The 57671-nt window shown below is 71.8% G+C and carries 47 protein-coding genes and 2 pseudogenes (2 of these 49 running past the window's edge); 28 read left to right on the top strand and 21 right to left on the bottom strand.

Annotation, left to right across the window (positions count from 1 at the left end):
* Both OHA99_RS04615 and OHA99_RS04610 read left to right on the top strand, forming a co-directional pair.
* Positions 1-1897: the 3' portion of a glycoside hydrolase family 3 C-terminal domain-containing protein gene (locus tag OHA99_RS04615; RefSeq protein WP_405694254.1), read on the top strand. The gene continues 728 nt to the left of window position 1, outside the view; 1897 of the gene's 2625 nt are visible here — the last part of the coding sequence; its start codon lies off the left edge, out of view; its stop codon occupies positions 1895-1897.
* Positions 1898-1966: 69 nt separating this feature from the next.
* Positions 1967-3007: a LacI family DNA-binding transcriptional regulator gene (locus tag OHA99_RS04610; protein WP_153176967.1), complete on the top strand. Its 1041-nt coding sequence runs from the start codon at positions 1967-1969 to the stop codon at positions 3005-3007.
* Positions 3008-3024: 17 nt separating this feature from the next.
* On the opposite strand, the gene OHA99_RS04605 is transcribed toward OHA99_RS04610, so the two are convergent.
* Positions 3025-4335, bottom strand: coding sequence for an ROK family protein (locus OHA99_RS04605; RefSeq protein ID WP_405694251.1), 1311 nt, complete (start codon positions 4333-4335; stop codon positions 3025-3027).
* A 178-nt stretch (positions 4336-4513) separates the two neighbouring features.
* Here OHA99_RS04605 and OHA99_RS04600 point away from each other — a divergent pair, with 178 nt between their 5' ends.
* From OHA99_RS04600 to OHA99_RS04580, 5 genes are all read left to right on the top strand, one after another.
* Complete coding sequence (locus tag OHA99_RS04600) at positions 4514-5830, top strand: ABC transporter substrate-binding protein (RefSeq protein WP_405694248.1); 1317 nt, start codon at positions 4514-4516, stop codon at positions 5828-5830.
* Positions 5831-5891: 61 nt separating this feature from the next.
* Positions 5892-6929 (top strand): carbohydrate ABC transporter permease, encoded by a 1038-nt coding sequence (locus OHA99_RS04595; protein WP_153176964.1) that lies wholly within the window; start codon positions 5892-5894, stop codon positions 6927-6929.
* 7 nt (positions 6930-6936) lie between these two features.
* Positions 6937-7776 carry a carbohydrate ABC transporter permease gene (locus tag OHA99_RS04590; protein ID WP_153181669.1) on the top strand — a complete coding sequence of 280 codons (840 nt, stop codon included), beginning with the start codon at positions 6937-6939 and terminating at the stop codon, positions 7774-7776.
* Between the two features lie 44 nt (positions 7777-7820).
* Complete coding sequence (locus tag OHA99_RS04585) at positions 7821-9179, top strand: GH1 family beta-glucosidase (RefSeq protein ID WP_405694244.1); 1359 nt, start codon at positions 7821-7823, stop codon at positions 9177-9179.
* Positions 9180-9294: 115 nt separating this feature from the next.
* Complete coding sequence (locus tag OHA99_RS04580) at positions 9295-11181, top strand: discoidin domain-containing protein (protein ID WP_405694241.1); 1887 nt, start codon at positions 9295-9297, stop codon at positions 11179-11181.
* Between the two features lie 37 nt (positions 11182-11218).
* Here the strand turns inward: OHA99_RS04580 and OHA99_RS04575 are convergent, their stop codons facing one another.
* The 6 genes from OHA99_RS04575 to OHA99_RS04550 all read right to left on the bottom strand — a co-directional run bounded on the left by OHA99_RS04575 (position 11219) and on the right by OHA99_RS04550 (position 19656).
* Positions 11219-12037: an SAM-dependent methyltransferase gene (locus OHA99_RS04575; RefSeq protein WP_153176961.1), complete on the bottom strand. Its 819-nt coding sequence runs from the start codon at positions 12035-12037 to the stop codon at positions 11219-11221.
* Between the two features lie 141 nt (positions 12038-12178).
* On the bottom strand, positions 12179-15109 hold the full coding sequence (locus tag OHA99_RS04570; RefSeq protein WP_405694238.1) for a hypothetical protein: 2931 nt from the start codon (positions 15107-15109) through the stop codon (positions 12179-12181).
* Positions 15106-16230, bottom strand: a complete 1125-nt coding sequence (locus tag OHA99_RS04565) for an AAA family ATPase (RefSeq protein WP_153176959.1) — start codon at positions 16228-16230, stop codon at positions 15106-15108. Before OHA99_RS04565 ends, OHA99_RS04570 begins: the two co-directional genes overlap by 4 nt.
* Positions 16231-16268: 38 nt before the next feature.
* Positions 16269-17723, bottom strand: a complete 1455-nt coding sequence (locus OHA99_RS04560) for a vWA domain-containing protein (protein WP_405694235.1) — start codon at positions 17721-17723, stop codon at positions 16269-16271.
* On the bottom strand, positions 17720-19138 hold the full coding sequence (locus OHA99_RS04555) for a hypothetical protein (RefSeq protein ID WP_405694232.1): 1419 nt from the start codon (positions 19136-19138) through the stop codon (positions 17720-17722). The genes OHA99_RS04560 and OHA99_RS04555 overlap by 4 nt, the downstream gene beginning before the upstream one ends.
* A complete protein-coding gene (locus tag OHA99_RS04550; RefSeq protein WP_405694230.1) occupies positions 19138-19656 on the bottom strand; it encodes a hypothetical protein in 519 nt (172 codons plus the stop codon). Before OHA99_RS04550 ends, OHA99_RS04555 begins: the two co-directional genes overlap by 1 nt.
* Positions 19657-19798: 142 nt before the next feature.
* Here OHA99_RS04550 and OHA99_RS04545 point away from each other — a divergent pair, with 142 nt between their 5' ends.
* The 3 genes from OHA99_RS04545 to OHA99_RS04535 all read left to right on the top strand — a co-directional run bounded on the left by OHA99_RS04545 (position 19799) and on the right by OHA99_RS04535 (position 23550).
* Positions 19799-20584 carry an SAM-dependent methyltransferase gene (locus OHA99_RS04545; RefSeq protein ID WP_405694228.1) on the top strand — a complete coding sequence of 262 codons (786 nt, stop codon included), beginning with the start codon at positions 19799-19801 and terminating at the stop codon, positions 20582-20584.
* 126 nt (positions 20585-20710) lie between these two features.
* Positions 20711-22351, top strand: coding sequence for a phosphodiester glycosidase family protein (locus OHA99_RS04540; protein WP_405694225.1), 1641 nt, complete (start codon positions 20711-20713; stop codon positions 22349-22351).
* A gap of 155 nt (positions 22352-22506) precedes the next feature.
* A complete protein-coding gene (locus OHA99_RS04535; RefSeq protein WP_405694222.1) occupies positions 22507-23550 on the top strand; it encodes an alpha/beta hydrolase in 1044 nt (347 codons plus the stop codon).
* Positions 23551-23580: 30 nt separating this feature from the next.
* Here the strand turns inward: OHA99_RS04535 and OHA99_RS04530 are convergent, their stop codons facing one another.
* Together OHA99_RS04530 and OHA99_RS04525 are read right to left on the bottom strand one after the other, a co-directional pair.
* Complete coding sequence (locus OHA99_RS04530; RefSeq protein WP_366471367.1) at positions 23581-24141, bottom strand: pyridoxamine 5'-phosphate oxidase family protein; 561 nt, start codon at positions 24139-24141, stop codon at positions 23581-23583.
* An 86-nt stretch (positions 24142-24227) separates the two neighbouring features.
* A complete protein-coding gene (locus OHA99_RS04525; RefSeq protein ID WP_366471368.1) occupies positions 24228-24602 on the bottom strand; it encodes a helix-turn-helix domain-containing protein in 375 nt (124 codons plus the stop codon).
* An 83-nt stretch (positions 24603-24685) separates the two neighbouring features.
* Between OHA99_RS04525 and OHA99_RS04520 the strand changes: the two genes are divergently transcribed.
* Positions 24686-25594 carry an NAD(P)-dependent oxidoreductase gene (locus OHA99_RS04520; RefSeq protein ID WP_405694217.1) on the top strand — a complete coding sequence of 303 codons (909 nt, stop codon included), beginning with the start codon at positions 24686-24688 and terminating at the stop codon, positions 25592-25594.
* Between the two features lie 31 nt (positions 25595-25625).
* On the opposite strand, the gene OHA99_RS04515 is transcribed toward OHA99_RS04520, so the two are convergent.
* The 6 genes from OHA99_RS04515 to OHA99_RS04490 form a co-directional block, all read right to left on the bottom strand.
* Positions 25626-27026, bottom strand: coding sequence for an NAD(P)/FAD-dependent oxidoreductase (locus OHA99_RS04515; RefSeq protein WP_165683995.1), 1401 nt, complete (start codon positions 27024-27026; stop codon positions 25626-25628).
* Positions 27019-28209 (bottom strand): MAB_1171c family putative transporter, encoded by a 1191-nt coding sequence (locus tag OHA99_RS04510; RefSeq protein ID WP_405694214.1) that lies wholly within the window; start codon positions 28207-28209, stop codon positions 27019-27021. Before OHA99_RS04510 ends, OHA99_RS04515 begins: the two co-directional genes overlap by 8 nt.
* A complete protein-coding gene (locus OHA99_RS04505) occupies positions 28206-28817 on the bottom strand; it encodes a toxin (RefSeq protein WP_381608117.1) in 612 nt (203 codons plus the stop codon). Before OHA99_RS04505 ends, OHA99_RS04510 begins: the two co-directional genes overlap by 4 nt.
* A complete protein-coding gene (locus tag OHA99_RS04500) occupies positions 28814-29422 on the bottom strand; it encodes a hypothetical protein (protein ID WP_405694211.1) in 609 nt (202 codons plus the stop codon). The genes OHA99_RS04505 and OHA99_RS04500 overlap by 4 nt, the downstream gene beginning before the upstream one ends.
* A 217-nt stretch (positions 29423-29639) precedes the next feature.
* A complete protein-coding gene (locus tag OHA99_RS04495; RefSeq protein WP_366471374.1) occupies positions 29640-30308 on the bottom strand; it encodes a hypothetical protein in 669 nt (222 codons plus the stop codon).
* Between the two features lie 53 nt (positions 30309-30361).
* The gene (locus tag OHA99_RS04490; RefSeq protein ID WP_366471375.1) at positions 30362-31192 is read right to left on the bottom strand and encodes an SDR family oxidoreductase; all 831 of its coding nucleotides are present in this window, start codon (positions 31190-31192) and stop codon (positions 30362-30364) included.
* Between the two features lie 147 nt (positions 31193-31339).
* On the opposite strand from OHA99_RS04490, the gene OHA99_RS04485 reads away from it, so the two are divergent.
* The 4 genes from OHA99_RS04485 to OHA99_RS04470 all read left to right on the top strand — a co-directional run bounded on the left by OHA99_RS04485 (position 31340) and on the right by OHA99_RS04470 (position 37728).
* Positions 31340-31771 carry a MarR family winged helix-turn-helix transcriptional regulator gene (locus OHA99_RS04485; RefSeq protein WP_153176944.1) on the top strand — a complete coding sequence of 144 codons (432 nt, stop codon included), beginning with the start codon at positions 31340-31342 and terminating at the stop codon, positions 31769-31771.
* Between the two features lie 245 nt (positions 31772-32016).
* Positions 32017-33291, top strand: coding sequence for a PQQ-binding-like beta-propeller repeat protein (locus tag OHA99_RS04480; RefSeq protein ID WP_366471376.1), 1275 nt, complete (start codon positions 32017-32019; stop codon positions 33289-33291).
* Between the two features lie 323 nt (positions 33292-33614).
* A complete protein-coding gene (locus tag OHA99_RS04475; protein WP_405694206.1) occupies positions 33615-35501 on the top strand; it encodes a DNA/RNA helicase domain-containing protein in 1887 nt (628 codons plus the stop codon).
* A gap of 112 nt (positions 35502-35613) precedes the next feature.
* Positions 35614-37728: a DUF2075 domain-containing protein gene (locus OHA99_RS04470; protein WP_405698896.1), complete on the top strand. Its 2115-nt coding sequence runs from the start codon at positions 35614-35616 to the stop codon at positions 37726-37728.
* 56 nt (positions 37729-37784) lie between these two features.
* Here OHA99_RS04470 and OHA99_RS04465 read toward each other — a convergent pair whose 3' ends face one another.
* Complete coding sequence (locus OHA99_RS04465; RefSeq protein WP_003972354.1) at positions 37785-37913, bottom strand: DUF6408 family protein; 129 nt, start codon at positions 37911-37913, stop codon at positions 37785-37787.
* Positions 37914-38271: 358 nt separating this feature from the next.
* On the opposite strand from OHA99_RS04465, the pseudogene OHA99_RS04460 reads away from it, so the two are divergent.
* From OHA99_RS04460 to OHA99_RS04450, 3 genes and pseudogenes are all read left to right on the top strand, one after another.
* Positions 38272-38456, top strand: a pseudogene (locus tag OHA99_RS04460) (DUF397 domain-containing protein).
* A 232-nt stretch (positions 38457-38688) separates the two neighbouring features.
* Positions 38689-39564, top strand: a complete 876-nt coding sequence (locus OHA99_RS04455; protein WP_366471378.1) for a hypothetical protein — start codon at positions 38689-38691, stop codon at positions 39562-39564.
* 251 nt (positions 39565-39815) lie between these two features.
* Complete coding sequence (locus OHA99_RS04450; protein WP_366471764.1) at positions 39816-39971, top strand: hypothetical protein; 156 nt, start codon at positions 39816-39818, stop codon at positions 39969-39971.
* Between the two features lie 1045 nt (positions 39972-41016).
* Here OHA99_RS04450 and betT read toward each other — a convergent pair.
* The gene (betT, locus tag OHA99_RS04445; protein WP_405694199.1) at positions 41017-43242 is read right to left on the bottom strand and encodes a choline BCCT transporter BetT; all 2226 of its coding nucleotides are present in this window, start codon (positions 43240-43242) and stop codon (positions 41017-41019) included.
* Positions 43243-43597: 355 nt separating this feature from the next.
* Here betT and OHA99_RS04440 point away from each other — a divergent pair, with 355 nt between their 5' ends.
* The 4 genes from OHA99_RS04440 (at position 43598) to OHA99_RS04425 (ending at position 48814) form a co-directional block, all read left to right on the top strand.
* Entirely contained in the window at positions 43598-44134 is a 537-nt protein-coding gene (locus OHA99_RS04440) for a GNAT family N-acetyltransferase (protein ID WP_405694196.1), read from the top strand.
* 83 nt (positions 44135-44217) lie between these two features.
* The gene (locus OHA99_RS04435) at positions 44218-45729 is read left to right on the top strand and encodes an ABC transporter substrate-binding protein (RefSeq protein ID WP_405694193.1); all 1512 of its coding nucleotides are present in this window, start codon (positions 44218-44220) and stop codon (positions 45727-45729) included.
* 318 nt (positions 45730-46047) lie between these two features.
* Entirely contained in the window at positions 46048-47544 is a 1497-nt protein-coding gene (locus tag OHA99_RS04430; protein WP_405698895.1) for an ABC transporter permease subunit, read from the top strand.
* Position 47545: 1 nt separating this feature from the next.
* Entirely contained in the window at positions 47546-48814 is a 1269-nt protein-coding gene (locus OHA99_RS04425) for an MDR family MFS transporter (RefSeq protein WP_405694191.1), read from the top strand.
* 54 nt (positions 48815-48868) lie between these two features.
* On the opposite strand, the gene OHA99_RS04420 is transcribed toward OHA99_RS04425, so the two are convergent.
* A complete protein-coding gene (locus OHA99_RS04420; RefSeq protein WP_405694188.1) occupies positions 48869-50032 on the bottom strand; it encodes a hypothetical protein in 1164 nt (387 codons plus the stop codon).
* 202 nt (positions 50033-50234) lie between these two features.
* Entirely contained in the window at positions 50235-51020 is a 786-nt protein-coding gene (locus OHA99_RS04415; RefSeq protein WP_405694185.1) for a CDP-alcohol phosphatidyltransferase family protein, read from the bottom strand.
* Between the two features lie 109 nt (positions 51021-51129).
* Between OHA99_RS04415 and OHA99_RS04410 the strand changes: the two genes are divergently transcribed.
* The 5 genes and pseudogenes from OHA99_RS04410 to OHA99_RS04390 form a co-directional block, all read left to right on the top strand.
* The gene (locus OHA99_RS04410; RefSeq protein ID WP_405694182.1) at positions 51130-52152 is read left to right on the top strand and encodes a zinc-binding alcohol dehydrogenase; all 1023 of its coding nucleotides are present in this window, start codon (positions 51130-51132) and stop codon (positions 52150-52152) included.
* 115 nt (positions 52153-52267) lie between these two features.
* Positions 52268-52666, top strand: a complete 399-nt coding sequence (locus OHA99_RS04405; RefSeq protein ID WP_007389023.1) for a 6-carboxytetrahydropterin synthase — start codon at positions 52268-52270, stop codon at positions 52664-52666.
* A gap of 35 nt (positions 52667-52701) precedes the next feature.
* Positions 52702-53925 (top strand): glycosyltransferase family 4 protein, encoded by a 1224-nt coding sequence (locus OHA99_RS04400; protein ID WP_405698893.1) that lies wholly within the window; start codon positions 52702-52704, stop codon positions 53923-53925.
* Positions 53922-54998 carry a trans-aconitate methyltransferase gene (locus tag OHA99_RS04395; RefSeq protein WP_405694179.1) on the top strand — a complete coding sequence of 359 codons (1077 nt, stop codon included), beginning with the start codon at positions 53922-53924 and terminating at the stop codon, positions 54996-54998. Before OHA99_RS04400 ends, OHA99_RS04395 begins: the two co-directional genes overlap by 4 nt.
* A pseudogene (locus OHA99_RS04390) lies at positions 54971-55846 on the top strand (YbhN family protein); the annotation flags it as partial. The gene OHA99_RS04395 and the pseudogene OHA99_RS04390, both read left to right, overlap by 28 nt.
* A 101-nt stretch (positions 55847-55947) precedes the next feature.
* On the opposite strand, the gene OHA99_RS04385 reads toward OHA99_RS04390, so the two are convergent.
* The gene (locus OHA99_RS04385; RefSeq protein ID WP_366471386.1) at positions 55948-56694 is read right to left on the bottom strand and encodes a creatininase family protein; all 747 of its coding nucleotides are present in this window, start codon (positions 56692-56694) and stop codon (positions 55948-55950) included.
* A 65-nt stretch (positions 56695-56759) separates the two neighbouring features.
* Between OHA99_RS04385 and ribA the strand changes: the two genes are divergently transcribed.
* Positions 56760-57422 carry a GTP cyclohydrolase II gene (gene ribA, locus OHA99_RS04380; protein ID WP_153176909.1) on the top strand — a complete coding sequence of 221 codons (663 nt, stop codon included), beginning with the start codon at positions 56760-56762 and terminating at the stop codon, positions 57420-57422.
* Between the two features lie 18 nt (positions 57423-57440).
* Here the strand turns inward: ribA and OHA99_RS04375 are convergent, their stop codons facing one another.
* Positions 57441-57671, bottom strand: partial view of a serine hydrolase domain-containing protein gene (locus OHA99_RS04375; RefSeq protein WP_366471741.1) — the 3' portion only. 1002 nt of this gene lie beyond the right edge of the window; the window shows 231 of its 1233 coding nt (coding positions 1003-1233); the start codon falls outside the window, past its right edge; its stop codon occupies positions 57441-57443.

The raw sequence follows: 57671 nt of genomic DNA, 5'->3' as shown, positions 1-57671 counted from the left end.
CATGCCGGGACCCGACGGGCCCTGGGGCGAGGCGCTGGCCCGGGCGGTGACCGACGGCGACGTGCCCGAGGCGGCCGTCGACGACAAGGCACGGCGATTGCTGCGGCTCGCGGCCTGGTTGGGCGCGCTGGGCGGCCAGGACTCGCCCCGGCCACTGCCGACGGGCGAGCCGCGCGGCACCCAACGCCTCTCGGCCCGCGCGCCGTCAGCCACCCGCGACGCGCTCCGGCCGCTGACGACGGACGCCCCGCGTGCCGCGGAGCGCCCGCCTGCTGCGGAACACTCGCCTGCTGCGGAACGCCCGTCGGCCCGCGCGGCGTCAGCCACCCGTGACGTCCGGGCCCTGGTCCGCCGCGCCGTCGCCGCCGGCACCGTCCTGCTCGCCAACAGGGACGTCCTGCCCCTGGACGCCGAGCGCCTCGGGACGGTCGCCGTGATCGGCGCCCGCGCCGCGCGGACCCGCACCCAGGGCGGCGGCAGCGCGGGCGTCTTCCCGGGGGAGGAGGTGTCCGTCCTCGACGGCATCCGGGCCGCCCTGCGCGGCCGGGCCCGAGTCGTCCACGTCCCGGGCCCCCGACCCGACGGCCCCGCACCCCCACTGGACCAGGAGACCTGCACCGACCCGCGCTCCGGCCTGCCCGGCGTCCTGCTGCGGATGCTCGACGCGGACGGCCGCGAGCTGTACGCCGAACGGCGTCTGGACGGGCGGCTGCTCGAGCCCCGCCTCGTGCCGGGCGCGCACACCGTCGAGATCGGCGCCCGGGTGCGCCCCCGCATCGCGGGCCGCTGGACCCTGGGCGTGGCCGGCTTCGGCCGCATGAGCCTGACCCTGGACGGACGCGTCCTCCTGGAGGGCGACTTCCCGCCCGTCACCGACGACCCGGCGGTGGTGCACGTCAACCCGCCCACCCAGTACGCCGGCGCCGACCTCGCGACCGGGCGGGACGCGCTCCTGGTGGCCCGCCGGGAGCTGGCGCCCGGCACCGGCCGGGCGACCGTCGTCGTCGCGGCCCCGCCGGCCCCGGACGTCACCGCGTCACTTGCCGAGGCCGCCCGCGCGGCCACCGAGGCGGACGCGGCCGTCGTGGTCGTCGGCACCACCGAGCACGGGGAGTCGGAGGGCTACGACCGCACGGACCTGGCGCTCGGCGCAACCCAGGACGCGCTGGTCCGCGCCGTGGCGGCCGCCAACCCGCGCACCGTCGCCGTCGTCAACAGCGGCGGCCCGGTGGAGCTGCCCTGGCGGGAGCGGGTGGGCGCGGTCCTGCTGGCCTGGTTCCCCGGACAGGAGGGCGGTGCCGGACTCGCCGACGTGATCTTCGGGCGCGCCGAGCCGGGCGGACGGCTGCCCACCACCTGGCCGGCCGCCCTCGCCGACGCCCCGGTCACCCGCACCCGCCCGGACGGCGGCCGCCTCGCCTACGACGAGGGACTGCACCTCGGATACCGGGGCTGGCTGCGCCACCGGCACACGCCCGCCTACTGGTTCGGCCACGGACTCGGCTACACCACCTGGGCCTACGACGAGTTGACCGCCCCGACGACGGCGACGGCGACGGTGGGGTCGGTGCCGGGGGACGACCTCACCGTGCGCGTCCGGGTGCGCAACACCGGTGCGCGGGCGGGCCGGGAGGTCGTGCAGGTGTACCTCGCGCGGCCCGCCTCGGCGCTCGACCGTCCCGTACGGTGGCTCGCCGGGTACGCGGCGGTGCGGGCACGCCCGGGGGAGGCGGTGACGGCGACGGTGCGGGTCCCGGCGCGGGCGCTGTGCCACTGGTCGGTGGCGGAGCACGCCTGGCGCACGGAGACGGGGCACTGGTGGGTGTTGGCCGGGAGGTCGGCGGGGGACGTGCCGCTGGCCGCTGACCTGGAGGTGGTGCGGGCGCCCGACGAGTGAGGCAGGGGAGCGCCCACCACGCGGAGAGCGCTCTACCACCCGCCGGACCTCGACGGTTAGGGTGCGGGGATGAGCAGACAGGCCCCGACCCTCGAGGACGTGGCCCGGGAGGCCGGCGTCTCCCGGGCCACCGTCTCGCGGGTGGTCAACGGCGTCCGCAACGTCGACCCGGCCATCCAGGACCTGGTCCGCCGGGCCATCGAACGCACCGGGTACGCGCCCAACCAGGCCGCCAGGCAACTGGTCACCCGGCGCACCACGACCGTCGCCCTGGTCGTCTCGGGCGCGGGCGACGCCTCGGACACGGAGCAGAACGCGTTCGCCACGCGGGTGTTCGCCGACCCGTTCTTCGGCCGCGTCGTCGGCGGCGTGGTCGGTCACCTCCGGCCGCGCCGGATGCATCCGGTGCTGATGTTCGCCGAGACGCCCGAGGCCAGGCAGGAGGTCGTGGCGTACCTCAGACAGGGCGGCGCGGACGGTGCGCTGGTGGTGTCCACGCACCCCGACGACCCGCTGCCCGCACTGCTCGCCGGCGCGGGACTGCCCGCGGTGCTCTTCGCCCGTCCGGGCCGCCCCGTGCCGCTCAGCTACGTCGACCTCGCCCACCGCGACGGGGGCCGGCTCGCCGCCGAGCACCTGCTGGAGCGGGGCTGCCGTCGGATAGCCACCGTCGCGGGCCCGCTGGCGGTGGCGGCCAGCCAGGAACGCCTGGCCGGCTTCCGTGACACCCTGGCGCGGCACGGACACCCCTACGTACCGGTGACCGAGGGCGGCTTCACCGTGGACAGCGGCATGGCCGCGATGACGGCGCTGCTCGCCGAGCACCCCGACACCGACGGCGTGTTCACCGCCAACGACCTGATGGCCCAGGGCGCCGTCCAGGCGCTGCGCGACCACGGACGCCGGGTGCCGCAGGACGTCGCGGTCGTCGGCTTCGACGACTCCAGCGTGGCCGTCACCTGCCGGCCCCGGCTGACCACGGTCCGGCAGCCGGTGGAGGAGATGGCGGCCACCATGGCACGCCTCCTCGACGACCACATCAAGGGCGCACGCACCGCACCCACGTCGGTGATCTTCGACCCGGAGCTGGTGGTGCGGGACTCGGCGTAGCGGCCCGGGGCCCGGTGTCAGGGACGTTGCCCCGCCAGCCTCCCCCCGAGGGCCGCCCGCCACGCGGGCGCCGGTGCGGGCGAGTCGGCCGGCACCCGCCGCCCGCCGCGGGCGAAGAACGCCGCCAGCGGCAGGGTCGCGGCGCCCACCGTCACCGCGTCGGGGCCCAGACGGCCCAGCGCGATGCCCACCCGTCCGGCCGGGTGCCGCAGGGCGTGGGCCAGGGTGTGGGCCCGCACGGACTCCAGGAAGGCCGGGCCGAGCTGGAGCCCCGCCCAGCCGCCCACCAGGATCCGCTCGGGCTGGAAGAGATTGACGAGGTCGGCCAGCCCCGCGCCCAGGTACTCGGCGGTCTCCGCGAGGACCTCCGCCGCCACCGGGTCGGGTGCGCCCCCGCCCCCGGGCCGGGCGGCGGACAGCAGGGCGGTGAGCGCGGCCTCCTCGTCGGCGCCGGGCGGCGGCTGACCGCCCGCCTCCCGCCACCGCGCGAGCAGCGCCTCCGCACCGGCGTACGCCTCCAGGCACCCCCGCGCCCCGCACCGGCACCGCCGCCCCCGCACCTGTACGGTCAGGTGCCCCCACTCCACCGCACGCCCCTGCTCCACCTCGTCGGTGACGACGCACGCGCCGACCCCGGAACCGAAGAGCACCACCACGGCGTTGCGGGCACCGCGTCCGCCGCCGAACCACATCTCGGCCTGCCCCAGCGTCCTGGCGCCGTTCTCGATGAACAGCGGCACGTGTCCGGGCAGCCGGCCCGAGCCGCGCAGCAGCGCCTCCAGCGGGACCGCGTCCCAGCCGACGGTCTGGCCGTGCACCAGAGTGCCCGCGGCGGTGCGCTCGACGATGCCGGGGACACCGATGCCGACGCCCAGCAGCTCACCGGCCCCCCGGGCGGTGCCGTCGGCGCCGAGCACCTCCGCGACGCCGTCGAGGATGTGCCCGGCGACGACGCCGACGTCGTAGGAGCGCGAGCCGTGTCCGGGCAGTACGCGCTCCGTGCGCGCCAGTTCGGACATCGAGAGGTCGAACAGCTCGACGCGGACGCGGGTCTCGCCGACGTCGACGCCGACGAGGCGTCCCCGGTCCGCCGCGACGCGGACCAGGGTGCGCGTGCGGCCGCCGTCCGCGCCGAGGCTGCCCGCCTCCTCGACCAGCCCGTCGGCCATCAGCTCCGCGACGACGTTGCTGACGGACCCCGAACTCAGGCCCGCCGCCGAGCCCAGCGCGAGCCGGCTCATCGGCCCGTCGAAATACAACCGTTGCAGAACGGCGCTGCGGCTCTCCCGCCGCAGGTCACGGACCGTGCGCCCGCCGTGCCTGGCCATCAGGCCCCCTTCTTTCCCGCCCCCGCACGCCCCTCGAACGTGCGCGGGACCTTGACGAGTCTTTCTCTCGGGGTTTAACTCACGTCCTAAATTAAGCCATGAGGGGCCTCGGGAAGGAAACAACCGAGGCCGCCGTCGGGACACTTCCCGACCGACTCCCGGAAGGAACCCAGGAGCCATGCGCAGCATCCGAGCCGCGGCCGTAGGCGCCGTCACCCTGTCTCTCGCACTCGCCGCCACGGCCTGCGGAGGAGGCTCCTCCTCGGGCGGCGGATCCAACGACTCGCCGAAGGAACTCACCTACTGGGCCTCCAACCAGGGCGCCAGCGTCGAGGTCGACAAGAAGGTCCTCCAGCCCGAACTCGACAAGTTCGAGAAGGAGACCGGCATCAAGGTGAAGCTGGAGGTCGTGCCCTGGTCCGACCTGCTGAACCGCATCCTCACCGCCACCACCTCCGGACAGGGCCCCGACGTCCTGAACATCGGCAACACCTGGAGCGCCTCCCTCCAGGCGACCGGCGCCCTGCTGCCCTGGGACGCCAAGAACTTCGAGAAGATCGGCGGCGAGGACCGCTTCGTCGACTCCGCGCTCGGCTCCACCGGCGTCGAGGGCCAGGACCCGGCCGCGGTCCCGCTGTACTCGATGGCCTACGCGCTCTACTACAACAAGCAGATGTTCGCCGACGCCGGCGTCACCAAGCCCCCGGCCACCTGGGACGAGCTGGTGGCGACCGGCAAGAAGATCTCCAAGGACGGCAAGTGGGCTCTCGGCGCCGAGGGCTCCAACCTGTCCAACAACATCCACCAGGTCTTCGTCCTCGCCAAGCAGCACGGCGCCGACTTCTTCACCGCGGACGGCAAGCCCGACTTCACCTCCGACGGCGCCGTCGCCGCCGTGAAGCAGTACGTCGACCTGATGGCCGAGGACAAGGTCATCGCGCCCGGCAACGCCGAGTACGCGCAGAACCAGTCCCTCAGCGACTTCGCCAAGGGCAAGACCGCCATGGTGCTGTGGCAGACCGCCTCCGCCACCTTCAAGACCATGGGCATGAAGGACGACGAGTGGGGCGTCGCCCCCGCCCCCGTCCCGTCCGGCACTCCGGGCGCCGGCAAGGCCACCAACTCCATGGTCGCCGGCATCAACATGGCCGTCTTCAAGAACAGCGACAACCTCGACGGTGCCACGAAGTTCGTGAAGTTCATGACCAGCGACGCCGAACAGAAGCTCCTCAACAAGGCGTACGGCTCCATCCCGCCGGTCAAGGCCGCCCAGTCCGACCCGGCGTTCAACACCCAGGGCACCGCCGTCCTGCGCGAGACCCTCGCCACCAGCGCCGCGGCCCTGCCCCAGGTCCCCGACGAGTCGCAGTTCGAGACCGCGGTCGGCACCGCCGTCAAGGAACTCTTCGCCGACGCCGCGAACGGGCGCGAGGTGACCACCGAGTCCGTCAAGGAGAAGCTCGCCAAGGCCCAGCAGCAGATGCCCAACAAGTGAGCGCCCGGACCTTCGCCTTCGAACCGGCCCCACCGACTCCGACACGGACACGGACCTCGCCATGACCACCACGACCGCAGCGGCGCAGCCCGGCGAGCGGACGGTCGGCAAGAGCTCCCCCGGGACGGCGCGCGGACCCCGCCGCCGTCCCGGGCGGATCCGCCGCATCGGCCTGCCCTACCTGCTGCTCCTGCCGGCCCTGCTCCTCGAACTCCTCGTCCACCTGGTGCCGATGGTCATCGGCATCGTGATGAGCTTCAAGGAACTCACCCAGTTCTACATCCGCGACTGGACCACCGCCCCGTGGACCGGGCTCGACAACTTCACCATGTCGGTGGACTTCGACGCCCCCGTCGGCGAGGCGCTGCTCCACTCCTTCCTCGTCACCTGCGCCTTCACGATCCTCTCCGTCGGCCTGTGCTGGCTGATCGGCACCGCCGCCGCGATCTGCATGCAGGACGCCTTCCGCGGCCGTGGCCTGCTCCGCGCGATCTTCCTGGTGCCGTACGCCCTGCCGGTCTACGCCGCCGTCATCACCTGGGCGTTCATGTTCCAGCACGACAACGGCCTGGTGAACCACGTCCTGCACGACCAGCTGGGCCTCACCGACAAGCCCTCCTTCTGGCTGATCGGCGACAACAGCTTCGTCGCGCTGCTCGTCGTATCGGTGTGGAAGGGCTGGCCGTTCGCCTTCCTCATCGTCATGGCCGGCCTCCAGAACATCCCCAAGGAGCTGTACGAGGCCGCAGCCCTGGACGGCGCCGGCGTCTGGCAGCAGATCCGCCGGATCACCCTGCCGTCGCTGCGCCCCGTCAACCAGGTCCTCGTCCTGGTGCTGTTCCTGTGGACGTTCAACGACTTCAACACGCCGTTCGTCCTGTTCGGCAAGGCGGCGCCGGAGGCCGCCGACCTGATCTCCATCCACATCTACCAGTCGTCGTTCGTCACCTGGAACTTCGGCGCCGGCTCCGCGATGTCGGTCCTGCTGCTGCTCTTCCTGCTGCTGGTGACGGGCGTGTACCTGTTCGTGACCTCCCGGGCCACCAGGACCCCACGGGCACCGCGGAAGCACGAGGAAGGGAAGACGGCCGATGTCTAGGTCCCCGATGGCGGCGCCGCGCTCCTTCACCTGGACGCGCCGCGTCTTCCTCACCCTGCTCACCGGCTTCGTCCTGCTGCCGGTGTACGTCATGGTCTCCAGCTCGCTGAAGCCGCTCGAGGACGTCTCCAGCCAGTTCCACTGGCTGCCGAGCAACCTGACCATCCGTCCGTACATCGACATCTGGTCGACGGTCCCGCTCGCGAAGTACTTCCTCAACTCCCTCGTCGTGGCGGGCGCCGCGACCGTCTGCTCCGTCGTGATCGCGGTCTTCGCCGCCTACGCCGTCAGCCGCTACGAGTTCCGCGGCAAGCGCGTCTTCTCGGTGACCGTCCTGTCGACGCAGATGTTCCCGGGCATCCTCTTCCTGCTGCCCCTGTTCCTGATCTACGTCAACATCGGCAACGCCACCGGAATCGCCCTGTTCGGCTCCCGCGGCGGCCTCATCCTCACCTACCTGACCTTCTCCCTGCCCTTCTCCATCTGGATGCTGATCGGGTACTTCGACTCGGTACCCCGCGACCTGGACGAGGCGGCCCTCGTCGACGGCTGCGGGCCGCTGCGCGCCCTGTTCAAGGTCGTCGTGCCCGCCGCGATCCCCGGCATCGTCGCGGTCGCCGTCTACGCCTTCATGACCGCCTGGGGCGAAGTCCTCTTCGCCTCCGTCATGACCAACGACGCCACCCGCACCCTCGCGGTCGGACTCCAGGGCTACTCCACGCAGAACGACGTGTACTGGAACCAGATCATGGCCGCCTCGCTGGTCGTGAGCGTGCCCGTGGTCGCGGGCTTCCTGCTCCTCCAGCGCTACCTGGTGGCGGGCCTGACGGCCGGAGCCGTCAAGTGACCGGCACGCCCCAGCACTCTCACCCCCAACCCGAAAGGACCTTCGTGACCATCGACTTCGCCGCACTCCCGGACGACTTCCTGTGGGGCACGGCCACATCGGCGTACCAGATCGAGGGAGCCGTGGCGGAGGACGGACGTTCACCGTCGATCTGGGACACCTTCTCGCACACCCCCGGGAAGATCGACAACAACGACCACGGCGACGTCGCCTGCGACCACTACCACCGCACCCACGAGGACATCGAGCTGATGCGGCGGCTCGGCACCAACGCCTACCGCCTCTCCGTCGCCTGGCCGCGGGTCGTGCCGGGCGGCGACGGCCCGGTCAACGCCAAGGGCCTGGCCTTCTACGACCGGCTCGTCGACGACCTGCTGGCCGCCGGCATCACCCCGTCCGTCACCCTCTACCACTGGGACCTGCCGCAGGTGCTCGAGGACCGGGGCGGCTGGCCGGAGCGGGCGACCGCCGAGCACTTCGCGTCGTACGCCTCCGTCGTCGCCGAACGCCTCGGCGACCGCGTCGGCCACTGGGCCACCCTCAACGAGCCGCTGTGCTCGGCCTGGATCGGTCACCTGGAGGGCAAGATGGCCCCCGGCCGGACCGACCTGACCGCGGCCGTCCGCGCCTCCTACCACCTGCTCCTCGGCCACGGCCTGGCGATGGAGGCCATCCGCGCGGCGGCCCCGGACGCCCAGGTGGGCATCGTCAACAACCTCTCCACCATCCACGCCGCCACCGACCGCGACGAGGACCTGGCGGCCGCCCGCCGCATGGACGGCCACACCAACCGCTGGTGGCTGGACCCGGTCCACGGCCGCGGCTTCCCCGAGGACATGCGCGAGCTCTACGGCGTCGAACTCCCCGAGCACCCCGGCGACATGAAGCTCATCGGCGCCGAACTGGACTGGCTGGGCCTCAACTACTACTTCCCCCAGACCGTCGCCGACGACCCCACCGGACCCGCCCCGCACGTACGCACCGTCCGCCGCGTCGGCGTCCCGCGCACCGGCATGGACTGGGAGATCGACGCCGGCGGCATCGAGGACCTGCTGCTGCGCCTGACCGAGGAGTACGGGGCGCGCAAGCTGTACGTCACCGAGAACGGTTCCGCCTTCCCGGACGTGATCCGCCCCGACGGCACGATCGACGACCCCGAGCGCCAGGAGTACCTGACCGCCCACCTCGCGGCCTGCGCCTCCGCCGCCCGCAGGGGAGCCCCGCTGGCCGGCTACTTCGCCTGGTCGCTGCTGGACAACTTCGAGTGGGCGTACGGCTACGACAAGCGCTTCGGCCTGGTCCACGTCGACTACGCCACGCAGGCCCGCACCATCAAGGGCAGCGGACACCACTACGCGGACATCATCGGCCGGGCACGGGGGAGGGAGCGCAAGGCCGCCTGAGACTCCGTGGTGGGTGCGGATGCGGGAGTCCGCGCCCACCACGGTGCACGGTTCACCCGCACGAACGCTTCTGTCAGGTGCACGACATTGAATCGTCCCAAGGAGAAGAAGCCGCATGCCGTCCCGTACCCCCCGCACTCTCCTCACCGCCCTGACCACCCTCGCCCTGCTGGCCGCGGTCCCGTCCCTCACCACCGCCACCCCGGCCGCCGCCGAGCCCTCCGCCGCCGCGGCGGCCTGGGACACCGACCGCGCGGCCACCGCGTACGCCGCCGACCCGGCCGCGGTCACCGCCTCGGCCAGTGAGAACGCCGGCACCGCCCCCGGCCTCGCCTTCGACGGCGACGGCGGCACCCGCTGGTCCAGCGACTTCACCGACGGCGCCTGGATCCGCGTCGACCTCGGGACGACGATCCGCGTCGACCGGGTGACGCTGGACTGGGAGGCGGCCTACGGCAAGAGATACGTACTGGAAGCGTCCGCGAACGGCACCGACTGGACGCCCTTCTACACCGAGACCGCCGGCACCGGCGGATCGGTCACCGCGCACACCTACCCCCAGGAGGTACGGGCCCGCTACGTCCGCATGCGCGGCATCGAACGCGCCACCCCCTACGGCTACTCCCTCTACTCCTTCAAGGTCTACGGCGGCGAACCGGCTCCCGCCTCCACCACCCGCACCAACCTCGCCCTCAACCACCCGGCGTACTCGAACGTCTACCAGCACGCGGGCAACTCACCGGCGTTCGTCACCGACGGCGGCCGGCCCGCCGACCTCAAGGGCGACGCCACCCGCTGGTCCAGCGACTGGAACGCCGACCGCTGGGTCTCCGTCGACCTCGGCGCCACCTCGAGCATCGACACGGTCGAGCTGTACTGGGAGGCGGCCTACGCCGTCGACTACGAACTCCAGGTCTCCGACGACAGCCGCACCTGGCGCACCGTGTACCGCCCCTCCGCCGACGAGGTCGCCGCCCGTCGCGCCGACGTCGAGTCCCCGGGCGAGGCCACCGGCCGCCACGACACCGTGCGCCTGCCCCAGCCCGTCACCGGCCGCTACGTCCGCATGCTCGGCAAGGAACGCCGTTCCTTCTACAACCCGGCGCCCGCGACCGCCCAGTTCGGCTACTCCCTCTACGAGTTCGAGGTCTGGGGCACCGGAGGCAGCGCGACCGCCGCCTACCCGGCGCTGCCCGGCGAACAGTCCGGCACCTACCGGACCACGTTCTTCGACGACTTCACCTCCGCCGCGCTGGACCGCGGCAAGTGGCGCGTCGTGCGCACCGGCACGGAGATGGGCTCCGTCAACGGCGAGTCGCAGGCCTACGTCGACTCGGCCGACAACATCCGCCTGGAGAACGGCGCCCTGATCCTGCGTGCCGAGCACTGCAAGGGCTGCACCAAAGCAGGCGGCGGCACCTACGACTTCACGTCCGGCCGCATCGACACCAACACCAAGTTCGACTTCACCTACGGCCGGGTCGGCGCCCGCATGAAGCTCCCCGTCGGCGACGGCTTCTGGCCCGCCTTCTGGCTGCTCGGCAGCAACGTCGACGACCCCTCCGTGTCCTGGCCGGCCTCCGGCGAGACCGACATCATGGAGAACATCGGCTACGGCGACTGGACCAGCAGCGCCCTGCACGGCCCCGGCTACTCGGCCGACGGCAACATCGGGGCACGCCAGGTGTACCCGGGCGGCGGCCGGGCCGACCAGTGGCACACCTACGCGGTGGAGTGGACGCCGACGGGCATGACGTTCTCCGTCGACGGCCGGGTGGTCCAGGAGACGACCCGCAACAAGCTGGAGTCGACGCGCGGCGCCTGGGTCTTCGGCCACGACCAGTACGTCATCCTGAACCTCGCGCTCGGCGGCGCCTACCCGGCGGGCTGGAACCAGGTCACCAGCCCGTACTGGGGGCTGCCGCAGACCAGCGTGGACCGGATCGCGGCCGGGGGAGTACAGGCCGAGGTGGACTGGGTGCGGGTGGAGCAGAAGGGATAGCCGGCCCCACCGGACGGGGCCGGGCCGCCGCCGGTCGTCAGGCGTCCTTCCGCGCCACCGCGCCGTAGATGCCGATCGGCGGGGCGTCGGGGAGCCGTGCCTCCTCGGGACGCCAGTCGGTGACCCGGACCAGCCCCGGCTCCACCATCGCGAAGTCCCCGAAGAAGTCGAGGACCTGCGCGTGCGCACGCAGGTTGAGGGACGCCGTGGCCTGGTTGTAGACGGCCGCCGCGTCCTCGCGCCGGTCCTCGTGGACGTCGCCCGTCGCGTGCGACAGGACGAGGTAGGAACCGGCGGGCAGCGCGTCGCGCAGCGTGGCGACGATGCCCGCCGGGTCCTGCGCGTCCGCCACGAAGTGCACGACGGCGACCAGCAGCAGCGCCACCGGCCGGTCGAAGTCGATGACCGCGCGCACCTCGGGATGGTCGAGGATCGCACGGGGGTCGCGCAGGTCGGCCAGGACGACGGCGGTGTCCGGGTCGTCCGCCAGGGCCCTCGAGTGGGTGGCGACGATGGGATCGTTGTCGACGTACGCGACCCGGGTACCGGGCGCGACGGACCGCGCGATCTGGTGCACGTTGGGTTCGGTGGGCAGACCGGTGCCCACGTCGAGTATCTGGCGGACGCCGCCCTCGGCCACCACGTGCCGCACCGCCCGGTGCATGAAGTGCCGGTTGGCGAGAACTCCCTCACGCACCTCGGGCGCCACCTTCATGAACTGCTCGGCGGCCCTCTGATCGACCTCGTAGTTGTCCTTCCCGCCGAGGAAGTAGTCGTACATCCGCGCCGGATGGGGCCTGCTCGTGTCGATCCGGTCGGGGTGGGCGGCGCTCTCGCCACTGCTCAGGGAGGTCATGCGGCCTCACTCCGTCATCAACTCGTGGGCCACCCAAGGCTGCGGAGCGATGAACACCTGGGTGAGCGCCGGTCGGAACATCATCTTGGCACGGGAGCGGGCGTCGGCGGGCCCCGGCCGTGCCGGAACCCGCCCCCGTGCTCACGCGCGCGCGAGCACGGCCTCCCACGCCGCCGCCGCTGCCGGATGACGGGCCGTCAGCGCGGTCGCCCGGACCGGTGATCCGGCCCCGCCGTCCGAGGCCCATCCCTCGTCGCACCCGAGCAGACCGGCCAGCGCGTCGCAGGCGGCCGGATGCGCGGTCAGCAACGCCGCTCCGGACGCCGCGACCGAGCCGCCCGGGTCACCGGACCGGCCCGTGTCCGACCAGTCCTGCGTGCAGCCCAGCAGCTCCGCCACCGCGTCGCACGTCGCCGGATGGGCCGGCAGCAGGGCCGCACCGCGCGGTGCGTGCCCGCCGGGGCCCGCCCGGTGGGCGTCCGGTGCGACCGGGGGCGTCCGCCACGGCGGCACCCAGGCGTCCAGCGCGGCCAGCCGCCCCGGGAAGATCCGGCCCGCCTCGCGGATCAGCAGCGGGGCCAGCTCCGCGGCGCTCGACCGCAGCGTCGTGATGAGCAGCGGCAGCCACGGCAGCAGCACCGCGTCCGGCAACCGCCCGAAGGCGTTCGACACCGCCTCCACCACCACGTCCGCAAGGCCCGGCACGGGCTCCAGCGCGTGGACGAAACCGCTCAGGTAGCGCGGATAGGCCGGCACCACCAGCGGGTTGGCCAGCAACGCGTCGCACCGGGCTCGCAGTTCGCCCCGCGACAGGGTGCCGAGCTGCACCTGCGCCGCCCACAGCAGGGCCGTCTTCGACGGATCCTCGGGGTGCGACTGTCCGACCGCCAGCTCCAGCTGGGTGCGGTCGCAGCCCAGCGACAGCGCGAGGCCCTCCATGCCGAACAGGAACCCGAGCATCGCCGCGACCTGCCCGGCCGTCGCGTCCTCGTCCCGGAACGCCGTCGGCAGCAGCGTGCAGTAGTGCGCGTACCCGGACTTGACGAACGACTCGATCCACGATGGCAGCACCGGCTCACTCGTCCGGTAGTAGGCGAGCAGCCCGCGCACCCGGCGCAGCACCTCCGGCGCGCCGTCGACACCCCGCTCGACGGCCAGCACCTTCAGCGCGTGCGTGCCGAGCTCGTCGGCGAGGCGGCGGCTGCCCAGGTACAGGGTGGCGTCCTCCACCGCGGCCAGCACCGTCGCCGTCGTCGCCCCGGGCCCGTAGGCGGCACGCCGCAGCCGCTGCTCCAGGACCTGCTCGATGCTGACGCCCTCGTAGCCCAGCTCGATCAGCGCCCGCTGGTGGGTGCCGAGCGCGAGGTCCCAGGACTCCTGGACGGACCGCTCACCGAGCCGCCGCTCACCCATGATGGGCCGGGCGGCACCGGGCGGCATCAGCCGCCGCAGCATCCACAGCACGTCGGAGCAGGCCCGCAGCTCCGGCCGGGACGCCATGTCCAGCAGCGCCCGCCGCACCCCGCGCTGCTGGAGCCGCAGCCCGAGCGGCTCCAGCCGGTCGTGCACGTCCCGGGCGAGCGGCGGCAGCGACTCGTAGCCGACCTGGCCGATCCGGTCGCCGCCCATCATGATCTCGACCAGGCGCCGCACGTCCCGCCGCCCCGGCACCACGTCCTTCTCGATGCAGGTGACCGCCGCGTCCTGGAAGTCGTACGGCGTCGGCTTCGCCCGGTCCCGCATCCCGGCCAGCAGGATCGACGTCTCGAAGACCGCGACGGCGTCGGCGGTGGAGGCGAGGTAGCCGCTGCGCCGGGCCGCGCGCACGATGTCCACCGACCAGCCGAGCAGCTCCGCCTCGTCCAGCGCGTCCAGTACGGGCGGCCGGCGCAGAAAACCCGACAGCCTGTCCGCGGGGGCGCCGGCCGGAGGAGCGGGCACGGCGGCCGGCTTCTTGGCCGCGGACTTCCTCTTCCCGGCCTGGCCCTCCAGCACGTACGGCCGCACCCGGGTCCGCTTCAGGCTCTTCGCCCACTCCGTCGCCGCGATCGACACCGAGCCCGCGGCGAGGCCGAACTGGGCCTCGATCGCCGCGTGGCTGGACGGGATCAGACCGTACTGCCATGCGGTCGCCGTACGCGGGGAGATCGTGAACGTGCCCGAGTCGCCCCGCACACCGAACTCCGCCACCCGGCTGGCCGCGTGGAACGCCCCGCACACGTACAGACAGTCGGCCGGGTCCGCGCCGCTCGCCGCCAGGTGCTCACGGATCCGGGTCCACATGTACCGCTCGCGGTCCTCGTCCACCCGCAGCCTGGAGCCGTCCCCGGGGGCGAGCCGCCGGAACAGGCTGCCGATGAGGAACATCACCTGGCGGTAGGTGTCGTGGTCGCTGTCCCCGAGCGGGACCTCGACGTACTGGTGCCACCACTCCGACCAGTGCCGCACCCTGCCGTGGCGCAGCAGGTGCTCCTCCAGCTCGGCGAAGCGCGGCCGCAGGTCGCCGATCTCGACGCCGACGGCCTCCCCGTGCAGCGCGGCCTCGGCCTCCTGAGGCGGTCCGGCCTCCTCCTGCGGCTGCTCGTCCCTGCCGTCCCACTGGAAGACGTGGTCCGACGACCGGTCCACGAGGACCAGCTCCACCCCCGGCGTGTCCAGCGCGTACGCGATGGCCTGGTACTCGGCGGACGCCTCGGTGACCGGCGCGACGACCGACAGCGGGGCCCATTCCTTGGGGAAGCCGTCGACGTCACCGGCGAAGGCCTGCACCGCGACCGGCAGCCTGCAATTGCGCAGCTCGGTCAGGAGCGGCGCCATGTCCTCGCACAGCTCCAGATAGACGACCTTGGGCTGCTTGGCGCGCAGCCGGCGGGCCATGGCGACGGCCGAGGCGGGGGAGTGGTGGCAGACGGGGAAGATCTCCAGCGGTTCGCGCACCGCACGGTCGACGTCGTCGACCAGGCCGAGGAGGATGCCCTCCAGGGCGTCGGGCCCGCCCGCGAACGCGGCCGCCGCCTCCTGGAGCTGCCCCTTCAGCGCGCCGAACGACGTGCTCTCCCGGTCCCCGCTCACGACAGCGTGGCGATCGCGTCGCGGCCGCCCTCCAGGAACTCGGGCCAGGAGCCGCCCTGCTCCTTGCTGCGCGGCTCGACGACACCGTGCAGATACTTGTTGAGGATGGCGAGGTCCTCGGGCTCGCGGCGGGTGAGGGAGCCGACGAGCGAGGAGGCGAGGGTGCGGGCGGTCAGGGCGCTCTCGCCGAAGAAGTTGCTGTGCAGGACGGCGTCCTCCAGCACGCCGATCTGCTCGGCCGTCGACAGCGCGGACTCCAGCTTCTCGTCGTCGCTGCCGGCCGCGGCCGCCGACCGGCGCAGGTCGGCGAAGCTCTGGAGCAGCACGTCGAGCAGGGTCGGCGGCACCTCGAGGTCGATCGAGTGCCGGCGCAGCAGCTCCTCGGTGCGGAAGCGGACGATCTCCGCCTCGCTCCGCTTGTTCGTCACCACCGGGATCCGGACGAAGTTGAAGCGCCGTTTGAGCGCCGAGGACAGGTCGTTGACACCCCGGTCGCGGCTGTTGGCCGTCGCGATGACGGAGAACCCGGGCCTGGCGAAGACGATGTTGTCGTCGCCCCCGCCGCTCTCCAGCTCGGGAACGGAGATGTACTTCTCGGAGAGGATCGAGATCAGCGCGTCCTGCACGTCACTCGTGGAGCGGGTCAGCTCCTCGAAGCGGCCGATGGACCCCGACTCCATCGCCGTCATGATCGGCGAGGGGATCATCGACTCCCGGGACTGCCCCTTGGCGATGACCATGGAGACGTTCCACGAGTACTTGATGTGGTCCTCGGTGGTGCCCGCCGTGCCCTGCACCACCAGCGTGGAGTTGCGGCTGATCGCGGCGGAGAGCAGCTCGGCCAGCCAGCTCTTGCCCGTCCCCGGGTCGCCGATGAGCAGCAGTCCGCGGTCGGAGGCGAGGGTGACGATGGACCGCTCGACGAAGCTCCGGTCACCGAACCACTTCTGCGCCACCTCCCGGTCCAGACCGTCGGACCGCTCGGAACCCAGGACGAACAGACGGACCATCTTCGGTGACAGCCGCCACGAGAACGGCTTGGGCCCGTCGTCGATGGACTCCAGCCAGTCGAGCTCCTCGGCGTACTTGATCTCGGCGGGAGCGCGCAGCAGTTCGGACATGAGGGTCGGCCTTTCGATGATCAGGTGAGGTTCGGTGATCAGGTGAGAAACGTCTTGAGTTCGTGCACGAGCTTCTTGATGTGGCCGGAGAGCACCGGCGTGCCGAGGTCCTTGAACCGCTCCCGGAACCACGGGTTGACGCTGCCGCGCCCCGAGCTGGTCACCGACCCGACGGGGATGAACTTCGCGCCCGAGCGGTGGACGGCGGCCATGGAGTCGAACAGCTCCTGGTGCCGCCACTCGTAGAAGTCGGAGATCCACACCACCACGGTGTTGCGCGGTTCGGCGATCTTCGGCTGGGCGAGGGCCATGGCGACCGTGCCGTCGGTGCCGCCGCCCAGCTTGGTGCGCAGGAGCGTCTCGAACGGGTCGTGCGCCCAGGGGGTCAGATCCAGCGCCTGCGTGTCGTACGCGACGAGATGGACGTCCACCTTCGGCAGCCCGGCGAATATGGACGCCAGGATGGTGCAGTTGACCATCGAGTCGACCATGGAACCCGACTGGTCCACGACGACGACGAGACGCTGGGGCGTCGTCCTGCGACTGGTGTGCCGGTAGTAGAGCCGGTCGACGTAGAGCCGCTCCTCCTCCGGGCTCCAGTTGGTGAGGTTCTTCCAGATCGTGCGGTCGATGTCGAGGTTGCGGAAGACGCGCTTGGGCGGGACGGACCGGTCGAGTTCGCCGACCGTGGACTTCTCCACCTGGGTGCGCAGGACCTCGGTGACCTCGTCCACGTAACGGCGGATGAGGGCCTTGGCGTTGGCCAGCGCGACACCGGAGAGGTTGTCCTTGTCGCGCAGCAACTGCTCCATCAGGGACATGCTCGGCGTCAGCCGGGCGGCCAGCGCGGGGTCCGCCAGCACCTCGCGCAGGTGCATGCGCCTGACCAGGCCGGCCTCGATGGAGCCGAGTTCCGGGCCGATGGCGGGCACGAGACGGCTGAGGTCCGGCGCGGGTCCGCCGACACCCGTGCCGGCCGGACCCGCGCCGGCCGGGCCGACACCGCCGCCGGACCGGCCCGGCCCGCCCGCGGCGCCGCGTCCGCCCCGCAGTTCGCCCGGCCGGCAGCCGAGGGCGCGCTCCAGCCAGTCCGCGTCGGACTGCCAGCGGGCCAGCTGCTCGGCGCTCACGTTGCCCGAGCCGGTGGCGAAGACGTTCAACAGCACCTTGGACACGAGCGCCGCACGCCGCACCTCCGCGGCCCGGTCCCGCGCTTCCTCGTCCTCCGGCTCGGGCACCATCAGCCCCTCGAACTCCGCCGCCAGGTCCGGATGGCGCTGGACCACCGAGTCGACCGAGGCGCCGGGGTCGAGCAGTGCGGTCGGCAGACCGATGTCCTCGACCACGGCGAGGCTCGCGGACTCCAGCGCGGCCTGCTCCTCCGGGTCGAAGAGCCGGGCCAGCAGACGCCAGTAGAGAACCTGCCGGCGGTTGTCCTGGGCATCACCGAGGGGCGGGGCACCGTGATCGTCGGCGTGGGGGTGATGGGTCATTTCCGCAGCAGCTTTCCGGCGCGCTCCCGCAGCACGGCGACGGCGTCCGTGGCGGCCTTCTCGGCCCGCGCCCCGGCCTTGTCGCTCGTGCCGCTGGCCCAGGCACCCGCGTGCACGGCGACGGGCTTCTTTCGCACCGTCCGCTCGACGGCGAGCGGCTGGAGCAGGAACTCCCCGGCGTCCCAGCGCAGCAGCCCCAGGCAGGCACCGGACGACGCCACGGCCTGAGGGGTGAGCGGCCCGGCGGCCGGCACCCGGTCCGCGTCCACCCGCAGCCGGCACCCGGCGACGTCGAGAACGACCCCGCCCGCCACGTCCCGCGCATCCTCCACGCCGTCCCCCTCCACGCCGTATCCCTCCACCAGGACGGGCACGGCGATCCGGACCGGATGCCGGTCCAGCGGCGACACGGCGAACGCCGCGGCGGCAGGGAGCGCCACCCGGGCGGTGGTGAACACGTCGGCGGGCTCACCCGCGCGGGCGCGGGAGTCGTCCCACAGCAGATCACCCTCGGCGGTGAGCGGCATCGCGTCGATGTCGACGGCACGGCCCTCGCCCACCGCCGCCAGCAGCGACATGTGCGGCCGCAGCACCTGCCACAGGCCGGCACCGACGACCGTGTCCGGCTTCGGCGCGGACACCGAGGCCCGCACCAGCCGGGACACGCCCCCGTCCGCGGGGTCGAGCACCGCGTGCACCTGCGCCTGGACGGCGGTGGCATGCTCCTGGACGTCCACGCCGAGCGGCAGCAGCCGTCCACCGACCTCCCTCACGGCGGGCCCGGACGCCGCCCCCGGCAGGGTCAGCAGCAGGGCACGCGCCCACAGGTCGGCCCAGCGGCGCACCGGTACCCGATCCAGGGACGCCCCGGGACAGCAGGCGGCCAGCTCGGCGGCGAACCCGTCGAGCAGCGTCGCGAGCCGGCGCAACGCCGGGTCGGGCAGCATCGCGGAGACGACGGGCGCGGCCCCGCCCACGAGCTCGTGGTCGATGCCCTGCCAGCCGGTCCGGGCCAGGTCGCACAGCCAACCGCGCGCGGCGACGAGCAGATTCCCCGCCCGCTCCTCGCCGGAATCCGGTCCGGCGGCCCACGGATCGGCGACCGGCCGGCCGGTGACCTCGTCCACCCGTGCCACGAGCGCGTCGTGAACGGATCCGAGCAACGCGGTGCGCGCGGCGGCCAGCGCGACGAAGTGCCCCTCGTCACCGCCCCCGGAGGATGCCTTCTCGGCGGCCTCGGCGACCCGTGACGCCAGCGGAGTCCCGGCGACGGCGTCGGCGAGCCCCGACAGCCCACCCGCCTGCGCGGGCCGCGGACGGAGCAGACCCCCGACGAGCACCGCGTCGAACCCGTCCACGGCCGCGAGGGCCTCGTCGAGCCCCTCGACGGCGTCGAGAAGCAGGTCGGCGCGCATCAGGCGGCCACCGCCCCGGTCGTCGGGAACCAGTGCATCTCGGGCAACGGAGCAGTGGTCGCCGCGAGTTCGAGATAGGCGAGCTGCCGCAGGAACCGGCTGAACACCCGGGCGGCGGCCGAGGCGTCCCCGGCTCCGGGCCTCGCCGCCGTCATCGCGGAGGTGAGCGCCGGGGCGTCGGCGGACTCCCCGGACTCGACCCTCAGGTAGCGGGCCACGCGCTCGGCGCCGTACTGCAGCACGGCCTCACCGACGAGGGCGCGGATGTGGTTGCAGAACGAGCCGCGCGCCCCGCCGCAGGGACGGTTGTTGTTGGTACTGCACGAGAAGGCGTAGGTCGACGCCACGACCGCGGACACGTACACCCGCCCGATGTCCGACCCACTGGAGACCACACCCTGCAACCGCCCGTCGGCCAGCTCCACGAACGGCACCTTGGCGAGCTTGCGCGGCCGCGCGGACGGCACCACACGCACCGTGCTCGACTTCTCCCAGACGGACAACGCACCATCTCCCATGCACGTGAAGGGGGGGTGTTCACGCCACCTCGGCGGAACGGGACCGAATCTATCGGCGACCACTGACAACGCCCTGCGGCCAGGGACGGCCCCGCTACGCTGACGATCCGACGATGCCGTTCCGCGTACGGAGGAGTGTCCTGTGACCGCCGGTACACCCAGAACCCACATCGACACGAGCAAGCCGCACCCGGCCCGCGTCTACGACTGGCTGCTGGGCGGCAAGGACAACTACCCCGTCGACCAGCGGGTCGGCGAGACCCTCCCCGAGGAGGCACGCGGCAACGCGGCCCGCAACCGGGCGTTCATGCAGCGCGCGGCGGCCTGGCTGGCGAAGAACGGCGTCGACCAGTTCCTGGACATCGGCACCGGCATCCCCACCGAACCCAACCTGCACCAGATCGTGCAGGCGATCAGACCGGACGCCCGGATCGTCTACGCGGACAACGACCCGATCGTCCTCCGGCACGCGGAAGCGCTGCTGACCAGCACCCCGGAGGGAGTCACGGCCTTCCTCCACGCGGACGTACGACAGCCCGCGACGATCCTCGAACGCGCCCGTGAAGTACTGGACTTCAACCGACCCATCGCCCTCTCCCTGATCGCGCTCCTGCACTTCCTGCCGGACGACGAGGACCCGTACGGTCTCCTGCACACCCTCGTCGAAGCCCTTCCCTCCGGCAGCCACCTGCTCCTGTCGCACGGCACCGCCGACCAGCACCCGGAGCTGAAGCAGGAGACCGAAGCCGCGTACAAGAAGGGCGCGATCTCCTTGCGGATGCGTACCCGCAGCGAGGTCGAGCCCTTCTTCGCGGGACTGGAACTCCTCGCGCCCGGCCTCGTGTTCGCGACCGAGTGGTACCAGGAGGAACCCGCGCCCACGCGGGAACGCAGCGGCTTCTACGTGGGCGTGGCGCGGATCCCCTGAGCAGGGCGAGCAGCACGGAGGAGGCGGCCCGCGCCCACCGGGCCGCCTTGACGTGAGCCGGAACGGGCCGATACTTGTGCGCAGCATGGGTCGGTCGGTGTCCGTGGTCGGCGCGAGGCGGGACAGATGAAGAAGAGACTGAGTGCCACGGGTGCCGTTCTGGGCGTCCTCACCACGCTGGCCGCCCTTCCAGCGGGCGCCGAGGCGTCCCCGCACGCGGTCGGGTATCAACCCTCGGCCCGGCAGACGCTTCCCCTGGGTCCCGACGGACTCCCCGAGACGCGCACCACGACCACCCTCCAGCCGGGCGTCACCCTCACCCGCATCGTGCGCGGCAACACCGACGACCCCGCACTCCACTGGACGGTCGAGGTCTCCATCCCCGGCGGCGACACCTCCCCGGACCCCGACGCACCGCCGACCGCCCTGAAGGACCTGGCGAGCGCCGACGAACTGGCCGCCGAACTGCGGCGGGACGGCTTCGAAGCGGGGGTGGAGGAGGTGACGACAGGTGCGACGGCCGACTACCGGGGCGGCACCCTCGGCTGGCGGGTCCGCATCGGCGCCTTCGACACGCAGACGGCAGCGACCGCGGAACGCACCCGCCTGAGAGCGGCCGGGTATTCGGGCTCGGCGGTGTACACGGGTTGGGACGGAGAGGCCACGGACCGCGGCCCGTGGCGCGTCGACGTACTCACCATCGACCCGCGCAGGTTCCGCGGCACCCTCGACGCGTCGTACGGCCCCGACCTGGAGAACCGCGAGACGACCAGCGCGCTCTCGGCGTCGGCCACCGCGACGGCCGCCGTCAACGCCGGCTTCTTCGTCCTCGACCCCAAGGCGGGCGCACCGGGCGACCCCGCCGGAGTGGGCGTGTACGACGGCCGCCTCCTGAGCGAACCGGTGGCCGGACGCCCGGCCCTCGTCGTCCACGACAACGGCCGCCGCACCGAGATCGCCCGCCTCACCTGGCAGGGCCGGATCGCCACTCGCGCAGCCTCCCTCCCGCTGAACGGCGTCAACCGCGTACCGGGCCTGATCAGGAACTGCGGCGGCAGCGCGGGTGACACCCCCACGTCGCTCCCGCTGCACGACGTCACCTGCACCAACCCCGACGAGCTGGTCACCTTCACCCCGGACTACGGCGACAGCACACCCGAGGGCGCAGGTCTGGAGGCCGTGCTGGACGCCCACGAGCGGGTCGTGGAACTGCGCTCACCACGCGGTGGAGCGATCCCCCGGGGCGGCAGCTCGGTCCAGGCGACGGGCGAACGCGTCGCCGACCTGGCCACCCTGGCCCACGTGGGCGACCGCCTGCGCGTGAGCACGACCCTGCTGGACGACCGAGGCCGCCGGATGCCCACCTCGCCCCGTACCGACATCGTGAACGCGGGACCCGAACTGGTGCGCCACGGCCGTATCCACGTCACCCCCGCCACCGACGGCATGGTGCACCCCGGCGACCCGAGCTGGTACTACGGCTGGGTCCACAAGCGCAACCCGCGCACCCTGGCCGGGGTGGACGGCGCGGGCCGCACCGTCCTCGTCACCGCCGACGGGCGCAGCACGGGCTCCCTCGGACTCAGCATCGGGGAGAGCGCGGAGGTCGCGAGGTCACTCGGCCTGCGCGACGCGGTCAACCTGGACGGCGGCGGCTCGACGACGATGGTGGCCGAGGGCGCCGTACTCAACTCCCCCTCGGACGCGGCGGGCGAACGCCCGGTCGGCGACGCGCTGTTGATCCTGCCGCACCGGCACGGCACCTGACCCGGTCCGCCCCGACCGCCCGCGCACCAAGTACTACCCGTCACCCGTCACCCATCACGAACCACCCACCACGCACCACGCAACACGCACCACGCAACACGCACCACGCAACACGCACCACGCACCACGCACAGCAACCCACCCAGGGAGCCGCCGTGTTCGCGAACGTGCCCACCGTCCTCACTCCGCTGCGAGCGAGACTCCTCCTGGTCCTCGCCGTCCTACTGGCCGTCCTGCTGGCCGTCCTGATGCCGACCGCTCCAGGGGCCCTGGCCGCCGGGAAGCCGGAGACCGGCGCCACCCGCCCCGGCGCGGAGGTCGTCGCCGTCACCCGGGTCGCGGACCGGCAGGTCGACCTGTCCGTGCGGTCGACGGCCCTGGGCGGCCGGACGGTCAAGGTCCGGCTCCTCACCCCCGACGGCTGGAACCCGCACGACCGACGCCACCGGAAGCACTGGCCCACCCTCTGGCTCCTGCACGGCTGCTGCGGCGACTACACGTCCTGGACCAGCATGACGGACGTGGCGGAGACGGACAGCCTGCGCGACGTCCTCGTCGTGATGCCCGAGGCCGGCTGGAACGGCTGGTACAGCGACTGGTGGAACCACGGCCAGGGCGGGGACCCGGCATGGGAGACGTTCCACACGAAGGAACTGCGCCACCTCCTGGAACGCGACTGGGGCGCGGGCAGCAACCGCGTGGTCGCCGGCCTGTCCATGGGCGGCCAGGGTGCCCTGCTGTACGCCGCCCGGCATCCCGGGATGTTCAAGGCGACGGCGGCGTACTCCGGTTCCGCCCACCCCCTCCTGAACGACGAGTCGGTCGACCGCATCATGGGCTTCTTCGCCGGCCAGGGCAACGACCCGCTCCGCGTCTGGGGCGATCCGGTCGCCCAACGCGGCATCTGGCAGGCCCACGACCCCTTCCACCTCGCCAAGCGACTGAGGTCGATCCCGGTCTACCTTTCCTGCGGCGACGGCACCACAGGCCCCCTGGACGCACCGGGCGCCACGAGCGCCCTGGAGGCCGACTTCAACCGCCAGAACCACGCACTCGCGGCCGAGTTGGAGCGCGTGGGCGCCAGGCACGTCACGACCAACTTCTACGGTCCGGGAACCCACGGCTGGGCCTACTGGGAACGGGAACTGCACGCATCGCTGCCTATGCTGCTGGGGGCGCTGGGCACCGCCGGCGGCTGAACCCCGTACTCGCCCCAGCCCCGCGGAGCCTCAGAACGACCAGCGCGTATGGCTGTAGACCCCCTCGTCCCGGCCGAACCCGTACGCGGTGACGGGAGCTACGGCGAACAGCACCGCGTCCCCGCTCCGCAGGGCGCCCCCGATCCCGTGGAAGGTGCCCTCCGCCGACGTGATGTGCTCCCGGTACTTCCCCTCGTACGCGGCGATCACCTCCTCCAGCACCGCCGGATCACCGACCGGTGCCGCTTCGCCCTCGACCACCAGGTCGAACCCGTCGGTGAGGGAGTTCGTACCCGTGAGCAGCGCGCAGTGCGCGTCATGGGCCAGGTTCCGGGCCTTCTGCTCACCCGGTCCGGTGGAGAAATACAGCACACCGTCGTGCCAGGCCGCGATCACCGGCGTGACGTGCGGCCCACCGCCCGGTCGCACCGTGACCACCCAGAAGATCTCGGCGTCCGCCACGCGCCGTTGGGCTTCGGCCCACTCGGTGGCGGTGACGTCCGCGGCGCCGGGACGGGGATTGAGTGCGGAGCTGTAACGGGCGTCGAGTTCGGTCGTGGGTTGCCGTACGGCGGGTTGTTCCGTGGACATGGCAGATCTCCTCGCTGTCGTCCCCGTAACGACTGCCGGCCGGCCCGGACATCATCGGTACGCCTGGCGGGGGTACACCGATCCGGTCAGCGCAGCGAGGAACGGGTGTCCGGCTGCCGCTGCTCGCACCCCTCGCGACGTATCCGCTCGGTGCCCCACGCGCCGAGCGGTCCGAGGGCCCGGTTGAGTGTGCGGCCGTGCTCGGTCAGGGAGTACTCCACACGCGGCGGCACCTCGGCGTACACCTCCCGGTGGACGAGCCCGTCCGCCTCCATCTCCCGCAGGTGCTGGGTGAGCATCTTCTCGCTCACGCCCGGCAGCCCCCGACGGAGCTCGGCGAAACGGCGTACCCCGTGGGCGTCGAGCTCCCAGAGGATCAGACCCTTCCACTTGCCGCTCACCACGTCGAGCGCAGCGTCGATGCCGCAGACGTACGGCCCGGACCTCGACCCCTTGGCCATCGCTCAGCCCCTTACGAATCGGTAAGTACCGCAGAAAAGAGTGGGTACTTCCGAGGCTACCCGTGCCCTCAGAGGATGAAGGGGTGAACGAACACAAGGACCGCACCACCAGCCCCGCCACCCCCGTTTCCGTGATCGGCCTGGGCCCGATGGGCCGGGCCGTCGCCCACACCCTCCTCACCGCCGGTCACCCGGTCACCGTCTGGAACCGCACGGCGAGTCGGGCCGACGGCGTCGTCGGCGCCGGCGCGACGCTCGCGCCGACACCCCGCGAGGCGCTCGAGGCGAGCGAACCGGTGCTGCTCAGCCTCACCGACTACCAGGCGATGTACGACATCCTCGACGACACAACCGAAGCGCTGGCCGGGCGCACACTGGTCAACCTCAGCTCCGACACCCCCGACCGCACGCGCGAGGCGGCAGCGTGGGCCGCCCGCCACGGCGCCGCCTTCCTCACCGGAGGAGTCATGGTCCCCGCGCCCATGGTCGGCACGAACGCGGCCCACATCTACTACAGCGGCCGCGAGGAACTGCTGGAGAACCACCGGGACGTGCTGACCCTGCTGGGCACCCCGAAACACCTGGGCGAGGACCCGGGCCTCGCCCAACTGATGTACCAGGCCCAGCTCGCCGTCTTCCTCACCACCCTGTCCGGCCTGATGCACGCCACCGCGATGCTGGGCACCGCAGACCTGAAGGCCCAGGAGGCGCTGCCGGAACTGCTCTCCTCCGCCGACTCCATCGGCGACATCCTGAGGGCGGGCGAGGAACACCCCGGCGCCGCCCTCGACGCCGGTGAACACCCCGGCCACCTCAGCACGGTCACCATGATGGGCGCGACGTCCGGCCACATCGTCGACACCAGCACGGCACTCGGCCTGGACCTCGCCCTCCCGACGGCTGTCCAGGGCCACTACCGCCGAGCGATCGAGAACGGCCACGGCAGCGACAACTGGACGCGCATCATCGACAGCATCGCGAAACCGCACTGAGGCGAAGCCCCCTGGAGGCCCAGGCCCGCCTCTACGGCACAGCGCTCTTCCGCTCCGCGTCGCTGAGGGGCGGCCCTTGCAGGTGCGGCCTCTTGGGACCGATGAGCATGGGAATGAGCATGTCGGGGGAGAACAGGCGGGTCGCGGGTCGCTCCAGGCTCATGACGTCCAGCAGGGCCGCCATGGCGCGCGGATTGCGTGCGCCGGTTTCCACGGCCTTGTCGACGAAGCGCGCGAGAAGACGTTCGACGCTGTTGGGCCGGGTGTCGGTGGCTCCCGGATACAGGGCGTCCTGGCCCACGGCCAAATCCCAGGCGGCGGCCACCGGCCGTGCGGCGGCGCGCTGCAGACGGCGTGTCAGACCCGGGCGTCCCCACCCCGTGGCGTCGAGCGTGTCACGGACGGCGAGGGCGCACTGGGCGGCGACCGTCAGACCGTGACCGTAGACGGGGTTGTAGCCCGCGATGGCGTCGCCGAGGACGAGGAAGCCGTCCGGCCACCGTTTCACGTGCTCGTAATAGCGACGGCGGTTGGCCGTGGCACGGGTGGTGGTGATGCCCCCGAGCGGCTCGAGGTCTTTGACGAGTTCGCCGATGACGGGATCACCGAGGTTGAGTGCGAAGTCGACGAAGGCCCCGGGATCGTCGGTGGGCTCACCGCCGCGGGTACCGGCCAGCGTGACGATCCAGCGGTTTCCCTCGATGGGCAGGATGATGCCTCCTCGCCCCGGCGGTTTGGCCGGGTTGGCCTGCACATTGACGAGGGGGAAGTCGGTGTCACGGGTGGCCACGGGGGCGCGGTAGAGACGGGTGGCGTAGACGAGACCGGCGTTGACCTCTCGCTCCGTGACGCGAGGCGCTCCGAGCGCGGTGAGCCATTGCGGCGCGCGGGACCCTCGGCCCGAGGCGTCCACGACCAGGTCCGCGCGCAGGGTGCCTTCCTCGCCACCGGCGCGCACGCGGACCCCGGTGACGGCCGCGGCGTCGCCTTCGAGGCGGAGCACGGTGGTCTCCTGGCGGAGCATGACGCGTGCGTCGGCCAGGACGCGGTTGCGCAGCACGGAGTCGAGGAGGTCGCGGGAGCACACGAGGTTGCGGTGATGGGTGGCGGTGAACCGGCGGAACCACACTTCGTTGGGGGCTCGGGAGACCATGTCGCCCATGATGTGCACCAGACGGCCGCCGTCGGCGACGATCTCGCCGGTGAGGCCGGGGAGGAGGTCGTCGAACGCCCTGACTCCTCCACTCCACACCAGGTGGGCGTGGCGGGCCTGGGGAACGCCCCTGCGCGGTTCGGGCCCCTCGGGGAGGCGGTCGCGTTCGACGACGGTGACGTCGGCGAAGTCCGCGAGGGCCGCCGCGGCGAGCAGCCCGGTGGCGCCGGCGCCTATGACCACCGCGGTGGGCCGGCGGGTGACGATTCCTTCAGCCATGGTTTCGCGCGCTCTCTGTGCTGGTCATGCGTCGGTGGACGTCGTGGAGAATGCGGGGCCGGTGCAGGGCGGACGCGATGCCTTCGATGCGGTCGTCCATGAGCACGCCTCCCCGCGGTCCCTGGGGATGGGCGACGGGAGGTCCCCCCTGCTGGTAGGTGCGGATGGCGGCACTGATCGTGACGGCTCCGGCGACACCGTCCGCGTTCGGGACCCCGTACCCGGCCTGTGCGGTTTCGCGGGCCTGTTGGTAGAGAGCCGGGTCGACGTAGGGGCCGAGCATGCGCAGTGCGTCGTGGATGCGCTGCCGGCGTTGCAACAGCCGCAGGTCGAGTGGGGTCCACGGTCCGAAGCGTGCTTCGGCCGCCGCCGGGGTGATGATGCGGAGTGCGTGCCACAGCGGGGCGAGCCGACGGTACTCGCGCCGCTCCCGGACCCATTTATGGAGGAAGGGCCCGGCCTGGGGGACGATGAAGCCGAGCGCGACGAGGGCGGCTTCCAGCAGCGCGAACGGGGGCGCGGCCCGGGTGCTCAGTGCGTCCCAGTCGTGCCCCGACCAGCGCGCGCCGAGCGCGGCCAGTTTCGCTCCGTCGAAGACGAGTCCGGAGGCGAACCCCAGTTGCAGGAACACCACTCCTGCCTTCAGCCAGCGGTTGGCCACTTCGGGGAACCACTTCCACAGCATGGAGACCGCCACGAGGGACGACACCGTGTGCGCGGCGATGTAGAGGAGGATGTGTTCGCGCATCCAGGGGGTGCCGGCGTAGTAGGTGTCCAGGTCGTAGATGCGTGCCGTGGGGACGTCGGCCAGGATGAACGTCAGCCACAGGACGGCGACGACTCCCGCGTAGATCCAGTAGATGCGGCGGATTCTGCGCCGCCGTCCCACCGACGGTGGTTCCCGCCAGCGCATGATCATGGTCAGGCCGGTGGCGCAGAAGGCGGTGAGGAAGGAGTAGGCCCAGGGGGAGGCGATGTTCGGTACACCCGTGAGGTCGTTGAGCCGTTCTATGTTGACCGGGGTGATCACGACCAGGACGGCGGTGGCCCAGATCAGCAGGAGAGTGGTCGCCCTGACGTCCGGGTCGCGGGAGGCCCGCAGGAACGTGGGGAGCTTCAGCACGAGGGCGAACGCCAGCAGCGCGGTGGGCAGGATGTAGGGGATGTGGAAGGACGGGCTCATGACAGCAGGTGCCCGCCGCGGTTGCTCAGGGACAGGTTGATGCGGCCTTCCACGGTGTCCGCGCTGACCGGGCCCCGCGCGTAACGGCCTTTCGTCCAGGTGCGGACCTCCCGGCCGAAGAGGAGCCCGAACGTCTCGGCGTCCGCCTCGTGGTCGTCGCGGGATTCCGCACGGGCCGCGACGGCAAGGAGTGCCTCCGTGGGTACCTCGTGCGCTGCGAGGATCTGTTCGACGGCCCGCTCCATCACTTCTCCGGCCTGCTCGGTGGGCAGCGCACGGCCGGCGGCCGGCATGCCCGCCACGTGGTGTCCGCAGTCCCCCTGCTCCTCGTGCCACAGCTCGTGTCCCAGGATGACCAACTGCGCCTCGGGAACCGTGTGTTCCTCCACCACGATGATGGAGTGGTCACCGCAGTCCAGGCGCATGCCGGAGACGGGAATGTCCGGCGGGAACCCCCGGAACACGAGTCGGATCGGCCGACCGGTGCGTGCGCTCATGGCCGCGCAGAAGGCTTTCATGACCTCCCGGGGCTCGGCCGGCCGCTGAATGGCCCCCGCCGTGTGCCGGCCCAGGAGGGAGAGTAAGGACTTCATCGCTCTGGTGCTCACTGCTCGCGGCCTCCGTCCGGGGGTACGACGGACCGCATGACGCCTTCAAGGAGGCGTTCCAACTGCTCGCGGGTCAGGGAACCGTGCGCGCGCAGGTCGGCGGACCGTACGCCGTACCGATCCATCAAGGCGAGCACGGGGTCGTTCTCGGGGTGTTCCAGTCCGTGCAGGACGGGGAGCAGGACGCGGTTGAGCGCGTCGGCGGCCGACGCGGTGAAGAACGCCTCTCCCTCCTCGACGCCGAAGTACTCGACGAGCCCGTGCAGAAGCTCGACGCTGGGCACCTTCTTGCCGTCGCAGACCTGCCGGGCCCAGTAACCGGAGACACCGAGCCGCTCGGAGATGTCCGAGGCCAGGTCGGACATGCGTTTGCCGGTCGCGGCCATCTCGGCTTCGGCGAGAGCGGCGATCCGCATCCGGACCCGGTCGTTGACGGAGTCGTCCGGTGGCGCACCGCCCTGGAGCAGGATGCGGACGGTGGACACCGGCAGTGCCGCCCGGCCGGCGAGCTCCGCCGCGTCCAGCGGCTTCGAAGAGACTCCCTGCTCCCGGACGACCTGGTCGAGACGCCGCAGGGTTTCGGAGAGAGGATAAGGTGATGCCACCGTTGCACTCCCGTTCGGGTGCTGACGCCTGGTGTCGCTGACGGCACCCTATGTGGTGAACACGGCGACAGGCAACGGTCGTTGAGTCCTGATCATCGATGCTTGTCAGGAACGAGCGCCCGGCGGCGTCGTCACCACCGGGAACCACGCGCCTCCCGCGTTCCGCTCCGAGTCCCGATCCGCGGTCGTCTGCACGAAGACCGGGGACCTACGGGAGCTACAGGGGCTGCACGCTGATGGACCACGGCCCGTCCGAGCGCGCGTAGATGAGGCACGGTCCGGTCAACGGCACCTCGCCCCGCCAAGGCCCGACGTGGTTGGCCAGCTCGTCGAGGAAACCGTTCCCGTCCCGTTCGAAGGTGTCGACGAGGAAATAGCCGCCGTCCTCGGCCCGCGGGTCGCCCTCGTGGCAGAGCGAAGCGATCCCCGGGCCGCCCTCGTAGCGCAGCACGTCCGAGGCGGGGCACCGCGCAGGCCCGTCCAGTACCGATGCGCTCGACACCGCGGTCGCTTCGATCGTCCACGGTCCGTCCGCCTGGACTCTGAGGGCCCGCACTGGCCTGTCGTCGGCGTTGACCAGCGCCCGGCAGGCAAACGGCCCGTCCGTGTAGGCGAGTTGGCTTTGGGAGTGCAGGCCGGCGTCCAAGGCGTCCACGACGAAGTGGCCCCGGCCTCGATGGGTGATGTCCAGGATGACCGCCTCCGCGAACGTCGCCATGCGTGCGACCTGGTCACTGTCGCCGCCGATCCGCTGCAGCGCCGGGCCGCCTGGGCCGGGCGGTGGAGGTGCTTGCCCGGGCACGCTCTCACTCTTGACGACACCGGAGAGCGGCACCACACCAGCGGGCCGCTCCCGCTGCCCCCGATCCCGCTGGAACCACTTCACGGCCTGCCCCCTTGTTCCCATCGCGCCCCTGCGCAGTATGTCACCCGGGGTCATCACTGTCCCGGCGTGGCGGCGGGGTCGCGATCGCCGACGTCGTGGAACCCCAGTCGGCGGTTGAGTGCACCCGTGAGACGAGTGACCGTGGTGCGGGGAAGCACCCGCGACGCCCAGACCCCGGCGCGCTGGGACGCGCGCCCGGGGAAGGAGACGGCCCGGCCCCGGGCGAAGTCGTCGAGCGTTTTGGCGGCCACGTCGGAGGGGGCATCCGTGAACTTGGGGTTCATGGAGGCGGTCGTCCGCTCGAAGAACCCCGTGGCGGTGGCTCCCGGGTGGGCCGCCATCACGCGTACGCCGGTGCCGCGGACCTCCTCGGCGACCGCCTCGGTGAACGAGAGCACGAACGCCTTGGTCGCGGCGTAGCTCGCCTGGTACGGCATGGGCTGAAAGGCAGCGGTGGAGGCGATGTTGACGATGCCGCCGCGGCCGCGTTCGACCATGCGGGCACCCAGGAGGTGGACCAGGCCGACCAGGGCGGTGACATTCACCTCCACGGACTGGAGATTAGGGCCGAGGGGACGGCCGAGGAAGGGCCCCACGGCCCCCATCCCGGCGTTGTTGACCAGGAGATCCACGTTCAGACCGAGCCCGTCGACGGCATCGAGGACTCCCTGCGGCGATCGCCGGTCGGCCAGGTCCGCGGCGATCACGTCGACGCGGACGGAATGCGTGGCCCGGATCTCGTCGGCGAGGGCGTGCAGCGCGTCGGTCGAGCGGGCGACAAGGACCAAGTGAGCGCCCCGGGAGGCGAGTTCGCGTGCATAGGCCTCGCCCAGCCCCTTGGAGGCGCCGGTGACCAGGGCGGTGGTGTTCGTGTAGTCGTGCATGGGTGAGTGCTTTCTGTGCGACTGAAGGAAGTGCGACTGGAAGAAGGCATGGCGCGGCCCGCAAACAGATACTTCGAGCCTCGAACCAATCCGTCGACCCTCAACATACACTTCGAGCCTCGAAGTAAATAGGCGTACGATGGGCCCATGACGCGAAGCACCCTCGAGGCGGCGGTGGCGGCGAACCACGAGCTCTTCATGCAGACCGGCGACCGGATCGAGGCCGTCCTGGTGGAGCACGGCCTGACCCCCGCGACCGCTCAGGCCCTCTGGGCCATCGACCCGGGCGAGGCACCGCCCTCGATGAAGACGCTGGCCGGCCGCCTGTACTGCAACGCGCCCAACCTCAGCTTCGTCATGAACCAGCTCACCGACCGCGGCTTGGTCGAACGCTCCGCCGACCCCGCCGACCGCCGCTCCCGCGTCGTGGCCCTGACGGACGACGGGCGCCGCGTGCGGGCGTCGGTCATCGAGGCGACGCTGGCGCTGACTCCGTTCGCACGGCTCGGGGACGACGAGTTGCGCCGGCTGGTGGACCTGCTGGGAAAGGCTCTCGACCCGGCTGAGGAGAGGGCCTGAGGTCAGGCGGCACGGCCGCGCGCGGCACCGTCGTGGGGTGGGTGAGGTGCGTGAGGCGCGTGAGGTGATCGGCGACGAGTTGTCTCGATTGCTTCACGGTGCTGTCGCGGTTGGGATCTGGCGGTGGGAGCGGCCCGGGAGCCCGGCTAACGTTCCTGGTCGCAGAGGCGTACGTCCGTGTGTTCGGTACGGCGTGGGCCTTCCTGTTCGGGTTCCTGCACTGACACATCACGGGGGTACGGCACATGGCTAGGCAAGACGACACATCGGACGACAGAACACCTGGGGCGTTCGGTCCTCCTTCCCGGCGGCGCGTACTGCGGTTGGCCGGCGGCGGCCTCGCGCTGGTGGCGCTGACCGCCGGCACGGTCGGCTGCGACGAGGATGCCGTGGACGTGGAGGAGCCGGGAAGCGCCGGCGGTGACGAGCCGAAGGGCGGCGGCGAGGGCTCCGGCGACGGTGGCGGCGCCGGCGAGAAGGGCCGGGCCCCCGAACCGCTGTGGACGAAGCCGACCTCGGCCGAGACCTACGGGGACAACGACGAGTTGGTGGCCGCGGGCGGCGTCGTGATCGCCAGCGGCAGTCCCCTGGCCGCCCTCGACGCCGCGACCGGCGGGCAGAAGTGGTCCCTGCCGGGCGGCGCGGTCCCCGGCGCACCCCTGCTGCTCAGCGAAGACACCCTGTATCTGGCCAGCAGCGAGTACGACGGCTCCGTCATCGGATACGCCCCGGCCTCCGGCAAGGAGACCTGGCGCAGCCGGCTGGGCAAGGAGTACCGGCAGCCACGACCGATCGCGGTGGACGAGGAGCAGGTGTACGTCATCGCCGAGATCCTCGAGGAGGACGGCTCGTCCAGGACCAACGTCATCGCCGCCCTCAACAGCACCACGGGAAGGGTCGCCTGGAAGGAACAGCGCGACGTCGGCACCGAGCAGAACGGCATCCACGCCGCCGTCCGGGGCCGCCACCTCGTTTACACCGACTTCAAGAAGAACCTCACCGTGCGCGACACCGCGAGTGGCGGGCAGGTGTGGACGCACAAGACGACCAAGACGAACTACGGCTTCTTCGCCGTCCACCAGGACCTGGTCATCGTCCCCCAAGGGAACGTGCTCCAGGCATTCAACCTGGCCGACGGCAAGGAGAAGTGGTCCCTGGAAGCGTCGGACGGGGCCCTCTTCCGCGAACCGGCCGCACTGGAGGACGTCCTCTACGTCGCCGACAGCGCCAGGACCATGCGGGCCGTGGACCCGCGCACCGGCAAACAGCTCTGGAAGTCCGAGGCCCTCGCGGACGCGGGGCTCCAGGTGCCGCGGCAGTACGTCAAGGCGGGCAACACCCTCTACGGCGCCACGGACCTGGACAAGCAGGGCGGCATCATCGCCATGGACGCGAGGACCGGCGCCGTGCGCTGGACGTTCAACGACAAGACGGGCGACTACCACGCCTGGCTGGTGGCAACGGACGGCAAACGCGTCTTCGCCCTGCACGGCAAGAAGCTGCACGCGCTGCCGGTGTGACGCGGGCAGGAGTGACGGACAGATCCGCCCAGCACTGGGTGGGTCGCACAGACAGTGCCCGCCCGGGAGGCTGAGGTACAGACAGTGGCGCACGCGCGTGCCACGCGGCCCGCGGCCACGATCCGCCGCGAGCAGCGCCGCGTGCGGTCGTACCGCGGGCTGCCGAACCATGGTCATGCCGCCGCATGCGTGATGGCCGAGGCGGCAGGTAACCTCGGACCCATCGTCAACGCGGCCCGACGGGCTTCCGCTCCACCCCGGTGGAGTCTCGAAGGACATGCCCCCACCCGCACGAGTCACTTCGTGCTGCCTGGGGGAAGTCCTTGCTGTTCCGCGAGTCCGCCGCGTCGATCGCCGCGAGGGCGCTCGACAGCTCGCTCTATCTGCACCTCACCGAGCAATTCATCCATATGCATGGATACCGGCCGGGCCCTGCGGAGCTCCGCTCGTGGGAACGGAGCATCCCCGCGCTGATGGCGGCTCTCAACGATGCGGGGCTCGGCGACGTAGAGGTCATGCTGGAATACGCGCTTCCGCTCAACAGCAAGCGCGCCGACGCCATACTCGCCGGAGTGCACCCGGCCACGGGGGAGCCGTCCTACGTTGTCGTGGAGCTGAAGCAGTGGAGCCAGGCCCTCCCCAACGAGGACGACTCCACGCTGTGCCATGTGGACGCGTACGCCCACCCGGTCCTCAACCCCATCGAGCAGGTGCGGCGGTACTGCGAGTACCTGGTCAACTTCAACGGGGCCGTCGCGGAATACGGGCACCGGGTCAGCGGGGTGGCGTTCCTGCACAACGCCACCGAGTTCGGGGTGACCGGCCTGCGCGAGATCGAGCGTGACGGCCACGGTCTGCTCTTCACGGGGGAACGACGAGGCGCTCTCCTCGACTACCTCCGCACGAAACTCAGCGACAAGCACTCGGGCGCTCGCGCAGCGGACGAACTGTGCGACGGTGTCAAGGTGCCCTCGAAACAGCTGATGACGGTGGCTGCGGAGGAGGTGCGCGAGCGCACGCAGTTCGTACTCCTCGACGAGCAGCAGGTCGCATACCGCATGGTGCTGAATGCCGTGCAGAAGGCGAAGAACGCCGACCGCAAGGAAGTCGTAGTCGTCACGGGCGGTCCGGGAACGGGCAAGAGCGTCATTGCCCTCCAGTTGCTCGGCGAGTTGTACCGCCGTGGTGTACCCGCGCTGCACGCCACCGGGTCCCAGTCCTTCACGAAGACGATGCGGAAGGTCGCCGGAGCCCGCAAGCGAGAGGTCCAGGACCTCTTCAAGTACTTCAACAGCTTCATGACGGCAGAGAAGAACAGTCTGGGTGCTCTGATCTGCGACGAGGCCCACCGCATCCGGGAGACCTCGGCCAACCGCTACACCCGGGCCGCACTCCGTACCGGCAGGGCTCAGATCGACGAACTCATCGATGTCGCCTACGTACCCGTCTTCTTCCTGGACGAGCATCAGGTTGTGCGTCCCGGTGAGATGGGCACCGTGGCGGACATCAAGGAGGCTGCCGCGAGACGGAACATCCCTTGCCACGTCGTCCCTCTGGACAGTCAGTTCCGCTGCGGCGGCAGCGACGCCTACCTGCGCTGGGTGGTCCGACTGCTCGGCCTCGAACCCGGTGGGCCCGTTGTCTGGGAACCCGACGATCGGATGCGGTTGCTGGTCGTCGACAGTCCGCAGGAGATGGAGGCATCCCTTGAGGCGCGTCGCACCCAGGGCTACGGCGCACGTATGTCCGCCGGCTACTGCTGGCCCTGGTCGCCGGAACCCAAGCCCGGAAATCCCCTCCCGACCGACGTGGCCATCGGCGACTGGGCCCGCCCCTGGAACCTGCGCGGTGACCGCTCCGTCTCCGGTGCCCCGCCAGCCGCCCTGTGGGCCACCGACCCGGCGGGCTTTGGCCAGGTAGGTTGTGTTTACACCGCTCAGGGCTTCGAATACGACTGGTCCGGTGTCATCGTCGGCCCAGACCTGTTGTGGCGAGGCGACCGCTGGGTCACTGACCGTACGGCGTCGAAGGACCCGGTCTTCAAGAAGTCGACTTCCGACGACGACGTCGACCGCCTGATCCGCAATACCTACAAGGTGCTGCTGACGCGGGGCATGGTCGGCACGGTCGTCTTCTCGACGGATCCCGAGACGAGGGAGAAGCTGCGTCAGCTGGCGGGGTATTCGACTCGGGACTCCGTTTCGGTCTGACCGTTTCCGCCCGCTAAGATCCCGATACCGGTTGCGGCCCGACGGGCTTCCTGCATGGACACGCCCCCACCCGCACGAGTCACTCGTGCTCTGGGGGATCCTCCTCGTGTCCATGCTCCTGCTGCGATTAGCGGCGCGGGACCTGCTCGCTCTGAACGCCCGGCACCGCCTGGTGCCCCACCTCGCGGCTCGCTGGCTGCACTTCGAGCGGGGTGATGCCTCCGAGGGCGAGCGCTCTGCGTGGGCGCGCAGTCTCGTCTCGCTGGCGGAAGACCTGGTTGCTGCCGACCGCGGCAACGTCGAGATGATCGTCGAGTGTTCGCCCACCGTGGACGCGTCCGACGGTGCGGCGAGAACGCACGGTCAGATCGACGTGGTCCTCGTGGGCAGGCATCCCTCGGAAGGCACCCTCTCCGTGCAGCTCGTCGAGCTGAAGCAGTGGTCGTCGGTGACGAGGGTGGAAGCCGCGACCGCCGATCTCGTGTATGTGGAGGGGATCGAGGAGCCCGTCGCCCACCCCGCCCTTCAGCTCGGTGACTATCACGCGTTGTTCACGGGGCCTACCGGCCCACTGAACGGATTGCAGTTCGAATGCGGTGGATTCGCCTATCTGCACAACGCCACGGATGAATCCGTCCGGCCGCTACTCGGCGCCCACGCACCCACGGGACCCTGTGCCCACACGTACACGAGCGACACCAGAGAAAAGCTCCTCAAGGACTTACAGCGTCACTTCACCGACGAGGACGACTACTCGGCGGCCGAGTACATCCTGCACCGGATGAACCTGCGGAACACTCCGCTGCTCGACGCCATGGTCAAGTCGAACGGTGAGGACACGGTCTTCACCCTGAGAGGCCGGCAGAAGAAGGTCGCCGACGAGGTCCTGGAAGCCTCGGAACTGATCCTGGACCCTCCGGATCGGGAGGCGCTCGTCCCCCGTCCGCAGCGTGCCGTCTTCCTGGTCACCGGGGGAGCAGGCACCGGAAAGAGCGCCATCGGACTTCAGCTGCGAGCTGATCTTGAAGCCGCCGGCCGAACGGTGAAATATGCGAGCGGGTCGCGGGCCTTCAACGCTGCGATCAAGGAAAACGTCGGATACACCGAGGCCGAGTTCCGGGAACGCTTCGCGTACTTCAGCAACTTCGTGAACCCGCCGGAGCCACCGTTGGACGTCCTGATCTGCGACGAGGCGCATCGGTTGCGGGACATGTCCAAGAACTGGCGGCTGCCTGCGGAGAAGCAGGGCACCAAGCCACAGGTGGACGAACTCCTCGAGGCGTTCCGCCTGACCGTGTTCTTCCTGGACGGGGCCCAGACCGTGCGCCCCTACGAGGTGGGCACGCCGGAACTCATCGAAGACGCGGCGCGTCGCCACGACGCTGTCTTCCGGCACTACCGTCTGACGGAGCAGTACCGGTGCGGAGGCAGTGACGCCTACATCCGCTGGGCCCGCGCACTGCTCGGTGTGTCACCGCAGAAGGCGTACGGGTGGGTCCCGGACGGGCTCATGCACATCGAGGTCGTCGATACGCCCGATGAGATGGAGCGCATCGTCCGCACCGAGTTCGATGCGGGGGCGACCGCCCGGATGGTGGCGGGATACTGTTGGCCCTGGAGCAAGCCGGACAAGGGCAAGAACCTTGAGAACGACGTGCGTATCGGTGGCTGGCACCGCCCGTGGAACGCGTCGAGTGAGTCCTTCTGCGCCAACGGCGAGCCGCCGTCGAGGATATGGCCCGTCCACGACGCCGGGATCGGTCAGATCGGCTGCGTCTACACGGCTCAGGGGCTCGAGTGGGACTGGTGCGGGGTAATCATGGGGGACGACATGGTCTGGCGCACCGACCGCTGGGTGTTCCAGCGCGGTAAGCAGCGCAAGGACCCGGTTGCCGGGGTGAAGCGGGTGGCGAAAGCGGGGTCGCTCGATCCGAAGGTGCGCACGAGCACGCTCGACGACGATGATTTCGCCCGGTGCGTCCGCCACGCCTACCACGTCCTGCTGACCCGGCCGAGTCGGGCGACCGTGCTCTACTCCACTGACAAGGAGACCCGGCGGCACCTCAGGGAACTGGTCGGAGAGACAGACGTGCACGGGCTTCGGCCGACCCAGGAGTCCATCCCGCCCGAGTTGAGGGTCACCCGCCACGGCGGGGGCGCGCGGGGCCGCAGGGCTCGGCGCGCATGGAACAAGGCTAAGCGGAAGAGCGAGATGATGTTGTTCTGAGTGCGCGGCTGCATGTGGAGTGGCGGGCCTTCCCGGGAGCCCGCCACTCGCCTGCTTCAGAAGAGCAGGTGCGCTGCCGACATCATGGCGGCCACCAACAGGTTGGCGACCACGTTGACGGCGACGTTCGCCAGGATCTTGCGGAGCCGGGCGTAACGCGCAGGCTGGTACTCGACAGGGTCCATGGATGACCACTCCTTGGTGGTGAGCAGGAATGGTGGGGGACGGCCCACCGGGCATCCGCTCACACACCGCACGCACGCGTACGGCGATACACCACCACTGCTCACATGCCGCCGAGAGGCACACGGACTCCGCACTCGTACCCCTCCGGGAGGATGCGCAGCACAAGTCACTCTACTTCACACACAGTTGTGCGGTTCTCTGGGCCAGGACATGTACTCGCCACCAGACCGTCCTCCCGACGGGACGGCAGGATCGCGCTCGGCGCTCCCGCGTTGTCAGCTGGGTAGTGTCGGGCAATGAACGCTGAATCCGGGCTCAATTACGTACGCGTGGGTCTCTGCGCGCACAAGCAGGGCCTTGGACGGATTTGCTTGGTTCAAGAGCATTTACAGCGCGGGTGATGGCGGAGAGTGTGTCGAGGTCGCCGTCCGCCCCCCCCCGCCAGGGTCCACCTCCGTGGCTCAAAGGACGCAGCCTGCGTCGTCGCACTCGCCGTACAGCCAGCAGCGTGGACCGCGTTCGTCGGGCTCACGGCACTCTGACTGGTCGGCGCCGATCGCAGTGCCTTCCTGCGGGCATACGCCCCCGACGGCTGGTATGACGCCCACCGTCCGGTCAGACGCGCCCCGATCTCGGCGGAGTTCGGCTTCCCGGCCGAGGGGCCGACATCGCGATGGGAGCCGGCCCGTATGTCACCGGCACTCACAAAGGGAGCTCTCAACGGGGCTGACGCTGTCCGGCCCTTGTGGCGGGAAACTACTGTAGGTTCCTGCCATGAAGCAGGGTAAAGAGGTCGAGAACCCCGAGTCGCGGTTCTCCGCGGTGCTGCTGGCAGCGGCAAAGCTCCCGGGTGTGCGTATCAACAGGGAGGCGTACCTCAGAAGTGCGCTCGCTCAGCACTGCTCCGAGGATGACATCCGAAGGGCGATAGAAGAGACCCCCGCTGCGGCGGGCATCCCCGTCGAGGTTCTCGACAAGGTGGCCAACGACTCCATCCGTTTCGAAACCGGCAAGGTCAGCGCTCTCTCCGCAGCTGCCGGCATACCTGGCATCCTCGCGCTCCCCGTCACTGTGCCCGCCGACGTTGCCCAGTACTTCGGCCACATGGTTCGTATCGCGCAGAAGCTCGCCTATCTCTACAGCTGGCCCGATCTGTTCTCGGACGAGGGCGATGACGTCGACGACGCGACCATGGGAATGCTCACGCTGTTCTTCGGAGTGATGTTCGGCACCCAGTCGGCGAACGCCGCCGTGGGGAAGGTCGCCGGGATGATGTCGAAGCAGGTCGCCAAGAAGCTGCCCCAGAAGGCACTCACCAAGGGCGTCGTCTACCCGGTGGTGAAGAAGGTCGCGGCCTACCTCGGCGTCCAGATGACAAAGCAGTCCTTCGCGAAGAGCGTTTCGAAGGCCATCCCCGTGGTCGGGGCCGTTGTCTCTGGCACGCTCACTTTTGCGACCTACCTCCCGATGGCCAAGAGGCTCAAGAAGCACCTCTCCGGCCTGCCGCTGGTGGAACCGTCAGAACAGGTGACGGACAAGGAGTTCGTGGAAGGCCAAGTCGTGGAAGAACATGAGCCTCTTGCCACGGCACACGCTGAACAGCCGGGAGCGGACGCGACTGCCATCAAGCTGGAGGAACCCACGTCCTGACGCCGCGAGCACTCTCCTGACGGCCGAAGTGGCAGCAACACGGCGGACGCTCTCGCCGCCGGGAGCGGTGATCTGCTGGCGTGAGGGTTGCGCCATCACCCCGCCCGCTGATCACTGCGGCCCGCGACGACCAGCCGGAGCACCGGACACCCGCGGCGGCCCCAGGGGCACAATCTCCCGGTCGAAGAATTCGCATAACCCTCCACCACGGTCATACAAATCATCGAACCCGGAGTTCGTTTCCCGGATCAGTGAGCGCGAGCCTGCGCGCCGGCATGCTCGCCGTGGCCGCCGACCGAGGGGCGGACGACGATGAACTGCTCGCCGCACGCAATGGCCTCAGACCCGCAGCCGATCTCGACCGGTCCGCCGAACCCTGGTTACTGGTCCTGGACACCCGTGCGTGACGCGCATGCGACGGCAGAGGCGATGCCGAGGCCACGACGTCCGGAACAGCCGCGGCAGGAACCCGTGCCATCTGTTGCGGCGGACAGGAACGGACGGCCGGACGTGTTGCGGGCGGAGGAGCACCCCACCCCCGCACAGACAGCCGGTGCCTTTGAGTTGTTGGCCGAAGGATCGGGAGAGGACCCGCTGGAGCGGCTCCGCGTGGTTCTCCGACACCTCGACGAAGAGAACGCGGTACTGCCGACATCCCTGTTCCACAAAGCCGTACGGGAGGCGGAGGACTTGGCACAGCTGACCGGCAGCCGCTTCCTGCCACCCCAGGTGTCGCAGCGCCTGAACCACTGGCGTACCGTGCTGCGTCAGCATTTCGAGGTGCCGACGCCCGACTCGCCACCGCGTGAGGTGTTCGACCGACTGGCCGACGAGTTCCGCGCCGTCCATGGCGCGGGGGACCGGCACTGGCCAAGCGTGTCCGCGGTGCGATGGCCGCGTCTACGCCCTGCGCCTCTCACCCCAGGACGTCGGCGGACGAATCCCTCAAGGCACTCCGGCGCCTCCACGATCTCGGCAGCCGCAGGGTCAGGGTGACCACGGCAGCGACCCGCTGCCACTCTCGATGAGGCCGACCGGATCCGTCACGGACTCGACAGCCCGTTGCCGGAAGCGGTCACCGCGGGACTGAGGCGATGGCGCGGAAACCTTCGGCATCGACTGCGGGTGGAGCACGGCGACGGCGGGCCCGTCCCGACGCCAGGGCCACCGAGCCCGTTCCCTATGGGAGACGAACAGTCTCCAGGCTGGACAGAGAAGCGCTGACACCGCTCGTCGTCGGCGTGCGCGGCCTTCTGCAGGACGCCGCACGCCGTGGAACGACGGTGACTTGGGCGGGGAAAACCGCCCCGGAGGTCGGGGCGGGGAACTGCCCTACCTGCATCCGTCCGGCTGAGGGGAGACCCTGGTCCTGGTCGACCGGGAGATGCCGACGGACGAGCCTTTGGTAGCTGGTGCCGACCTGTCGCCGCACGCCCCGTACCGCCACGTCCGCTACAGCCTCGGCCGGGAGCGCTGATCGTCCGCCCCGGTATCGACAGGCGGCGTGAGTACCGAAGCGGAGTCGTGCTCCGTGGAGTACGTGAGGAAGCCCAGGTGGGCCTCGTAGCGGTCGAGGACGTCGTCGATGAGCTGTTGGGGGGACAGGCCCATGAGGTCGTAGCCCTCGGAGCCGGTCTGGGTGAACACCTCGACCCGGTAGTAGACGTCCGTCTGGCGGGACACGCGGCCGCCGAAATTCGGTACCGGGGCCTCCACCGCCTGCACCCGGTACTGGAAGTCGCGGTGTTCGGGGATCGCGACCACCAGCGCGTGGCCGGTGACGTCGGTGTGCTCGTCCGGGACCGTGGCCAGCGTGGCCCCGTAGCCCTGCTTGCCGAACTCGCGGACCACGTCGGCCAGGGCCGGCTGCACGGTGCGCTCCATGAACTGGGCCACCTGCTTTCGCGAGGCGTGGGAACGCATCCGTTCCAGCCGTTGGCGCCAGGTGCGCTCGGGCACCTGGCCGCCGTGTGCCGCGGCGGACGGCCGGCGCAGGAACCGCCCCTCGCGTTCGGCTCGTTCCATGCGCAGGGCCTTGGAGAAGGAGGCCATGACCAGCCAGGCGATGACCGTGACCGGCAGGGCGAAGATGAGGGTCGCGTACTCCATGGTGGTGACTCCGCCGGCCACCAGCATCGCGATGGTGAGCAGTGCGGTGAGCACCGCCCAGAAGACGCGCAGCCACTTCGCCCCGTCCTGGGACGGATTGCGGATGGTGGAGGAGAAGTTGGACATCACCATGGCGCCGGAGTTGGCGCTGGTGAGGTAGAAGAGCAGGCCGGACAGGGTGCCCAGGCCGATCAGGAAGTTTGCGCCGGGGAACATCTCCAGCAGCGCGAACCAGCCCTTCTCGGGGCTGTCCATGGCCTGCTGGGCGAACTCCGTGTTCCCGTCCAGGACCTGGCGCATGGCGCTGTTGCCGAAGATGCTCACGATGAGGAAGTCGCAGAGCACCGGCGCGGTGACGGCGGCGATGACGAACTCGCGCAGCGTGCGGCCGCGGGAGATGCGGGCGAGGAACAGGCCCACGAAGGGGCCCCAGGCCAGCCAGAACGCCCAGAAGAAGAGGGTCCAGCCGGCCATCCACTCGGAGCCGCCCTCCTGGTAGGCGAAGGTCTGGAGGGTCCGGTCCGGCAGGGTGAAGACGAACCGGCCGATGTTCTCCACGAGCGCGTTGAGGAAGAAGGCGGAGTCGCCGGTCACCAGGATGTAGAGCAGCATCGCCGCCGCGCCCCAGATGTTCAGCTCGGAGATCAGGCGGATGCCCTTGTCCAGGCCCGAGGTGCAGGCGGCGATCGTCATGATCACGGCCACGACCACCAGCGCGATCTGGAGGGTCAGCCCCTGCGGGAGGCCGAACAGCAGGGAGAAGCCGACGTTCAGCAGCACGACGCCGATACCCATGGAGGTGGCGACACCGAAGACGGTGCCGACCAGGGTGACGATGTCGATGGTGTCGCCGATCCCGCCGCGGACGCGCTTGCCGAGCAGCGGGTAGAGGGCGGCGCGGATGGACAGCGGCATGCCCCAGCGATAGGCGAAGTAGCCCATGGCCATGCCGAGCAGGGAGTACACGGCCCAGCCGGCCACGCCGTAGTGGAACATCGTCCAGACCACGGCGTCCTGGGCGGCCTCGGCGGTCTGGCCGTTGCCGGTCGGCGGGCTCATGTACTGGCTGATGGGCCCGGTGACCGAGTAGAAGAGCATGTCGATGCCGACGCCGGCGGCGAACAGCATGGCCACCCAGGTGAACAGCTTGTACTGCGGCCGGGAGTGGTCGGGGCCGAGGCGGACGGAGCCCTGCTTGGACAGGGCGACCCACAGGACGAACCCGATCACCACGGTGACGGTCAGGACGTAGAACCAGCCGAGGTTCTCCGCGATCCAGGCGACCATGGTCCGCATGGTGCCGGCGGCGTGGTCGGGGGCGATCATGGCCCAGAGGGAGAAGGCGACGACGACGGCCGAGGCGATGACGAAGACACGTCGGTTGACCTTGGGCCCCGGCTCCTCGGCGAGTGCGGCGGGGGCCTTGCTGAGTTCGTGACTGGAGCGGGGAGGGCGGTTCTCGGGTTCCTGGCCGTGGTGCCGGCGTTCCGTGCCGCCGAGGCCACGACGTTCGAGCGGGGTCTTGTGCCGCTCACTCTCGGGGCGTGGCGTGTGCGCGGCTTCCGGCATGCGGTCCTCCTTCTGTCGGGTACGAGGTCAGGCGGGCGTCGAAGGTGAGGCGGACAGCCCGCGGCCTCGATCCGGACAGAAGGGGAGAGGCCGTACGCGGTGGGCACTCTCACGTCGGCGGCTACCCGGCCCATGCTAGGACTCCGGGCAGAATGATCTTTACCAAAGACCGGGCAGGCGATGCGGTCCCGGGCGCCCTCGACCACCGCCGTCGCCCCTCATCGCTTGCGGATACGCGGAGTTCAGCCGGGGGTCGCTTCCCGCCCGGCGGAGAGGGTGTGCCCAATCTCACCGCGCAGTCCGGCCGGTGCGACGCAGGCGACCGGCGTTTCGGCTTAATGCATATGATGCGCAAGTGCATGCTTTTGACTACACGCTCCGGACCGCCGGCCGCGCCGATCTCGACGGGGCTCGCGCCGTCATGCTCGACACCGTCTACCGCGACTTCGGGACCGGTTACGTGCCTCGGTGGCACCGGGACGTCATCGATCTCGAGGGCGCGTATCTGAGGCCGGAGCGGCACACCCTCCTCGTCGCCCTGGACGCCGGCGGCGAGGTCGTCGCCACCGGTGCCCTCGACTCCCGCGGCCCCGCACACCCCCCGAACCCCGCGCACGTCGCCGAGCGGTACCCCTCCGGTGTGACCGCGCAGCTGCGGCGGGTGTACGTGCGGCCCGGGCATCGGCGGCGTGGGCTCGCGCGTCGACTTGTCGATGAGTTGCTCGCTTTCGCCGTCGCCGACGGGGGATACCGGGCCGTCTATCTGCACACCGACCCCGCCGTCGCCGGGGCCGAGCCGTTCTGGCGGTCGCTGGCCAAGGTGGTGCACGACGAGCGGGAGGACGCCGGGGGCGGGCAGGGGATCGTGCACTTCGCTGTTCCCCTGGGATGAGGTGCGTATGGAAATCGTTTTCATGTAATCTTCTGTCCGTTCCCGTCCGCACTCCCGTCCCGTACCTGATCGATCCGAGGACCATGCGCTCCCACCGCCGCTCCCGGCTGCTCGCCCCCTTCCTGCTCGTGCCGCTCACGGCCGGCTGTTTCGCGTCCGGAGGCGGCGGCGACTCCGCGTCCGGTGACGGGAAGGACCGCGACGGCGCCCGTCTCCGCGTCGCCCTCGCCTTCCCGCCCGCCGAGAACCTGTCCCCGTACGGCGCCGACGCCACCCTGCTCAGCCGGCTCGGGGTCACCGAGGGACTCACCGCCCTCGACGCCAACGGGTCCGCGGCGCCCGCGCTCGCCGAGTCCTGGCGCCGGGACGGCGACAAGACCTGGGAGTTCACGCTCCGCGACGCCACCTTCCAGGACGGCGGTGCCGTGACCCCCGCCGCGGTCGCCGCCTCCCTCACCCACGCGACCGACGCCAAGCCCGCGCCCGCCGCACTCGCCAGTGTCACCCTCGACGCCAAGGCGAGCGGCGACCGGGTCGTACGCGTCACCACCGCCGAGCCCGACCCCGTGCTGCCCCTGCGGCTCTCCAGCCCCAGCCTCGCGATCCTCTCCAAGGAGGCCTATGGGAAGGGCAGCCGGGTCGACCCCGTCGGTCACGCCACCGGCCCCTTTGAGCTGACCGAGGTCAACGGCGCCACCTCCGCCTCCCTCGACCGGTTCGACGACTACTGGGGCGGCCGCGCCCAGGCCTCCGGCATCGACGCCCGCTTCATCGCCGACGGCACCGCCCGCGCCAACGCCCTGCGGACCGGCGAACTCGACATCGCCGAGGCCGTTCCCGTCGCCCAGGCGGCCTCGCTCGACGAGAAGACCCGGCGCGACACCGCCACCACCCGGACCACCAGCCTGCTCCTCAACGCCTCGTCGGGAACCTTCAAGGACGCCGGGCTGCGGGCCGCCGCCCGCGCCGCCCTCGACACCTCCGTGTTCGCCAAGGACGTCTACGAGGGGTACGGCGATCCCGGTGCCGGCGTCTACGGGCCCGCCGTCACCTGGGCGGAGGGCAAGCGGACCGCGCCCGTCGGACGGGCGGCGGCCAAGAAGCCCGGCAGCGGGGACACCATCACCCTCGCCACCTACGACAACCGGCCCGAGCTGCCCGAGGTCGCCCAGGTCGTCAAGCAGCAGCTGGAGAAGGCGGGGTTCACCGTCGAGCTCACCGTGCGGGAGTACTCGCGGCTCGAAGGTGACGCACTGGACGGGAAGTTCGACGCCTTCGTACTCGCCCGGAACACGCTCCTCGACACCGGTGACCCCGTCGCCGTCCTCGCCAGCGACTACACCTGCGACGGCGGGTTCAACATCGCCCAGCTCTGCGACGAGGGCGTCGACCGCGCCGTCGCCGACGCCGAGAAGATCGCCGACACCGCGAAGCGCCAGGACGCCGCCATGGCCGCCGAGGCGCGCATCCTCGGCAGCGACGCCGTCGTGCCGCTCGTGCACCAGCGGATCATCACCGGTGTCGCCGACTCCGTGCAGGGCGTCGTTCTCGACCCGTACGAGCGCACCCTCGTCGGCACCGGCACCCGGCGCTGAACCGTGTGGCAGCGGGTGACGGGCGCCGGGTGGCGGATACTCCTCGCGGCCGGGCTGGTGTGCGGGATCGGGCTGCTGCCCTGGCTCACGCACACCGACCCCGCCCACACCGTCCTCAAGGCGCGGTCCGCCGAGCGCGAACCCACGCCCGAGGTGCTCGCCGACATCCGGCGGCAGCTCGGGATCGACGGCGGGCCCCTGCACGTACTCACCGGCTGGCTGGGCGGGCTCGTGCGCGGGGACGCCGGGCAGTCGTGGATCTCCGGCGCGGACGTCCTGCCCGACGTGACGCGGGCGCTCGGTGCCTCGTTGCTGCTCATGGGTGTCGCGCTGCTCGTCGCCGTTCTCACCGCCGGGCTGATCTGCGCGCGCACCCTGCGGCTCGGGGCCCGGCGGCGGCTCGGTGGGCGGCGCGCGGGCGGGAGCCTGTCCGCCGTACTCGCCTCGCTGCCCGAGTTCCTCGTCGCCTCCGTGCTCGCCACCGTCGTCGGGGTGCAGCTGGGGTGGCTGCCCGCGCTGGGCTGGTACGGGCCCCAGTGGACCGTGCTGCCCGCGCTCGCCCTCGGGCTGCCCGCGGGCGCCGTACTGGGACGGCTGCTCGACGATCTGCTGCCCGGTGCCTTCGGCGAGCCGTGGGCTCTGGCCGCCGCGGCGCGCGGGCTGACCGGGAGGTCCATCGCGCGTCAGGCCGTTCGGCGTTGCGTGCCCGCGCTGCTGCCCAACCTCGGGCTGTTCGTCGTCGGGCTGACCGGCGGGGCCGTCGCCGTCGAGCAGGTCTTCGACATCCCGGGCCTCGGGCGCACCACCCTCCAGGCCGCCCTCGCCCAGGACCTTCCCGTGCTCCAGGCCGGCACCCTCGCCCTCGTCCTCCTCGCCGCGCTCGCGACCGGCGCCACCCGCGTCGCCGCCCGGCTGCTCACCGGGCCCGCGCTGCGCGACGGTGCCCTGTCCTCGCTGCACCGGCCCGCCCCGCCCGCCGGGGGACTGCTGCCGCTCCTCTACGGTGCCGTCCTGGTCGCCGTCGTGGGGGCCGGGCTGGCCCGTGATCCGCTCGCCCTCGACACGGGTCAGCGGCTGCGGGCGCCTTCCCTCGACCATCCCTTCGGCACCGACGCCCTCGGGCGCGACCTGCTCGCCCGCGTCGGCCACGGGGCGCTGGACACGCTGCTCCTCGCCGCCGCCATCAGCGCCGCCGCCCTGCTCGTGGGTGTGCTGCTCGGACTCCTGCCCCGGGTCTCCGCGCCGCTCGTCGACACCGTCAACGCCCTGCCGCCCGTGCTCGTCGCCCTGCTCGTCACCGCCGTCGCGGGCAGCGGTGCGGCCACCCCGGCGCTCGCCGTGGGCGCCGTCGCCTGGGCACCGCTCGCCGCCCACACCTCCTCCCTGCTGCGGCAGGAGCGCGCCACACTGCACATCACCGCCAGCAAGGGGCTGGGCGCGGGGCGGGTCCATCTGCTGCGGCACGAACTGCTGCCCGCCGTGCTGCCGCCGGTCCTGCGGCACGCGCTGCTGCGGCTGCCCGGAGTCGCCCTCGCGCTCGCCTCCCTCGGGTTCCTCGGGCTCGGCGCCCAGCCGCCGTCCCCCGAGTGGGGGCTGCTCCTCGCCGAGAACCAGCCCTACGCCGAGCGCGCGCCCTGGGCCGTCCTCGCCCCCGCCGCCGTACTCGCGCTGCTCGGCGCGCTGGCCGTCAGCGCGGCGGGCGGGGTGCGCCGGCCGGCCCTGCGACGCCGTTCACGGGCCGTCACCCAGGGGGCCGACGGGGCCGAGCGGCGGTCCGCCGCGGCGACGGAGAAGGAACCGGCCGGAGCACGATGACATGACCTCCGCACCCACCGGGCGGCCGCCCCGACGGCCCGTGCAGGCGTCCGGCCGTCGCACCCCACGGCTCACCGTGTTCACCACGCTCTCCCCGCTGCTCCGGCTGCTCATCCTCACCCAACTCGCCTTCAACATCGGCTTCTTCGCAGTCCTGCCCTTCCTGTCCGAGCACCTGGGGCAGTCCGTCGGCATGGCGGGGTGGCTGGTCGGGTTCGTGCTCGGGCTGCGGACCTTCAGCCAGCAGGGGCTCTTCGTGGTCGGCGGGGCGCTCGCCGACCGGTACGGCATCCGGCCCGTCGTGCTCGCCGGGTGCGTGCTGCGGATCGCCGGGTTCGCATGGCTCGGGTTCGCCGAGCGGACCTGGGCCGTCGTCGGTGCCGTCCTGCTGATCGGGTTCGCCGCCGCGCTCTTCTCGCCGGCCGTCGAGTCCGAGGTCGCCCGGCAGGCCGTCGTGTGGGAGGAGGAAGGGGGCGGGGACCGGACGCGGGTGCTCGCGCTGTTCACCGTCGCCGGGCAGGCCGGTGCCTTCGTCGGGCCGTTGCTGGGTGCGCTGCTGCTCGCCGTCGACTTCCGTACGGCCTGCCTCGCCGGGGCCGGGGTCTTCGTGCTGGTCCTCGCCGGGCACGCCCGGCTGCTGCCGCAGCGCATCCCGGGGCGGGTCCAGGTCCGGGTCAAGGGCGGAGCCCGGCTCGTACTGCGCAACCGGCGCTTCCTCGCGCTGTGCTGCGCCTACGGCGCCTACCTGCTCGCCTACAACCAGCTCTACCTCGCCCTGCCCGCCGAGGTGGAGCGGGCCGCCGGTTCGCAGGCCCCCCTGGCCTGGCTGTTCGCCCTGTCGTCCCTGCTGGTGGTGACCGCGCAGTTGCCGGTGACCCGGTGGGCGGGGGAGCGGCTGGCGCCGCGCCGGTCGATGGTGGCGGGGCTGCTGCTGATCGCCGTCGGGTTCGCCGTCGTCGGGCTTGCGCGGCCCGCGGGGTGGACGGGCACGGGTGGGCTGCTGCCCGCCGCCGGGTTCGTCGTCCTGCTCACCCTCGGGCAGATGCTCGTCGCGCCCGTCGCCCGGGCCTGGGTGCCGGACCTCGCCGAGGAGGGGCGCCTCGGGCTGTACACGGGGGCGCTGTCCTCGGTCTCCGGGGTGATTGTGCTGGCCGGCAGTTCCGCCACTGGGCTGCTGCTGGACACCGGGTTGCCGGTCGCGGTGCCGTGGCTGGTGCTGGCCGCCGTACCGCTGGTGGCGGTGGGGGCGCTGCCCCGGGTGCGGCACTGACCCGCCGCACCGCACCGCCCGCCGTACCGCCCACCGCGCCGGCCGCCTTCCCGTTCATGCACTCTGTACGTCGCGCAGTGCGGCGTGCGGCGTGTCACCGGACAGCGCCTCGTTCATGCGGCGCAGCATCAGGGTGTTCAGCTGCGTCTGCGTCTCGTTGTCCATGACCGCGGCCCAGCCGTCCTTCTCCTGGTCGATCAGGGCGACGTACGGCCCGCGGCGCATCATGCACATGATCCCGATGTCCTGCCCCTCCCAGACGACCCTGTAGTCCGCGATCTCGTCGCCGAGCTGTGCCCCTGCGGGTGGGGTGTATGCCGAAGGGTCCGGCCTGAAGCCGGTCGAGGCGTCGTTCCCGAAGGCTTCCACCAGCGCGTCGAAGGTTTGCTCGGCGCCGGCCTCGGACGCGTGGACCAGTACCTCGAGCTCGGCGTGCCACCCCGTCTCCTCCGACATGTCGTTGGGGGAGTAGCCCGCCGAGGCCCCGGCTCGTACGCGATCGGCGCAGGGCTTGGGATGCTCCGCGCAGATCGTGCCCTCGTAGCCGCTGCGTTCACCGTCGGGAAAGTAGTCACCCGGCAGACTCGCGAACGACGTTCCCTCCAGGGCCACCCGGTCGGGGAGGATCGCGTCGGCCGTCGTCCGATTGGGGGGCAACGGCTCGGCGGCGGGCGGCTTCGTACCCTCGTGGCTCGGGGTGCCCGGCCCCGCCCCCGAGGTGTTCGGCCTCGTTCCCCCGTTGCCGTCGGTGAACACGCGAACGCCGCCGTACCCGGCCAGGGCGACCAGGACCACGAGGGCGACGGCGAGCACGGCGAGGAGCCACCAGCCCTGCCCGTTGTGGTTGACGGTCAGGGGGCCCAGCGAGATCTGGTTGCGGCCGACTCTGGCCCCGCCACTGATCACCACACTGCCCGTGATCGACTGCGGCGGCCGCTCGGTGCTCGCGTCGGCAAGGGCTCTGAGACGCCGGCCGAAGCCGGGGTCGGCGGCCACCTCCCGCTCCAGGATCGCCCGCACCGCAGCCGTGACCGCCGCATCGTCCGGGTTTCCCAGGAACGTGTCCAGCGTGGTGCGGTCCTCCTCTGCGCCTCCCAGCCGTTCCCGGAGCGCTGCGATCAGCGTTTGCGCCGCCGTGCCGCCTGCTGTCGACAAGGCACCGTCCGCCCCCTGGGCCAGGACGTGCAGGACTTCCGAGACCACGTCCGGGGCATCCACGACATGCCCTCCCTCCCCGTGCGCAACTGGCACCACGGGCTCCCGCGCCGCGTCCGGCAACCCGACAGGAGTCCCGTCTGGACCGGGGTATACCCAGTGGGACGTCGGCCAGTCCGGCACGTGGCCCGACCGCCGCCGCGACGAACCCGTGGCCAGGAGCGAGCCGGCCCGGCAACTCGTGGTCGCAGGCGTCCCGGGCGGCTCAGTGAGCGACGAGTTCCGGTGCCACCCGGGCGGTGGTGGCAGGCACCCGCGACCGCCGCCACAGCCACCGCACGTCCCGCCCGAAGGACCACACCAGCAGACCCAGCGCCACCGCCACCACCCCGGCGTTGGCCGCGCGCGGCAGCAGGTCCGCGCCCGCGAGGAGGAGCAGCACGCCCTGGAGCGCGGCCACCGTCTTGCGGGCCGTGCTCGGCGGCAGCGGGGCGGTCAGCCACGGCCGGACCCGGGCCGCGGCCACGAACACGTACCTCATGCCGCCGATCAAGAGCACCCACGGGCCCAGGTCCGCCGCGACGTACACGCTGAGCACCAGGATGAGGAACGCGTCGACCTCCATGTCGAAGCGCGCGCCCAGCGCGGTGGACGTGCCGGTGCGGCGGGCGACCTTGCCGTCCACGCAGTCCAGGACGAGGGCCACGGTCGTCAGGCCGACGAGGAGGGGGACGGGCGGGGCGTCGCGGAAGGAGTCCGCGACCAGGGTGGTGACGCCGCCCACCAGGGTGGCCCGCCCCAGGGTGACCCGGTTGGCCGGACCGAACGACCGGGGCCGGGACCGGTGCAGCGCGCGGGAGAGCACCGCCCAGCTCGCGAACGCGAAGGCGAGGCCGGTCAGCCAGCCCGCCGTGCCGATGCCGATCGCGGTGCCGAGCAGCGCCAGCAGCACGAGCTGCGCGCCCGCTCCCACCGCCGTCTCCTGCTGAACGGACCTCGCGGCACAGACGTCGTACGCGTCGTCCGTGTGGTTCAGGTTGATCAGGGCCACCGAACATCCTCCGGCCGTGTGACAGAGTCGATCAACGCCGCTACCTTGTGCGCGGCTTGTGCATCCCTCGGTACGTGGGTGGCTTCCCGATCGTTCAGGAGGAGTTCCGATGACACGCAGGGCACGTGCGTTCTGGCTCGAGGCGCCGGGCGCGGGCGCGATCCGTGAGGTGGAGCTGCCGGTGCCGGGCCCGGACGACGTGCTCGTGCGGACGCTCTTCAGCGGGGTGAGCCGGGGCACCGAGACCCTCGTCTTCGGCGGCCGGGTGCCCGCGAACCAGCACACGGTGATGCGCGCGCCGTTCCAGGACGGCGACTTCCCCGGGCCGGTGAAGTACGGCTACCTCAACGTCGGTGTGGTGGAGGAGGGGCCGGAGCGGCTCGTCGGGCGCACCGTGTTCTGTCTGTATCCGCACCAGACGCGCTACGTCGTTCCCGCCGCCGCCGTGACGCCGGTGCCGCCCTCCGTCCCCGCCGGGCGGGCCGTGCTCGCCGGCACCGTCGAGACCGCCGTCAACGCGCTGTGGGACGCGGCGCCGCTGATCGGCGACCGGGTCACCGTGGTCGGCGGCGGCATGGTCGGCTGCTCGGTGGCCGCCCTGCTGGCCCGATACTCGGGCGTCCGCGTGGAACTGGTCGACGCCGATCCCGGCCGGGCGAAGGTCGCGGGTGCACTCGGCGTGGCTTTCGCGGCCCCGGCCGACGCCGCCGGTGACCGCGATCTCGTCGTGCACGCCAGCGCGACGGAGGCGGGGCTCACGCGGTCGCTGGAGCTGCTGAGGCCCGAGGGCACCGTCGTGGAACTGAGCTGGTACGGCGACCGGCGCGTCGCCCTGCCGCTGGGGGAGGCCTTCCACTCCCGGCGCCTGACCCTGCGCGGCAGCCAGGTCGGCACCGTCTCCCCGGCCCGCGCCGCCACCCGCGGGTACGCCGACCGGCTCGCCCTCGCCCTCGAACTGCTCGCCGACCCGGCTCTCGACGCCCTCGTCACCGGCGAGTCCGCGTTCGCCGAACTGCCCGAGCTGATGCCCCGGTTGGCCTCCGGCGGGATTCCCGCACTGTGTCATCGGATCCGCTACGACGGGGAGCGGAACGGGGAGGAGACCGGCGCGGACGCCCGCAGCGGCGCCTGACCTTGAGGAAAGACGTACGGCCCACTGAACGGGGGCAGGTCTCCAGCCGTAATAGACGGCACCCCGTGCAGCGATCGGCGGGGTACCAGACGTGCCACACCTGGAGGGTCGTCCGTTGTTCAGCATCACCGTCCGCGATCACATCATGGTCGCCCACAGCTTCCGCGGCGACGTCTTCGGGCCCGCGCAGCGCCTGCACGGAGCGACGTTCCTGGTGGACGCCACCTTCCGGCGCGAGCAGCTGGACGAGGACAACATCGTCGTCGACATCGGCCTCGCCACCCGGGAACTGGGCGCCGTCGTCGCCGAACTGAACTACCGCAACCTCGACAACGAGCCCGACTTCGCCGGCGTCAACACGTCCACCGAGTTCCTCGCCAAGGTCGTCGCCGACCGGCTCGCCGAGCGCGTGCACAAGGGGGCGCTCGGGGAGGGGGCGAGGGGCCTGGCCGGGCTCACCGTCACGCTGCACGAGTCGCACGTCGCCTGGGCGAGTTACGAGCGTGCGCTGTGACCGGCACATCCGTGGAGCCGACGGCCGGCACATCCGTGGAGCCGACGGCCGGCCCCACCGCCGGGCGGACCCGGCTCGGCTACGTCCCCGCGCAGACGTCCACGACACCGCAGTCGGGGCCGGCCCCGGTCCCCGGCCCGAGGAACGGCGGGATCGTCCCCATGTCCCTGCGCTCCGTGCACTTCGTCATGCCGGGCGGCGTCGACGACCCGGCCGCCCCCAGCGGCGGCAACGCCTACGACCGGCGGGTCCGGCTCGACCTGTCCGGCTTCGGCTGGCGGGTACGGGGGCTGCCCGTGCCCGGCGACTGGCCCCGGCCGGACGACGCCGCCCGCACGGAACTCGCCCGCCTGCTGCGGCGGTTGCCGGACGGCGCGGTCGTCCTCCTCGACGGCCTCGTCGCCTGCGGGGTGCCGGAGATCGTCGTACCGGAGGCCGAGCGGCTGCGCATGGCCGTGCTCGTGCACCTCCCGCTCGGCGACGAGACCGGTCTCGACCCCGCCGTGGCCGCCGAACTGGACGCCCGCGAACGCACGGTACTGCGCGCCGTCCCGGCCGTCGTCGCCACCAGCGACTGGGCGGTGCGCCGCCTCGTCTCCCACCACGGTCTCGACCCGGCCCGCGTCCACGTCGCCGCCCCCGGCGCCGACATCGCGCCCCTCGCACCCGGCACCGACGGCGTCTCACGGCTGGTGTGCGTCGCCGCGGTCACGCCCCGCAAGGGGCAGCACCGGCTGGTGGAGGCGCTGGCGGCCGTCGCCGACCTGCCCTGGAGCTGCGTGTGCGTCGGCGGGCTCGGACAGGACCCGGGGTACGTCGAGCGGCTGCGGGAGCTGATCGCGCGGCACGGTCTCGAGGAGCGGCTGGTACTCGCCGGGCCGCGGGCCGGCGCCGAACTGGACGCCACCTACGCCACCGCCGACCTCATGGTCCTCACCTCCTACGCCGAGACCTACGGCATGGCGGTCACCGAGGCCCTCGCACGCGGCATCCCCGTACTCGCCACGGACGTCGGCGGCCTCCCGGAGGCGGTCGGACGCGCGCCCGACGGAGGGGTGCCAGGCATCCTCGTCCCGCCGGAGGACCCCGTCGCGCTCGCCGCCGAGCTGCGCGGATGGTTCGGCGAGGCCGACGTACGACGCCGGCTGAAGTCCGCCGCCCGCGGCCGCCGCGCCGCCCTGAACGGCTGGGCGAGCACGGCCCAGAGCCTGGCCGGCGTACTGCACCGGCTGCCGGGCGAACCGAGGAGGGCGGCATGAACCCGAGGAAGCCGCCCGCACCGGCCGCGAGCCTCATCCCGGCCCAGCCGGGCCCCCAGGACGCGCCCGACGCCGTCAACGCCACCGACGGCACCGACGTCACCGACGGCACTGTTGTCACCGACGCCACGGACGCCGCGAGTACCGTCGTCCCCGGCGCCGGCCCCACCGGACGCTCCTCCGGCGAGCGGGCCACCGTCCGCCTCGGCGGCGCGACGGCGCGGGAGGACGCCGCCGGCGAACCGCCGCGCTACGCCCCCGAGTGGCTGCGCCTCCGGGAGCCCGCCGACGCCGCCGCGCGGGCGCACGACCTGCTCGACCCGTTGCGGATCAGGCTCGCCAACCTGCCCCGGCGGGCGGACGGGCTCGTGGTGCACGACGTGGGCTGCGGCACCGGATCGATGGGGCGCTGGCTCGCCCCGCGCCTCGACGGTGCCCAGCACTGGGTGCTGCACGACCGCGACCCGTACCTCCTGCACTTCGCCGCCGTCGCCGCCCCGCGCACCGCCGCCGACGGCAGCCGCGTCACCGTCGAGACCCGGCGCGGGGACCTCGCCCGCCTCACCCCGGACGCGCTGGCCGGCGCCGCGCTGGTGACCGCGTCGGCGCTGCTCGACGTCCTCACCGCCGAGGAGGTCGGCAACCTGGCCGCCGCCTGTGCCGGGGCCGGCTGTCCGGCGCTGCTGACCCTCTCCGTCGCCGGACACGTCGATCTCGCCCCCGCGCACCCCCTCGACGCGGAGATCACCGAGGCGTTCAACGACCACCAGCGGGGTACCGGCATGCTCGGACCGGACGCGGTCACCGCGGCCGCCGAGGCCTTCGCCGGACACGGCGCCACCGTACGCGCGCACCCCAGCCCCTGGCGGCTGGGCCCCGACGAGGCCGGACTCACCGCCCAGTGGCTGCGGGGCTGGGTCGGAGCGGCCGTGGAACGGCGACCGGCACTGCGTGAGCGGGCCGCCCGGTACCTGGACGAGCGTCTCGCGGCCTGCGCAACCGGGGAGTTGCGTGTGGTCGTCCACCACACCGACCTGCTGGCGTTGTGCCGGCCGACGGGCGGGGTGTCGTGAGCGCCCTGCGCACCCACCTCGGCACCCTTGCCGGCACCGCCGTCCTCGCCGTGCTCGTGTGGCGCCTCGGCACCGGCGCCTTCCTGGACGGGCTGCGCCGGATCGACGCGCCCACGGTGCTGGCGGCGCTCGGGATCGGGCTGGTCACCACCGTGTTCAGCGCTTGGCGCTGGGCCCTGGTGGCCCGGGGGCTGCGTATCCGGCTGCCGCTCGGACCGGCCGTCGCCGACTACTACCGCTCGCTCTTCCTCAACGCCGCCCTCCCCGGCGGCGTCCTCGGTGACGTGCACCGCGCGGTGCGGCACGGGCAGAGCGCCGGCGACCTGGGGCGGGGCGTGCGGGCCGTCGTCCTCGAACGGGTCGCCGGGCAGGTCGCGTTGATGGGAGTCGGGGTCGCGGTACTGCTCACGATGCCGTCCCCGGTGCTGGCCGGGGCCCGGCGCCTCGCGCCCCTCGTGGCCCTGGCCCTGCTCGGCGCGCTCGCCGTCGTCCTCGCCCTGCGCATGAACCGGACGCCGGCAGAACCGACCCTCCCACGCCGGGCGCCCGCAGGCCGGGCCCCCGCGCGCCGGGCGCGGGCCCTGCGGGCGGTGCTCGGCGAGGCGCGGGCGGGGCTGCTGTCCCGGCGGAACCTGCCGGGCGTCGCGGGCTCCTCCGTCGTCGTACTCGCCGGGCACCTCGCGATGTTCGTGCTCGCCGCCCGGGTGGCCGGCAGCGGGGCCTCCGTCGCCGTGCTCACGCCGCTGGCCGTGCTGGCCCTGCTCGCCATGGGGCTGCCGCTGAACGTCGGCGGCTGGGGCCCGCGGGAGGGCGTGACCGCCTGGGCGTTCGGCGCGGCGGGGCTCGGTGCGGGCACCGGCCTCGGCGTGGCGGTGGTGTACGGCGTGCTCAGCCTCGCGGCGAGCCTGCCCGGCGCCGTCGTCCTCGTCGCCCGCCGGCGGACCGTGCGCTACGCGCGCTCGTCCTCGGACACGGTGACCGTCACCGCCGTCAGCAGTGCGAAACATTCCGCGAAGGAATCCGCGAGGCCCGCCAGCAGTTCCTTCCCCTTTTCCGCCGATCCCAGTGAAGGGCGCCCGATGACACCGGAAGCGGTATAGGCGGACATACCGAGGGAGAGCAGATGACGCCGGTCGTCCGCGACGAAATCGGCGGCCTCGTAACCGGGCCGGACCAATTCGGGGTGCGCGTGCAGAAGAATGGAGGTCTCGATTTCCCCCGCGTGCATGTCGGTGAGCAGCGACGTGGCCACCCCCGCCCGCTGCCGCGCCGTCTCCCAGTCCTCCGCGGCCGGGAACAGCGCCATCCGCTCACCGCGTGCGGAGGACTCCTGGACGACGTTGCCCAGTACGTAGTTCCCGCCGTGTCCGTTGACCACGACCAGGGCGTCGACACCCGAGCGGCGCAGGGAGTCCGCTATGTCCCGCACCACCGCGTGCAGGGTCACGGAGGAGACGCTGACGGTCCCGGGCCAGTCCGCGTGCTCGTGCGAGCAGCCGATCGTCACCGGCGGCAGCAGCCGCACCGGATACGCGTCGGCCAGTTCGCGGGCGACGGCGCACGCGACGAGGGTGTCGGTCGCCAGCGGCAGGTACGGGCCGTGCTGCTCGTAACTCCCCACCGGCAGCACCGCGACCTCGGCGCCGCGCTCGCGCACGTCTTCGCTCGTGTCCGCCGGCACCAGTGAAACATCCATTTCCGCACGGCCTTTCATCTCGGTTGAGCAATCGGTTGAGCAATCTGTTGAGGAACGCGAGAATCATGACAGAAAAAATTGGTGTACTCGGCAAGAAGGCATCGCAGCGCACGGACGTGGAGCGGGTCGTGGTGACACCGTTGCCCACCGTCTACGGGCATTTCCGGGCGTACGGCTACGTCGACCACGAACGCGGCGACGAGCAAGTGGCCCTCGTCCACGGCGACCCGGGCGCCGAGGGCGTGCTCACCCGGCTGCACTCCGAGTGCCTGACCGGCGACGCCTTCGGCTCCCAGCACTGCGAGTGCGGCGCCCAACTCGCCACCGCGCTGCGGCAGGTGGCCGACGCGGGCAGCGGCGTCGTGGTCTACCTGCGCGGCCACGAGGGGCGCGGCATCGGGCTGCTCGCCAAGCTGCGCGCGATGGCGTTGCAGGCGGAGGGGCTGGACACGGTGGAGGCGAACCTCGCCCTCGGCCTGCCCGTCGACGCCCGGGACTACGGCGTCGCGGCCCGGATCCTCGACGACCTCGGGGTGCGGTCCGTGCGCCTGATGTCCAACAACCCGCGCAAGCGGGAGGCGTTGGTGCGGCACGGCATCCGGGTCGCCGAGCAGGTGCCGCTGCTGATACCGCCGTGCGAGTCCAACATCACGTACCTGCGCACCAAGCGGGAACGCCTCGACCACCACCTGCCCCACCTGGACGCGATGGCGCACGTGCCGTCCTGACCGCCGAGGGCGGCGGGGTCAGTCCGTGACGGCCTCGTGCACGAGCCTCTTCAGGTCCGGATAGACCGCGTGCGAGGACCTGGGCCGCACCTGGGTCATGAACTGCACCGTCAGATCACGGCCCGGGTCGACCCAGAAGGTGGTCGTCGCCACTCCGCTCCACCCGTACGTCCCGAGCCCGGAGGGCGACCGGGTGCGGCTCGGGTCGGTCACCACGGAGACGCCGAGGCCGAAGCCGACGCCGTCGTT

This window comes from Streptomyces coelicoflavus, assembly GCF_045041415.1.
In the GTDB taxonomy this organism is placed as follows: domain Bacteria; phylum Actinomycetota; class Actinomycetes; order Streptomycetales; family Streptomycetaceae; genus Streptomyces; species Streptomyces coelicoflavus.
Note: the sequence above shows the minus strand (reverse complement) of the source record. Positions and strands in the feature narration are given on the sequence as shown.

Bases quoted from the DNA above. Each gene is read 5' to 3' on its own strand.
- OHA99_RS04555 (WP_405694232.1), bottom strand. From the start codon at position 19,138: ATGCGCGCCGACCTGCTTCTCGACGCCGTCGAGGGGCTCGACGAGGCC.
- OHA99_RS04470 (WP_405698896.1), top strand. From the start codon at position 35,614: ATGCTCCTGCTGCGATTAGCGGCGCGGGACCTGCTCGCTCTGAACGCC.
- OHA99_RS04595 (WP_153176964.1), top strand. From the start codon at position 5,892: ATGACCACCACGACCGCAGCGGCGCAGCCCGGCGAGCGGACGGTCGGC.
- OHA99_RS04575 (WP_153176961.1), bottom strand. From the start codon at position 12,037: ATGACCTCCCTGAGCAGTGGCGAGAGCGCCGCCCACCCCGACCGGATC.
- OHA99_RS04525 (WP_366471368.1), bottom strand. From the start codon at position 24,602: ATGGCCAAGGGGTCGAGGTCCGGGCCGTACGTCTGCGGCATCGACGCT.
- OHA99_RS04550 (WP_405694230.1), bottom strand. From the start codon at position 19,656: ATGGGAGATGGTGCGTTGTCCGTCTGGGAGAAGTCGAGCACGGTGCGT.
- OHA99_RS04435 (WP_405694193.1), top strand. From the start codon at position 44,218: ATGCGCTCCCACCGCCGCTCCCGGCTGCTCGCCCCCTTCCTGCTCGTG.
- OHA99_RS04530 (WP_366471367.1), bottom strand. From the start codon at position 24,141: ATGTCCACGGAACAACCCGCCGTACGGCAACCCACGACCGAACTCGAC.
- OHA99_RS04540 (WP_405694225.1), top strand. From the start codon at position 20,711: ATGAAGAAGAGACTGAGTGCCACGGGTGCCGTTCTGGGCGTCCTCACC.
- OHA99_RS04485 (WP_153176944.1), top strand. From the start codon at position 31,340: ATGACGCGAAGCACCCTCGAGGCGGCGGTGGCGGCGAACCACGAGCTC.
- betT (WP_405694199.1), bottom strand. From the start codon at position 43,242: ATGCCGGAAGCCGCGCACACGCCACGCCCCGAGAGTGAGCGGCACAAG.
- OHA99_RS04580 (WP_405694241.1), top strand. From the start codon at position 9,295: ATGCCGTCCCGTACCCCCCGCACTCTCCTCACCGCCCTGACCACCCTC.
- OHA99_RS04600 (WP_405694248.1), top strand. From the start codon at position 4,514: ATGCGCAGCATCCGAGCCGCGGCCGTAGGCGCCGTCACCCTGTCTCTC.
- OHA99_RS04490 (WP_366471375.1), bottom strand. From the start codon at position 31,192: ATGCACGACTACACGAACACCACCGCCCTGGTCACCGGCGCCTCCAAG.
- OHA99_RS04455 (WP_366471378.1), top strand. From the start codon at position 38,689: ATGAAGCAGGGTAAAGAGGTCGAGAACCCCGAGTCGCGGTTCTCCGCG.
- OHA99_RS04565 (WP_153176959.1), bottom strand. From the start codon at position 16,230: ATGTCCGAACTGCTGCGCGCTCCCGCCGAGATCAAGTACGCCGAGGAG.
- OHA99_RS04430 (WP_405698895.1), top strand. From the start codon at position 46,048: ATGGGTGTCGCGCTGCTCGTCGCCGTTCTCACCGCCGGGCTGATCTGC.
- OHA99_RS04410 (WP_405694182.1), top strand. From the start codon at position 51,130: ATGACACGCAGGGCACGTGCGTTCTGGCTCGAGGCGCCGGGCGCGGGC.
- OHA99_RS04515 (WP_165683995.1), bottom strand. From the start codon at position 27,026: ATGGCTGAAGGAATCGTCACCCGCCGGCCCACCGCGGTGGTCATAGGC.
- OHA99_RS04425 (WP_405694191.1), top strand. From the start codon at position 47,546: ATGACCTCCGCACCCACCGGGCGGCCGCCCCGACGGCCCGTGCAGGCG.
- OHA99_RS04480 (WP_366471376.1), top strand. From the start codon at position 32,017: ATGGCTAGGCAAGACGACACATCGGACGACAGAACACCTGGGGCGTTC.
- OHA99_RS04395 (WP_405694179.1), top strand. From the start codon at position 53,922: ATGAACCCGAGGAAGCCGCCCGCACCGGCCGCGAGCCTCATCCCGGCC.
- OHA99_RS04605 (WP_405694251.1), bottom strand. From the start codon at position 4,335: ATGGCCAGGCACGGCGGGCGCACGGTCCGTGACCTGCGGCGGGAGAGC.
- OHA99_RS04510 (WP_405694214.1), bottom strand. From the start codon at position 28,209: ATGAGCCCGTCCTTCCACATCCCCTACATCCTGCCCACCGCGCTGCTG.
- OHA99_RS04465 (WP_003972354.1), bottom strand. From the start codon at position 37,913: ATGGACCCTGTCGAGTACCAGCCTGCGCGTTACGCCCGGCTCCGCAAG.
- OHA99_RS04560 (WP_405694235.1), bottom strand. From the start codon at position 17,723: ATGACCCATCACCCCCACGCCGACGATCACGGTGCCCCGCCCCTCGGT.
- OHA99_RS04590 (WP_153181669.1), top strand. From the start codon at position 6,937: ATGGCGGCGCCGCGCTCCTTCACCTGGACGCGCCGCGTCTTCCTCACC.
- OHA99_RS04385 (WP_366471386.1), bottom strand. From the start codon at position 56,694: ATGGATGTTTCACTGGTGCCGGCGGACACGAGCGAAGACGTGCGCGAG.
- OHA99_RS04610 (WP_153176967.1), top strand. From the start codon at position 1,967: ATGAGCAGACAGGCCCCGACCCTCGAGGACGTGGCCCGGGAGGCCGGC.
- ribA (WP_153176909.1), top strand. From the start codon at position 56,760: ATGACAGAAAAAATTGGTGTACTCGGCAAGAAGGCATCGCAGCGCACG.